The organism is Allobacillus halotolerans, assembly GCF_018967645.1.
GTDB classification, from domain to species: Bacteria; Bacillota; Bacilli; order Bacillales; family Alkalibacillaceae; genus Allobacillus; species Allobacillus halotolerans.
Genome location: NZ_JAHLZF010000014.1, coordinates 1 through 57,671 on the forward strand (window position 1 = coordinate 1; position 57,671 = coordinate 57,671).

General features: G+C 39.8%; 56 protein-coding genes, 1 pseudogene and 1 riboswitch. Of the genes and pseudogenes, 7 read left to right on the forward strand and 50 right to left on the reverse strand.

The features are described from left to right. Positions 1-298: 298 nt before the first annotated feature. The 7 genes from dprA to ylqF form a co-directional block, all read right to left on the reverse strand. Positions 299-1,192 (reverse strand): DNA-processing protein DprA, encoded by an 894-nt coding sequence (dprA, locus tag KQ486_RS09805; RefSeq protein WP_216687511.1) that lies wholly within the window; start codon positions 1,190-1,192, stop codon positions 299-301. A 160-nt stretch (positions 1,193-1,352) separates the two neighbouring features. Next, a complete protein-coding gene (gene sucD / locus KQ486_RS09810) occupies positions 1,353-2,258 on the reverse strand; it encodes a succinate--CoA ligase subunit alpha (RefSeq protein ID WP_144159436.1) in 906 nt (301 codons plus the stop codon). 16 nt (positions 2,259-2,274) lie between these two features. Beyond that, positions 2,275-3,435, reverse strand: coding sequence for an ADP-forming succinate--CoA ligase subunit beta (gene sucC / locus KQ486_RS09815; protein WP_144159439.1), 1,161 nt, complete (start codon positions 3,433-3,435; stop codon positions 2,275-2,277). A 97-nt stretch (positions 3,436-3,532) separates the two neighbouring features. Further along, positions 3,533-3,817 (reverse strand): EscU/YscU/HrcU family type III secretion system export apparatus switch protein, encoded by a 285-nt coding sequence (locus KQ486_RS09820; RefSeq protein WP_216687512.1) that lies wholly within the window; start codon positions 3,815-3,817, stop codon positions 3,533-3,535. Then, positions 3,814-5,670 (reverse strand): hypothetical protein, encoded by a 1,857-nt coding sequence (locus KQ486_RS09825; RefSeq protein WP_216687513.1) that lies wholly within the window; start codon positions 5,668-5,670, stop codon positions 3,814-3,816. The genes KQ486_RS09820 and KQ486_RS09825 overlap by 4 nt, the downstream gene beginning before the upstream one ends. Before the next feature lie 13 nt (positions 5,671-5,683). Continuing rightward, positions 5,684-6,430, reverse strand: coding sequence for a ribonuclease HII (gene rnhB, locus KQ486_RS09830; RefSeq protein WP_216687554.1), 747 nt, complete (start codon positions 6,428-6,430; stop codon positions 5,684-5,686). 82 nt (positions 6,431-6,512) lie between these two features. Then, positions 6,513-7,361, reverse strand: coding sequence for a ribosome biogenesis GTPase YlqF (gene ylqF / locus KQ486_RS09835; RefSeq protein WP_144159448.1), 849 nt, complete (start codon positions 7,359-7,361; stop codon positions 6,513-6,515). Between the two features lie 154 nt (positions 7,362-7,515). Here ylqF and KQ486_RS09840 point away from each other — a divergent pair, with 154 nt between their 5' ends. Continuing rightward, the gene (locus KQ486_RS09840) at positions 7,516-8,715 is read left to right on the forward strand and encodes an iron-containing alcohol dehydrogenase (RefSeq protein WP_246569280.1); all 1,200 of its coding nucleotides are present in this window, start codon (positions 7,516-7,518) and stop codon (positions 8,713-8,715) included. 21 nt (positions 8,716-8,736) lie between these two features. Continuing rightward, the gene (gene trhA, locus KQ486_RS09845) at positions 8,737-9,372 is read left to right on the forward strand and encodes a PAQR family membrane homeostasis protein TrhA (protein WP_216687514.1); all 636 of its coding nucleotides are present in this window, start codon (positions 8,737-8,739) and stop codon (positions 9,370-9,372) included. An 85-nt stretch (positions 9,373-9,457) separates the two neighbouring features. On the opposite strand, the gene KQ486_RS09850 is transcribed toward trhA, so the two are convergent. The 15 genes from KQ486_RS09850 to smc form a co-directional block, all read right to left on the reverse strand. Continuing rightward, positions 9,458-10,177 carry an ECF transporter S component gene (locus tag KQ486_RS09850; protein WP_216687515.1) on the reverse strand — a complete coding sequence of 240 codons (720 nt, stop codon included), beginning with the start codon at positions 10,175-10,177 and terminating at the stop codon, positions 9,458-9,460. Then, entirely contained in the window at positions 10,153-11,829 is a 1,677-nt protein-coding gene (locus KQ486_RS09855) for an ABC transporter ATP-binding protein (protein WP_216687516.1), read from the reverse strand. Before KQ486_RS09855 ends, KQ486_RS09850 begins: the two co-directional genes overlap by 25 nt. Then, complete coding sequence (locus KQ486_RS09860) at positions 11,820-12,692, reverse strand: energy-coupling factor transporter transmembrane component T (protein WP_311379126.1); 873 nt, start codon at positions 12,690-12,692, stop codon at positions 11,820-11,822. Before KQ486_RS09860 ends, KQ486_RS09855 begins: the two co-directional genes overlap by 10 nt. 190 nt (positions 12,693-12,882) lie before the next feature. Then, the gene (locus KQ486_RS09865) at positions 12,883-13,845 is read right to left on the reverse strand and encodes a DUF4430 domain-containing protein (protein ID WP_216687518.1); all 963 of its coding nucleotides are present in this window, start codon (positions 13,843-13,845) and stop codon (positions 12,883-12,885) included. A gap of 22 nt (positions 13,846-13,867) precedes the next feature. Continuing rightward, entirely contained in the window at positions 13,868-16,162 is a 2,295-nt protein-coding gene (locus KQ486_RS09870; RefSeq protein ID WP_216687519.1) for a prenyltransferase/squalene oxidase repeat-containing protein, read from the reverse strand. A gap of 163 nt (positions 16,163-16,325) precedes the next feature. Continuing rightward, positions 16,326-16,519: riboswitch (cobalamin riboswitch) on the reverse strand. 148 nt (positions 16,520-16,667) lie between these two features. Continuing rightward, on the reverse strand, positions 16,668-17,012 hold the full coding sequence (gene rplS, locus KQ486_RS09875) for a 50S ribosomal protein L19 (protein ID WP_144087713.1): 345 nt from the start codon (positions 17,010-17,012) through the stop codon (positions 16,668-16,670). Positions 17,013-17,143: 131 nt separating this feature from the next. Continuing rightward, positions 17,144-17,878: a tRNA (guanosine(37)-N1)-methyltransferase TrmD gene (gene trmD / locus KQ486_RS09880; RefSeq protein WP_144159469.1), complete on the reverse strand. Its 735-nt coding sequence runs from the start codon at positions 17,876-17,878 to the stop codon at positions 17,144-17,146. Continuing rightward, on the reverse strand, positions 17,875-18,396 hold the full coding sequence (rimM, locus tag KQ486_RS09885; protein WP_144159472.1) for a ribosome maturation factor RimM: 522 nt from the start codon (positions 18,394-18,396) through the stop codon (positions 17,875-17,877). The genes trmD and rimM overlap by 4 nt, the downstream gene beginning before the upstream one ends. Before the next feature lie 5 nt (positions 18,397-18,401). Then, a complete protein-coding gene (locus tag KQ486_RS09890; protein WP_186278503.1) occupies positions 18,402-18,791 on the reverse strand; it encodes a YlqD family protein in 390 nt (129 codons plus the stop codon). Positions 18,792-18,866: 75 nt separating this feature from the next. Beyond that, the gene (locus KQ486_RS09895; protein ID WP_144159478.1) at positions 18,867-19,094 is read right to left on the reverse strand and encodes a KH domain-containing protein; all 228 of its coding nucleotides are present in this window, start codon (positions 19,092-19,094) and stop codon (positions 18,867-18,869) included. A 15-nt stretch (positions 19,095-19,109) separates the two neighbouring features. After that, positions 19,110-19,382, reverse strand: a complete 273-nt coding sequence (gene rpsP / locus KQ486_RS09900; protein WP_144087708.1) for a 30S ribosomal protein S16 — start codon at positions 19,380-19,382, stop codon at positions 19,110-19,112. A gap of 79 nt (positions 19,383-19,461) precedes the next feature. After that, on the reverse strand, positions 19,462-20,802 hold the full coding sequence (gene ffh, locus KQ486_RS09905; protein WP_216687520.1) for a signal recognition particle protein: 1,341 nt from the start codon (positions 20,800-20,802) through the stop codon (positions 19,462-19,464). A 14-nt stretch (positions 20,803-20,816) separates the two neighbouring features. After that, positions 20,817-21,143: a putative DNA-binding protein gene (locus KQ486_RS09910; protein ID WP_144159484.1), complete on the reverse strand. Its 327-nt coding sequence runs from the start codon at positions 21,141-21,143 to the stop codon at positions 20,817-20,819. Between the two features lie 13 nt (positions 21,144-21,156). Beyond that, positions 21,157-22,152 (reverse strand): signal recognition particle-docking protein FtsY, encoded by a 996-nt coding sequence (ftsY, locus tag KQ486_RS09915; protein WP_216687521.1) that lies wholly within the window; start codon positions 22,150-22,152, stop codon positions 21,157-21,159. 18 nt (positions 22,153-22,170) lie between these two features. Beyond that, positions 22,171-25,737 (reverse strand): chromosome segregation protein SMC, encoded by a 3,567-nt coding sequence (gene smc / locus KQ486_RS09920; RefSeq protein WP_216687522.1) that lies wholly within the window; start codon positions 25,735-25,737, stop codon positions 22,171-22,173. 111 nt (positions 25,738-25,848) lie between these two features. On the opposite strand from smc, the gene KQ486_RS09925 reads away from it, so the two are divergent. Further along, the gene (locus tag KQ486_RS09925; RefSeq protein WP_216687523.1) at positions 25,849-26,073 is read left to right on the forward strand and encodes a DUF1128 domain-containing protein; all 225 of its coding nucleotides are present in this window, start codon (positions 25,849-25,851) and stop codon (positions 26,071-26,073) included. Positions 26,074-26,239: 166 nt separating this feature from the next. On the opposite strand, the gene rnc is transcribed toward KQ486_RS09925, so the two are convergent. The 9 genes from rnc to sdaAB form a co-directional block, all read right to left on the reverse strand. Then, entirely contained in the window at positions 26,240-26,929 is a 690-nt protein-coding gene (gene rnc / locus KQ486_RS09930; protein WP_216687524.1) for a ribonuclease III, read from the reverse strand. Positions 26,930-27,065: 136 nt separating this feature from the next. Next, positions 27,066-27,299: an acyl carrier protein gene (locus KQ486_RS09935; RefSeq protein WP_144159496.1), complete on the reverse strand. Its 234-nt coding sequence runs from the start codon at positions 27,297-27,299 to the stop codon at positions 27,066-27,068. Positions 27,300-27,345: 46 nt separating this feature from the next. Beyond that, positions 27,346-28,086, reverse strand: a complete 741-nt coding sequence (gene fabG, locus KQ486_RS09940) for a 3-oxoacyl-[acyl-carrier-protein] reductase (protein ID WP_216687525.1) — start codon at positions 28,084-28,086, stop codon at positions 27,346-27,348. Then, positions 28,087-29,031: an ACP S-malonyltransferase gene (gene fabD, locus KQ486_RS09945; RefSeq protein WP_144159502.1), complete on the reverse strand. Its 945-nt coding sequence runs from the start codon at positions 29,029-29,031 to the stop codon at positions 28,087-28,089. After that, the gene (gene plsX, locus KQ486_RS09950; RefSeq protein ID WP_144159505.1) at positions 29,024-30,034 is read right to left on the reverse strand and encodes a phosphate acyltransferase PlsX; all 1,011 of its coding nucleotides are present in this window, start codon (positions 30,032-30,034) and stop codon (positions 29,024-29,026) included. The genes fabD and plsX overlap by 8 nt, the downstream gene beginning before the upstream one ends. Positions 30,035-30,051: 17 nt before the next feature. Continuing rightward, positions 30,052-30,609 carry a transcription factor FapR gene (gene fapR / locus KQ486_RS09955; protein WP_216687526.1) on the reverse strand — a complete coding sequence of 186 codons (558 nt, stop codon included), beginning with the start codon at positions 30,607-30,609 and terminating at the stop codon, positions 30,052-30,054. 519 nt (positions 30,610-31,128) lie between these two features. Next, a complete protein-coding gene (gene recG, locus KQ486_RS09960; RefSeq protein ID WP_216687527.1) occupies positions 31,129-33,159 on the reverse strand; it encodes an ATP-dependent DNA helicase RecG in 2,031 nt (676 codons plus the stop codon). A gap of 3 nt (positions 33,160-33,162) precedes the next feature. Then, the gene (gene sdaAA, locus KQ486_RS09965) at positions 33,163-34,056 is read right to left on the reverse strand and encodes an L-serine ammonia-lyase, iron-sulfur-dependent, subunit alpha (protein ID WP_216687528.1); all 894 of its coding nucleotides are present in this window, start codon (positions 34,054-34,056) and stop codon (positions 33,163-33,165) included. Positions 34,057-34,079: 23 nt separating this feature from the next. Beyond that, positions 34,080-34,742: an L-serine ammonia-lyase, iron-sulfur-dependent subunit beta gene (sdaAB, locus tag KQ486_RS09970; RefSeq protein WP_216687529.1), complete on the reverse strand. Its 663-nt coding sequence runs from the start codon at positions 34,740-34,742 to the stop codon at positions 34,080-34,082. 176 nt (positions 34,743-34,918) lie between these two features. Here sdaAB and KQ486_RS09975 point away from each other — a divergent pair, with 176 nt between their 5' ends. Beyond that, on the forward strand, positions 34,919-36,178 hold the full coding sequence (locus tag KQ486_RS09975) for an NCS2 family permease (RefSeq protein ID WP_246569282.1): 1,260 nt from the start codon (positions 34,919-34,921) through the stop codon (positions 36,176-36,178). Between the two features lie 56 nt (positions 36,179-36,234). Here KQ486_RS09975 and KQ486_RS09980 read toward each other — a convergent pair whose 3' ends face one another. The 3 genes from KQ486_RS09980 to KQ486_RS09990 form a co-directional block, all read right to left on the reverse strand. Next, complete coding sequence (locus KQ486_RS09980; protein WP_216687531.1) at positions 36,235-38,856, reverse strand: ABC transporter permease; 2,622 nt, start codon at positions 38,854-38,856, stop codon at positions 36,235-36,237. Continuing rightward, a complete protein-coding gene (locus KQ486_RS09985) occupies positions 38,853-39,530 on the reverse strand; it encodes an ABC transporter ATP-binding protein (RefSeq protein WP_216687532.1) in 678 nt (225 codons plus the stop codon). Before KQ486_RS09985 ends, KQ486_RS09980 begins: the two co-directional genes overlap by 4 nt. 441 nt (positions 39,531-39,971) lie before the next feature. After that, positions 39,972-40,337, reverse strand: coding sequence for a hypothetical protein (locus tag KQ486_RS09990; protein ID WP_216687533.1), 366 nt, complete (start codon positions 40,335-40,337; stop codon positions 39,972-39,974). A gap of 219 nt (positions 40,338-40,556) precedes the next feature. On the opposite strand from KQ486_RS09990, the gene KQ486_RS14665 reads away from it, so the two are divergent. Together KQ486_RS14665 and KQ486_RS14710 are read left to right on the forward strand one after the other, a co-directional pair. Beyond that, complete coding sequence (locus KQ486_RS14665; RefSeq protein WP_216687534.1) at positions 40,557-40,832, forward strand: helix-turn-helix domain-containing protein; 276 nt, start codon at positions 40,557-40,559, stop codon at positions 40,830-40,832. Further along, positions 40,816-41,021: pseudogene (locus KQ486_RS14710) on the forward strand (IS3 family transposase); the annotation flags it as partial. The gene KQ486_RS14665 and the pseudogene KQ486_RS14710, both read left to right, overlap by 17 nt. 69 nt (positions 41,022-41,090) lie before the next feature. Here KQ486_RS14710 and KQ486_RS10005 read toward each other — a convergent pair. Both KQ486_RS10005 and KQ486_RS10010 read right to left on the reverse strand, forming a co-directional pair. Further along, a complete protein-coding gene (locus KQ486_RS10005) occupies positions 41,091-42,761 on the reverse strand; it encodes a DAK2 domain-containing protein (RefSeq protein ID WP_216687535.1) in 1,671 nt (556 codons plus the stop codon). A gap of 35 nt (positions 42,762-42,796) precedes the next feature. Beyond that, positions 42,797-43,156, reverse strand: a complete 360-nt coding sequence (locus tag KQ486_RS10010; RefSeq protein WP_144159534.1) for an Asp23/Gls24 family envelope stress response protein — start codon at positions 43,154-43,156, stop codon at positions 42,797-42,799. Positions 43,157-43,353: 197 nt separating this feature from the next. Between KQ486_RS10010 and rpmB the strand changes: the two genes are divergently transcribed. Beyond that, a complete protein-coding gene (gene rpmB / locus KQ486_RS10015; RefSeq protein ID WP_144159537.1) occupies positions 43,354-43,542 on the forward strand; it encodes a 50S ribosomal protein L28 in 189 nt (62 codons plus the stop codon). A gap of 635 nt (positions 43,543-44,177) precedes the next feature. Here the strand turns inward: rpmB and spoVM are convergent. The 14 genes from spoVM to KQ486_RS10085 all read right to left on the reverse strand — a co-directional run bounded on the left by spoVM (position 44,178) and on the right by KQ486_RS10085 (position 57,541). Continuing rightward, entirely contained in the window at positions 44,178-44,255 is a 78-nt protein-coding gene (spoVM, locus tag KQ486_RS14675) for a stage V sporulation protein SpoVM (protein ID WP_144160174.1), read from the reverse strand. A gap of 37 nt (positions 44,256-44,292) precedes the next feature. Continuing rightward, complete coding sequence (locus tag KQ486_RS10025) at positions 44,293-44,943, reverse strand: thiamine diphosphokinase (protein WP_216687536.1); 651 nt, start codon at positions 44,941-44,943, stop codon at positions 44,293-44,295. A 6-nt stretch (positions 44,944-44,949) separates the two neighbouring features. Then, the gene (gene rpe, locus KQ486_RS10030; protein WP_144159546.1) at positions 44,950-45,597 is read right to left on the reverse strand and encodes a ribulose-phosphate 3-epimerase; all 648 of its coding nucleotides are present in this window, start codon (positions 45,595-45,597) and stop codon (positions 44,950-44,952) included. Positions 45,598-45,600: 3 nt separating this feature from the next. Further along, on the reverse strand, positions 45,601-46,488 hold the full coding sequence (gene rsgA, locus KQ486_RS10035) for a ribosome small subunit-dependent GTPase A (protein ID WP_216687537.1): 888 nt from the start codon (positions 46,486-46,488) through the stop codon (positions 45,601-45,603). Positions 46,489-46,503: 15 nt separating this feature from the next. Beyond that, the gene (pknB, locus tag KQ486_RS10040) at positions 46,504-48,513 is read right to left on the reverse strand and encodes a Stk1 family PASTA domain-containing Ser/Thr kinase (protein WP_216687538.1); all 2,010 of its coding nucleotides are present in this window, start codon (positions 48,511-48,513) and stop codon (positions 46,504-46,506) included. Continuing rightward, a complete protein-coding gene (locus KQ486_RS10045) occupies positions 48,507-49,268 on the reverse strand; it encodes a Stp1/IreP family PP2C-type Ser/Thr phosphatase (RefSeq protein ID WP_144159555.1) in 762 nt (253 codons plus the stop codon). The genes pknB and KQ486_RS10045 overlap by 7 nt, the downstream gene beginning before the upstream one ends. A 29-nt stretch (positions 49,269-49,297) precedes the next feature. Further along, positions 49,298-50,635 (reverse strand): 16S rRNA (cytosine(967)-C(5))-methyltransferase RsmB, encoded by a 1,338-nt coding sequence (rsmB, locus tag KQ486_RS10050; protein WP_216687539.1) that lies wholly within the window; start codon positions 50,633-50,635, stop codon positions 49,298-49,300. A gap of 4 nt (positions 50,636-50,639) precedes the next feature. Continuing rightward, positions 50,640-51,575: a methionyl-tRNA formyltransferase gene (fmt, locus tag KQ486_RS10055; protein WP_216687540.1), complete on the reverse strand. Its 936-nt coding sequence runs from the start codon at positions 51,573-51,575 to the stop codon at positions 50,640-50,642. A gap of 33 nt (positions 51,576-51,608) precedes the next feature. Beyond that, positions 51,609-54,020: a primosomal protein N' gene (priA, locus tag KQ486_RS10060; protein ID WP_216687541.1), complete on the reverse strand. Its 2,412-nt coding sequence runs from the start codon at positions 54,018-54,020 to the stop codon at positions 51,609-51,611. A gap of 2 nt (positions 54,021-54,022) precedes the next feature. Beyond that, positions 54,023-55,219: a bifunctional phosphopantothenoylcysteine decarboxylase/phosphopantothenate--cysteine ligase CoaBC gene (coaBC, locus tag KQ486_RS10065; RefSeq protein ID WP_216687542.1), complete on the reverse strand. Its 1,197-nt coding sequence runs from the start codon at positions 55,217-55,219 to the stop codon at positions 54,023-54,025. 264 nt (positions 55,220-55,483) lie between these two features. Further along, positions 55,484-55,681, reverse strand: coding sequence for a DNA-directed RNA polymerase subunit omega (gene rpoZ / locus KQ486_RS10070; protein ID WP_144159570.1), 198 nt, complete (start codon positions 55,679-55,681; stop codon positions 55,484-55,486). Continuing rightward, complete coding sequence (gmk, locus tag KQ486_RS10075; protein WP_144159573.1) at positions 55,681-56,301, reverse strand: guanylate kinase; 621 nt, start codon at positions 56,299-56,301, stop codon at positions 55,681-55,683. The genes rpoZ and gmk overlap by 1 nt, the downstream gene beginning before the upstream one ends. Positions 56,302-56,312: 11 nt before the next feature. Beyond that, positions 56,313-56,573: an extracellular matrix/biofilm regulator RemA gene (gene remA / locus KQ486_RS10080; RefSeq protein WP_144087676.1), complete on the reverse strand. Its 261-nt coding sequence runs from the start codon at positions 56,571-56,573 to the stop codon at positions 56,313-56,315. Positions 56,574-56,662: 89 nt separating this feature from the next. Then, complete coding sequence (locus tag KQ486_RS10085) at positions 56,663-57,541, reverse strand: YicC/YloC family endoribonuclease (RefSeq protein ID WP_216687543.1); 879 nt, start codon at positions 57,539-57,541, stop codon at positions 56,663-56,665. Positions 57,542-57,671: the final 130 nt, after the last annotated feature.

The following is a 57,671-nucleotide window of genomic DNA, read 5'->3' on the forward strand; positions in this document are numbered from 1 at the left end:
CTCGTGCTGTTCCCGCAGGAGTCGTCACCTTCGCTCTTCACCATACAACAACTATGCACAATCTCTTTATTATCAACTCCACCAAACTTTAACAGAGCCTTTGATTTAAATTTCATTCTTTTAGACTGCCTACGTGGGGCGTCTAGCCCATTTATTCAGCGCCCATCGACCAACACGACAACTTGAACAATTGATTGCATTTTATATTTTATGTGTAATCAAATTTTTTTTGATGATAAATCTCATTCATTATTAAATACTTTCTACCTGTTTGTCAAACCGACTTTTCATTTTTTAGTTATTTTAATGAATTCGGAACTGATTTTTTCCACCAATCCAACAGATCTTGTGGTTGTGTGATTGGGATGGCTCCCTCCTGCAAAAGCTTAAGGCAACCTTTTGCTTCTGGCAAGAAAATTGAATCAGGAACAACAAAAACATCCTTTCCTTGCTCAAGTGCCTGATCTGCCGTAATCATTGTTCCACTGTGCTCGGTGGCTTCTATAATCAACGTAGCCTGGCTAAGTCCGCTAATAATACGATTTCTCTCAGGAAACTGCCAACGTTCTGGTTTCACATCCGGGGGATATTCGGTTAATAATAGCCCATTTCTCTCAATCGTACGGTACAATGAAGTATGTCTTTTCGGGTAAATATGATTGAATCCAAAAGCCAAAACAGCAATGGTTTTTCCTTTTTGATCGAGTGTCAGTTGGTGGCTCATTCCATCGATTCCATAAGCTAAACCACTGACAATCGTAACAGATTGTTCGATGAGTGGAGGAAGTAATACATTTATTTTATTTTTGGCAGTGGGAGAAGGTTTCCGGGAACCGATTACACTCAGATGATTTCCTTGGAGAAGTTTACGGTCGCCACGTGCATAGAGGATTAATGGGGGATCTGGAATGGATGCTAGAGTTTGTGGATAATCAGCATCGTAGATGGTTATCGGTTGTAATATGCTATATTGCCGTGCGGATAATTGTCGATAATGACGATTTCTGAGGAGTTCATAGACTGATTTAGCAGTAGAGGTTTCCAAATGAAGTGATTGACTGAGGTCTTGCCAATGGAGTGTAAGCAATCGTTCTAGTGAAGGGTCTGTCAGTAAGTAACTTTGTGCTTTTTTTCGGGTTATTTTTGGGTGAGATAACAAATGAAACAATTCAAACGAGGGATTTATTTGCATCGAACGATGTCTCCTTTGAGGGTAGATACTATTTTTTAAGGAAAAGTTAATTTGTAGTAGATGTCTATAAAACTTGGATAATTAAATGTGAGGGGCTTAGAGGATTATCTCGTAGAATAATAGTTGAGCCCAGACGATTCATCTGGACTCAAACTATAAGTTACTTAACGGTTTTACATTTTTCGGCAAGTCCTTTTTCTTCAAGAACTTTAATCATTGTTTCGCCAATATCTGCTGGTGTTTCAGCTACAGCAATTCCGCTTTCTTTCATGATGCGTTTTTTCTCATCTGCTGTACCTTTACCACCTGAGATGATTGCACCAGCGTGGCCCATACGTTTTCCTGGAGGAGCTGTTGCACCACCGATGAATCCGACAACTGGTTTCGTCATATTCGCTTTTATCCATTCAGCAGCTTCTTCTTCAGCTGTACCGCCGATTTCACCAATCATAACTACTGCCTCTGTATCCGGGTCTTCGTTGAATGCTTGTAGTACATCGATGAAGTCTGTTCCGTTAACTGGATCTCCACCGATACCAACAGCTGTAGATTGACCATAACCTTCCGTTGATAGCTGATGAACGGCTTCATAAGTCAATGTACCAGAGCGAGATACGACGCCGATGTGGCCTTTTTTGTGAATATAACCTGGCATGATACCGATTTTAGATTCATCTGGCGTGATCACACCTGGGCAGTTTGGTCCGACAAGACGTGTTTTCGAACCTTCCATCGCACGTTTAACTTTAACCATATCCAAAACAGGAATATGTTCAGTAATACAAATGACCAAATCCAATTCAGCATCTACGGCTTCAAGAATTGCATCCGCAGCGAATGGAGCTGGTACATAAATGACGGAAGCATTCGCTCCTGTCTCTTTCACAGCCTCTTCGACTGTATTGAAAACAGGTACGCCTTCTACTTCTTGTCCACCTTTACCTGGTGAAGTACCGCCGACAATTTTCGTTCCATATTCAAGCATTTGTTTCGTATGAAAAAGGGCTGTTGAGCCTGTGATCCCTTGAACAATAACTTTTGTATCTTTATTTACATATACGCTCATGTTCGACCGTCCTTTCTTATTTGACTAGAGATACAATTTTATTTGCACCATCAGCCATTGATTCTGCTGAAGTAATATTCAAACCGGATTCATCCAAAATTTTCTTCCCTTGATCGACGTTTGTACCTTCCAAACGAACGACAAGTGGCATTTCTAAACCAACTTGTTTGGTTGCTTCAACAACACCTTCAGCGATGACATCACATTTCATGATTCCACCGAAGATATTAACAAAAATTCCTTTTACATTTTGGTCAGATAAAATAATTTTGAATGCTTCAGTTACTTTCTCGGTTGTTGCGCCTCCCCCAACATCAAGGAAGTTAGCCGGTTCGCCGCCATAGTGCTTGATAATGTCCATTGTAGACATCGCAAGACCGGCACCGTTTACCATACAACCAATGTTTCCATCTAGTGCTACATAGCTCAAGTCATATTTGGAAGCTTCGATTTCTTTTTCATCTTCTTCATCCAAATCACGTAGCTCTTGAATATCCTTCTGACGGAATAATGCGTTGTCATCAAAGTTCAATTTCGCATCAAGCGCAATAACTTCGCCGTCACCAGTAGTTACCAGTGGGTTGATTTCTGCAATTGAACAATCTTTTTCGACAAATACTTTATAAAGGCTCATCATAAACTTAACAGCCTTACCAACGTATTCTTTCGGAATGTTCATATTGAAAGCAAGTCTTCTTGCTTGATAAGGGCTAAGACCAACAACTGGGTCAACAACCTCTTTGAAAATTTTCTCTGGCGTTTCAGCTGCCACTTCTTCAATTTCCGTTCCGCCTTCTTCCGATCCCATCATAACGACACTGGAAGTAGCACGGTCAAGGACAACACCTAGATAGTATTCATTCTTGATGTCGCATCCTTCTTCGATCAATAAACGTTTAACTTCTTTACCTTCAGGGCCTGTTTGGTGTGTCACCAATGTTTTGCCTAGGATTTCTTCAGCGTATTGCTTCACTTCATCCATATTTTTGGCAATCTTGACACCGCCGGCTTTCCCGCGTCCACCTGCGTGGATTTGTGCTTTAACAACTTTTACATCTGTAGTCAATTCTTTTGCAGCTTCAACTGCTTCATCAACAGAAAAAGCTACTTTACTATTTGGAACTGCCACATTGTACGCGCGGAAAATTTCTTTCGCTTGATACTCATGAATGTTCATGTTACATCCTCCCATCGATAATATCTCTAGCTATAAGAAAACCATGCTGGTCTTATTATACATAAAAATTGTATCATTCAAAAGAACAATCGCCAAATTACACGGTTTTTGTCATTTTTTGATCTACTCGATAAATATAAGCGAATACTTCGGCTACGGCTTGGTATAATTCTTCAGGTATTTTTTCATTAATATTTAAGTGACTCATTAACTCAATTAAAGCAGGATCCTCGTGCACAGGAACATTTTCAGTAGCTGCTCGCTCTAGGATTTCTTCTGCTAATAAACCTTGACCTTTCGCAATGACTTTTGGAGCGGCTTCCACTTCTTCATCATAACGAAGCGCTATAGCTGCTTTTCGGTTCGGCATAAATTTTTTCATGCTTTAAAATCAATCCCTTCACCTTGTTTTAACGGGTACGGAAAAGGATCGACGGGCCGCTTATTGGAATCTTCTCGTAATTTTTTTAAATGAAGTCCAGTGAACTGATAATTGATCCCTTGCAAACCAGCTTTCAAATCCTGTTCGTAAAGATGTACGAGAGAACGAACGGATTTGGGGTCTTGATGATAGATGGTTACGTCAACCATTCGATTCATCACTTGCATATCAACAACGATATTACTTAGACGCGGAAGATCCAAATAAAACATGATCCGACATTGTTCTGGATGGATTGTGCCATCTGTTTGTTTTTTTCCTTCAAAATCCATCCAAAGATCTTCATTCAGGCCGAGCATTTCCTTTGGAAGTTGTGCGCTAAACTGGATAAAGTCGCGACTCGATTCCATCGATAAATGCATCGCTTGGATCGTTTGCTGAATTTGTTGCGCTGCTGCTTGAATAGATGTTGAAGTTGACTGACTTTGAACCTGTTGAAGTTGCGATAAAATACTCGGTAAATTATTAAACTTTCCTTTTCCACTTTCCACTTGGGTTAATTCCATAAAGCTTAATAGTTTTGCCATGACTGCTGTTGTACTTTCGCTTGGTGGCTGAGTCAAACCTCTAAAAAATAAAAGCACACGACGTTGTTCTCCGGCCGTTTGAAGTTGCTGTAGATGGGTCAATGATTCGATCAACTGAGTTCCGTTTGTCGTATGTAAAAATCCTGCAATGTCAGTAGGCCTCTGTTGAATAGAGTTTGTTAATTGGTCTAACATCGTTTGCTGCATAGGTAATTGCTTTTTTATATTGGTCAACAAGGATCCTTGTAGTAAACTCTTTAATTTTTGATGTTGTTCTTTCGTGATTGTTGAGTGGCTTTGAATTGATTGCATGATATCCAAAACGGTTTGAAGGCTTCTTCTGGAATTACCTAATTGCTGGTTCGCCAGCTGCTGAATACTTGTAGAGATTTTTTCACCTGTTATTGAAAAAGGAACTGAATGGAGTTGGCCATTCATCATTTGATTGCCAGACGGTTGAAAACGGTCCGACTGAGAAGCTGCCCAGGCCCGAATATGTGCTGACCATTCAGCATAACTGATTTGACTTGGGATGACTCCAGCTTTTTGGAAAAGTTGAAAGGTCGTCTGCGATCCACTTCCAACTTCTCTTAATGCTTGAAACATGAATGTATGGAGTATTTGATTGGATGACCGCTCTCCTTGAAATAATTGTAGTGAGGAAGCCAGTTGTATTTGATTAACTGTCTGTTGCTTACTTGCCATCATTTGATTTTCCAATTGCTGAATAACTTGATTGATCGATATCGGTTGATTCAAACGCTTGGATAAAGACTGGTAGACTTGCTCAGTCATCGGCATGTTACGAAGCAACATTTCTGAAAGAATCGTCGTACGCGTTGAAAGGGCATCCTCTTTTCCCAATGCAAATAACTGTCCAAGAGCTTCCTTCGACAGTGGGATTTGTTGTTTCATCAACCCTTGCAATAAGGCTTGGTTAGCCTTTGTCAGCTTTAAACCGAGCGCTTGCATGATGACGTTCATACGTTCACCCGGATCATTTACCGGTTTTTGCGATAGAACTTTCATTTTAACAGCGGGAGACGTTTCCATGACTTGCATCAAATATTTTTGGTTGGCATGAAGTTCTGTATCAATTTGGCCAACGATTTGCTTCCCGCTCATTTGCATAAGGGCACGGTTTTCAGGTAAAAACTTAATGACTCGTGCAGGTAGTATTTGTCCAGTCCGAACGGCCAGTTTTGAAGCATCCGTCCGTGACAAACGGATGGATTGAAAAAGTTGATTAATTGGTTTCGGTTGCATCACTTTTCCTCCATTAGACAAATTGGTTTACTGGGGCAAAGCTTTTCCGATGATAGGGAGTTGAACCGAGTGTTTTCAACGCCTCCAAATGTTCTTTCGTTCCATAGCCCATATGTTTTTCAAATCCGTAACCCGGATAATCACAAGCGATGTCTTTCATCATCCGATCTCTCGTGACTTTTGCCACCACACTCGCTGCGGCGATTGAGATGCTTTTGGCATCACCTTTAATGATTGAGGTTTGTTCATAATCAACTTCAGGTAGTTTCATAGCGTCAATTAACAGGTGTTCCGGTTGAATGAGTAAGTCATGGACTGCCCGCTTCATGGCTTCCAATGATGCTTGGTGTATATTCATCAAATCGATTTCCGTCGGGCTTACTATGCCGAGCCCTACCGCAATAGCCTGATCCGTAATCAACTCAAAAAAAGACTCTCGTTTCTTTTCACTTAGTTTTTTGGAGTCCGTCAAACCGGGTAAATAAAAGTCCTCAGGTAAAATAACGGCTGCCGCAACGACCGGACCGGCAATTGGACCACGTCCCACTTCATCAATACCAGCGATTAACTGTACACCTTCTGATTTCAACTTATTTTCATATTGCATCATTTCGAAAAAAGCTTCTTTCAACGCTTGTTCTTTCATTTGTTTTTTTTCAAATTGCTCAAGAAGCTTTTGCACGCCGACACGTTCGTCATTTTTGATATGAATCAGCCATTCTTCAGATACATGGTCACTGAATAGCTTTTCTTTAATCATTGTAATGGTTTCTTTTGTTTCTTTCATCGTTTCACCTACTACTGAATTCTTGTTGGTTATATCGGTCAGTCTGTTACTTTGTTTATACGTGGAGTCGGTCCATCGTAATTCTTCCAAGCTTACCGGAACGAAAATCACGTAAAATTACATCTGACGTTTTTTCATAATCGACAACACCGCCAGCTTGGAGGCACCCTCTTTTCTTACCGATAACATCAAACCATGTGATGACATCTTCCTCGGTTAAATCCAGTCCGTACCTCTCTTCAAGTAATGTTGGATAGTGTTCTTTTAAAAACTTGAGAAGATAAATAACGACCTCATCCAAGTGAAGGATCGTGTCTTTAATTGATCCAGTCGTTGCTAGTTTATAGCCGACTTCTTCCTCTTCGAATTTCGGCCATAAAATACCTGGTGTATCCAATAGTTCAAATTTTCCACGAATTTTAATCCATTGCTGTTTTTTTGTTACACCGGGCTTATCACCGACTTCAGCTCTTTTTTTATTGGCTAACCGGTTTATTAGTGTTGATTTACCAACGTTCGGGATTCCGATAATCATTGCCCGGATAGCTCGCGGTTGTACCCCTTTACTGGCACGTTTATCGTTCACACCTTGACCTAACTCTTTCGCTTTATGGATGAGCCTCTCAATATCTTTTTTCTGGTTAACATCAACGGAAAGTGCTATATTGCCTTCCTCTTCAAAATGATTGACCCATTGCTCTGTTACTTGCGGATCAGCTAAATCACTTTTCATAAGAACAATCAGTTTTTGTTTTTCTCCCAAAATTTCTTGAAGCATTGGATTCTGGGAAGAAACCGGCGTTCTAGCGTCGACTAACTCGATAACAAAGTCAACAAGTTTTAATTTCTCTTGTACTTCTCTTTTTGCCTTGGCCATATGACCTGGATACCATTGGATTTGCATTGTTCCACCTGCCTATCTCCTCATAACTCTTACTTTCTTCATTATAAGGAATTTCAGGGCGTTTGCCTAACTATATTAGTAATTATAGGGTTCGTGTATAATAGATAAATAATTTATTCTTTTCAAAATATAACTAAAGAAAGCGGTGTTTGAGTTGTACCAACTATATTATCGTACATATCAAATGGCCTTGCGCTCGGTCTCAAAGTTCCTTCCTTGGAGAGAGCCAAAAGTCTTCTCTGGATACAATAGTATCAATCAACTTGTTCCTTTTCTGGTTGAAAATGATTTGCATCGTTTATTAGTGGTAACGGATAAAGGGATCTCAAAAATAGGATTAATGAGTAATTTACTCGAACAAATGAAAGACAAACAAATCGCTGCCTTTATCTATGACGATACGGTACCTAATCCAACGATCACCAATATCGAAGAATCATACACGATGTATAAGGAAAATCAATGCCAAGCCATAATAGCATTTGGGGGTGGATCGCCAATTGATTGTGCGAAAGCCGTTTTGGCAAAATTGGCAAAGCCTAATCAATCAATTGCCAACATGCGAGGTTTAATGAAAATTCGAAAGAGGGAAAGCTTTCTCATAGCTGTACCAACAACTGCCGGAACAGGAAGTGAAGCAACGTTAGCTGCAGTCATTTCAGATCCTTCTAATCAAGAGAAATATCCATTAATGGACCCAGTCTTAATACCGGATGTTGCTGTATTAGATCCACTGTTAACGAAGAATTTACCACCACATTTAACAGCCACTACAGGGATGGATGCTTTGACACATGCCATCGAAGTTTATATCGGAAACAATATGACAAATGAAACACGCGAAGCCAGCAGAAAAGCAATTCAACTAGTTTTTGAAAATATATATATTGCTTATAAGGATGGCAGTAACCTTGAAGCAAGAAAGAATATGCTCGAAGCCTCGTACTTAGCGGGTTTTGCTTTCACTCGGTCTTATGTAGGTAACGTTCATGCGATTGCCCATACGCTAGGCGCATTTTACAATACACCTCATGGGCTAGCGAATGCGATTATCCTGCCACATGTGTTACAATATTATAGAGAAATAGTTTATGAACGACTCGCTGAACTTTCGGACTTAATAAAAGTAAGCGAGCAAACTGAACCAATCGACGAAAAAGCGAATCGCTTTATTAAAGAAATTAAACGCTTGAATCAGCGAATGGAACTTCCTGATCATCTTCCAGAAATCAGGGATGAAGATTTACCGCAAATGATTGCCCGTGCCCACCGGGAAGCAAACCCTTTATATCCTGTGCCTAAAGTCTTTACGAAAAAGGATTTTGAGCAGGTTTATAAAATGATTCGTGGGTAGCAAAGAAAGGAATGGTTCATCATGGACGCAACACACACCTATACGAAAAAAGAAGAAGTGGTCAATGCGATCACCCATGGGATCGGCGTCTTACTCAGTGTTGCTGCGCTGGTCCTATTGGTTGTCTATGCAGCGATGAATGGAACAGCTTGGCATGTCGTCACATTTTCAATTTTTGGAGCGTCAGCAATCGTTCTGTACACATCGTCAACATTGCTACACAGTTTAAGACCCGGACGTGTTAAAAATGTCTTTGAAATTTTAGATCACTCGTCCATTTATTTCTTTATTGCCGGAACGTACACCCCTTTTGTATTAATTGCTGTAAAAGGTGGTCTCGGCTGGACGCTGTTCGGAATTGTTTGGGGTCTTGCAATTGCAGGGACTGTCTTTAAATTATTTTTCGTTAAAAAATTCCTGCATGTTTCTACTTTGCTTTATATTTTGATGGGTTGGCTCATCGTTTTAGCATGGAGTCCACTTTCAACTTATATGACGACAGGTGGAATGCAGTTACTTGTCGCTGGAGGAATTCTTTATACAGTCGGTGCTGTATTCTATGTGTGGAGAGGTTTTAAATACCATCATGCTTTATGGCATTTATTCGTCCTAGCTGGATCGATTACACACTTCTTTTCAGTGGCAACTTTAGTTTAATTTTGAGATTTACGAAACCCCTCAGTTAGATGACTCGTTTCATTCGTCTCTAACTGGGGGTTTTTGTGTTAATTCATCTATTTTTTCATGTGCGATTGATCGTTTGATTGAGCGCTGGGTCTTCAAGTAAACCATGTTTCTTTTTAAAACGGTTTAAAATTCGTGTCCAACTCATACTAAACAAACTAATAAAGACGATATTGGATATAGCATGGGCTAGATCATGATAAAAACTGGACACATAAATGCCCACAAGGAATTCCCACGTGAAGTTTTGCATATTGCTGAAAACAATCCATAGATTCATCATCCAACCAAATATAAAACCCCAAATAAAACCGAAAGTATTCAAAACCCATAAATTACCCATGCCCGCAAATTGTCTTAATAATCCAGCACTCATTCCCATCGTTCCCCAAGCAAACATTTGCCACGGAGTCCATGGGCCTTGTCCTAAAAAAATATTTGAAACGAGTGCTGCCAAGGCACCAACCAAAAAACCTGATTCTGCCCCAAAAACCAATCCAACGGTTATAATTACGAATGAAGTCGGTTGAACACTTGGAAGGCCAGCAAAGGGTACACGTGCTACTGCGCCAATCGCTGCCAACAATGCTAAGATGACGATTTCCCTTGTTTTCACAGTTTTGATTTCAAAACGAATAAAAAACAACATCATAATCCCGCCAATTATACCCAAGCTCAATAGTAGATAATTATGGTAGTTAAACACGGCATACATGACGATCAGCATTATAAAAACCGTAGCGGTTGCAATAATTAGGCTAGCTCGCGCTCTTGCCATGAATGCACCGCCTCCTCTAACGTCAGTACTTCCGGAAATTGACTATTTTGTGTAACTCGATTGATTGATGTTGTATAAAAATAGTTGCCTTTGAAAAACGAATGGGGTGGTGCTTCAGCCGTAATTTTCCCATCAAATATCATGGCACATTTCGTTGCAATTCTCGCCGTAAATTCAATATCATGAGTCACCATCAAAATGGTCAGACCTTCAGAATGCAATCGTCGAAGAATTGATTGAAGTTTAATTTTCGAAATGGGATCCAACCCTTTCGTCGGTTCATCCATCAATAAAATGGTCGGCTTCGTTAACAACATACATGCTAAAGCTGCCTTCTGAATCTCACCACCAGAGCAATCGTATGGGTGTCGATTCCGTAGATGCTCGATTCCGAATGTATTTAGCAATGAATCTATTTGTTGTTCAGAATCTTGAATCTCGTGCTGCTCGGTAATTAATAGCATTTCTTTTTCAATTGAATCTTGGATGAAGAACGTATGTGGTTGCTGCGATAAATAGGCAATATTTTGATGAACCCGGTTTACTGACTTATTTGTTAACTTGCGACCAAATCGCTTAACGATGCCTCGCTGAGGTTTGAGCAGACCTAGACAAGTTTTCAACAACGTTGTTTTTCCAGAACCGTTCCCTCCCATGACCGCATAAAAATCACCTTTTTTTAATGAAAGAGATAACTTGGACAAGACCATCGAAGAACTCTTTTCATACTGATAGTAAACATCCTTCAACTCAATGATTGGCTTCGGATTCTCAGTTGATTTTCCGTTTTCTTTTTTGATCATTTGATCCATTGCAGGTAGTGAAGCAAGCCATGCTTTACCTTCATTTACATTCAGAGGAATTTGATTAACTGTTGGTGAATGTTCCATTTCTAAATACATTTGTGAAATCGCAGGAATATATGGTAAGAAAGAAGTATCTTGTTGTTTAAAAACCTGATGAATGACTTCCCGACTCTTCCCATCATAAGCGATCTTCCCTTCTTGCATGAACACAATTCGATCAGCCTTATCAAAAAGCTCCTCAAGTCGATGTTCGACGACAATAACAGTTATGCCAAGCTCCTTGCTTAACCGTTCGAGCATAACCAACAAATCCTTGGCAGCTACAGGATCAAGTTGAGAAGTAGGTTCATCTAAAAGTAACAATTTCGGTTTCAATAAGAGGGCTGACAACAAATTCAATTGTTGTTTTTGCCCACCGGATAACGTTGTAGTTTTTTGGTTCAGAAGATGTTCTACACTGAAGGTATGGACCATTTCCGCCAGCCGTAGTCGCATATCGATTGGTGAATATCCTAAATTCTCCATGCCAAAAACAAGTTCTTGCATGACGTCATCCATAATGATCTGATTTTCTGGATCTTGTAAGACAAGACCAATTTCCTCCATTAAAACTCTCTCTTCCCATTCATCTAAGGATTTACCGAAGTAAGATATATCACCCGAAGGCGAGCCATGCGGAGCAATTTCTCTTTTCAGCAAATGAAGGAGAGTAGATTTTCCACATCCGCTTGGTCCACCAACGACGACAAACTCTCCCTGCTTTAAACGTAAATTAACACCATCCAAAGCATAGCTGGCTGACTCTGGATATTGAAAAGACAACCCGTTTACATTAATCATTTCCATCTTAATTTTTCTCTCCCTTCAGTAATGAGTGGAAAGGACGTTAAAATAAGCATACAGAAAAAAACAACCCAATCGAACTGAAAAAACTGCCATGGGCCTAGTTCTGGATAAATAATCATCTGGCCATATCCTAATTTGCCCCCATAAAAGCAAACCACCATTAAACTTGCTAATACAAACAACCAAAACCAATCACGTTTCTCCATATAGTAAGGCGTGTAGGAACTTTTTTTACCTTCACTTCCATAGCCTCTCGCTTTCATTGAATTCGACACATGAACCGCTTCCTCAAGCGACCACGTCAAAAGAATTTGAATTCTCAGCATCCCGCTTCTGACTCTTGTTTTAAGACTCCCAACAGTCATACTCATTCCTCGTAGACGTTGAACATCTCCAATTTCATCGAGACGTCTTTTCATCAATGGAACAAACCGAATTGCCATCATGATCATTAAAGCAATACGAGGAAGAAATTTTGAAAAAATATATAAAAATCGGTTACCGTTTAATATGATATTGAACGATATGAAGATCACTAAAATGATCGCAATAAATAATGCCATCGTTATTCCATACATAAAGGCTTCTACTGTCACTTGCTTTCCTCGAAAATAAAAAAGAATAGTCGTCCCTCGTGACACCAAAAATGGATTGATTAGGATAATTAGAGTACTCATGATCGACAGTGTAGGCAACCATTTCCGTAAGTCTTTACCACCATCATGAGATATATTGACGAAGATTAGTAACAATAAAATGGTCACTAGAAAGATTGGATGATTGAAATACATTGCTAATATCAACATACAAATATAATAAAAAAACTGAACATATGGATGGTAACTGCGAAAACCATTATCGATTTCTCATCACACGCTTTCTATGTAAATATCGATATGCATTCCAGTAAAAAAACACTTCCCTGTTACAGGGAGGCAAAGGAGCCCGCTTTGCATTCTAAGAGGGCTCCTCTAAAACTTCCCTGAGTTCAAAATACGTGGTTGTATTATCTGATTTTGTATAGCGCTTTACAAAATGCATAATTTCATTCCGCTATCTTCTGAAGGGTTTTAAGTCTGCCCCCAAATCCTGGCCTAAGTTCGTTGTGTACAACCATTCCACTCGATCTCCTGGTCGTAATGGCACTACACCAGCTCCTCGGTCTGGAAATATTCCATTGACTCGATACATCCAGCCGCTTCCTGAGCCACGGTCAAATTCATAAACGTTTGCTATACCTTCAACATAAGCTGTTGCACCTTGACCGCCTCGATAATCCATCTGAATTTTATGTGCCTTTGTTATTTTAATCAACGCATCGAGTACGGTGAATCCATCTTTAATTTCCATTTCTGTAGGTGGTAATGGCACCTCGCTATCTGAGATGACAATCGAATGGACAATCGTTTGCCCCTTTTTCGTACTTTCTTCTGAAGGCGGATTATCCTTCTTTTGATCCTCTTGATTGCTTTCGGATGGTTCCGATGGTTGATTGGCTTGATCTTCTTCTTCATTTTTAGAAGGTTGAGAAGAGGATGATGATTTTTCTTTCGGTTGCTTCTTCTCTTCTTTTGATTCTGATTTTTGTTTGTCTGATTGGTTGCTTTTTGTTGATTTTGATTCACTCTTGGTTTTTTCCTTTGATGCTAGAGTAGTTGTGTCATCTGGTTGATCTTGATGAGCAACTTCGTCTTCGGACGGCAAATCTGATTGACCTGATTCTTTTCTCTCGGTCTCATTTGCCACTTCTGTTGATTCGTCTGGGTCTGGCTCATTATTCTCTTCCGATGAACCATCCGAATTCGTTTCTTTTCCAATGCTTGATTTGTTTAAACTTGTTCCGATATCATCATCCAATTTTTCATGAAATGTACCTCCTCTTACTTCAGATTGCTCCTCAGCTTCCTTTAGCTCATTTGCTTCTTCTTTGGATAATGGTGCAGATCCGCAAGCAGCCAATAAAAACAACAATACAAGTGAAATTGGGATGAAGAGACGCTTATACGTAAATTGCATAGTATCCTTCCTTTTACCCGTGCTATTTATGGTTCTTTTTACGGTAATATAAGATGAAAAATGCACCTATAACAATGAACAGTGCAAATACCAGCCAATAGCCATACGTCGTGTTTTCTGACTCCGTCTGCTTTTGTCCGCTACTTTCTTGTGAACGGACATCCGTTTCTTCTGATTCTTCATTTGATTGACTGGCAACAGAAGTATCTGTCTCATCATTTTCATTTGAATTCTTGGCGGAAGATTCTTTTTGTTCTTCTTTTTTAGATTGACGATCGTTTTCATTCGAATTTTTTATCGCAGATTCTTCTTGTTCATTTTTTTCAGATACTTCGTGAGCAGCAATAACTCGAACTGATTGCTCTTTATCTTGCTTAGTACTTCCATAATTTTCATTTAAACTGACGTGTCTTTGACTCTTTTCATCATTTGTTCTAGCATTGTCTGTTTGGTCTTCTACCTCAGTTGGATTTGTTGTTAGATCCTCTTGTGAGTTATTTTCTTTTGATAGATTATTTACAATCATCTGAGTTGGCTTTTCAAGATTATGACCTGTACCATCAAACACACCATAAATGCTAAAATGATTCGTTTGGAAAGAGATTGTTCGAGTTTTTGAATCATATTTTCCTGAATCAATATGCTCCCATTCATTCGTTTGTTCATTATAATAATAAGCCTGCGGATTCTGCGCTTCTTGTTGATTGACTTGGAGTGTTAACGTAATTTCATTGGTGCCGAAATCGCTGACTTTAGCATCACCCGCCATCAACGTAAAATCATAAACGGAACCTACTGCGTAGCTTGCAGAATATTTTTCCAATTGAATCGTTACTGGTGCACCATTTGATTGCTTGGCTAATTGACCCAGAATCTCCGTTGGGATGTGTACGGCTGCGTCTTCTTTGTTAATTCTTAAATCATTTTTACCTTTAATCAATGTATCAATTACTGTTTTCTCTAATTCTACTGCTAATTGATTTTGAACCTTTGCATTTTCAGGTTGGACCTCGACCACACTATCTTTGACGTTTTTTAAATCATCAATTCTTATCGTTGTTTCCATCTTTTTGTTTGCTTTCGTTGTTGACTTAACTTCGATTTTAATTTCTTTTTTAGATGAATCTTCCTTTTGTTCTTTTTCATCAGTGTCTTCGTCTGAACCTTCCTCATTATCTTTTAGTGGAGGCTCTTCCTCGTTATCTCCTTCACTTGGAGATTCTTCTTCATCATCTTTTATAGGAGGTTTTTCCTCACTATCATCTTCACTTGGAGGTTCTTCTTCGTTACCTTCTTCGCTATCGCCAAAATGATAAAGTGACTTTTTTCCTTTTAAAAAGTAATCATACGCTACCAATGCTTGGAAAGCTTGTTCGGTAGCCATTGCATTTGATACAACTTCTCCTTGAGTGTGTTTAAATCCACCATCTTCATTTTGATAAGATAATAGATGTGAAATTAAGCTATTTTCATTTTTTACAAACTCTTCATTCGTTGGATCAATTCCATTCGCTGATAAACCGATAATAACTTGTGAAGCAGCTTCACTTGTAATTCCTCCTACAAAACTTCCGCCATCAAAACCTCCGTCCTCAGTTTGAATATCTGATAGCCAGTTAACTGCGGAATCTATCGACTTTCGGACTTCTTCCTGGTCATTATATGGACTTAACCCTATTAAAGCCATTGCCGTTATATCAATGCTCGGCGATTCGAAATTTGTATTTAAATGCCAACTGCCATTTTCATTTTGGTTATTTAATAACTCCTTAATTAGTTTTTGTCTCGTCCATTTAGCATCATTTGGAACTTCAAAATTTTGCGTGTCTAAAGCAATTAAAGCAAATATCGGACCGTTATTCCCTTGGAAAGTCATTGTATCAAACCCACCACGACGTTCAGGGCTGTTATAAATTAGCTCAATAAGGTTTTTTCCTTCAATCTCAACTTGTAACGGGTTGATTCCGACAGCCACAGCAGCAATTACCAATCGCTCGATATCAGTTATTTTGATACGGCCATTTTCTAACCCTTTAACCACTTGGTTTTCTAAATGTTCATAAAAAAACGTGTCGGTATAATCATTGGGAACTTGCTTACCGGCTTGAGCTAATCCGATAGCTTCCCATTCACTAATGACTCCCTTATTTAAAATAAAATTACTAGCCGCATCTATTGCTTGTTCAATTTCATTCTCTGTAATTTCAGTAGAACCCAAATTTTCTACACTTTCAGCAGACGCTGTGTTAATACCAATAGAAATAATGAGCACAAACGAAATCACTAAATGTGATATAAAACTAAAAATTCTTTGCATTAATTACCCTCCTAGTTAGTAAAATCTATTAAATAAACCTATTTGAACATAAAAAAACATCTCTAACGAGTAGAGATGTTCAGTGGGCATTCTATCACTATGGTACATTTATGTATTTCAGAATTAGCATAGTCGTCGCCACACCTCCCTATCCTCGTAGGTTGAATGGTGCAAAAAACAGGCAGGTCTCCTGGCTTATGGTCGTCATTTTCTAAATCCTTCCCATCATAAGACAGTGGAATGTTTTAGAAAACTCGCAATATACAGTGGCGGGACCGCGCCGGATTTCCACCGGCTTCCCTTTTAATGATTGATTAAAAAAATTTAATCGAATCAACCTGTTTTTACCTATTCAATTGTCTATAGTCTATATCTTTCGTCAACAAACGTCAAACTTATTTTAATTATCAGCATTTTTTTATGTATAAATACAAAATGAAAGACAAAATAAAAAAAGCTGTTCTGAGTACAATAATTTGACTCAGAACAGCTTCTTATTTTTTCATTAGCGTCTTTCTTTAATTCTTGCTGCTTTACCACGAAGGTTACGTAGGTAATAAAGTTTCGCACGACGAACTTTACCTTTACGAGCAACGTCGATTTTAGCAACACGCGGAGAATGTACAGGGAATGTACGCTCAACACCTACACCATAAGAAATCTTACGGACAGTGAATGTTTCGCTAATTCCACCACCACGTCTTCTAATTACGACACCTTCAAAAACCTGAATACGCTCACGGCTACCTTCGACAACTTTTACGTGAACTTTCACTGTGTCTCCAGCTCTGAATTCAGGCAAGTCTGTACGCAGCTGATCTTGAGCAACTTGGTTAAGAATTTCTTGCATTCTGCTCACTCCTTCCAACAAAATGCTCTTACTTTCTAAGAAGTAGCGGAACATTGTTATCACGCTTAACGAACTTAAGCACATCAATTAATATATCATACCGCACTAATAGATGCAATGAAAATTCCGTACTACTTTTCGTCGATTATTTGTGTCAAAAACTTTTGTTGTTTATCCGTTAAGCCTGCTTTGTCAATTAAATCCGGCCGCCGTTCATATGTTCGCTTAAGCGATTCATATTCACGCCAATCCTCGATTTTTTGATGGTGCCCAGACAAAAGGACGTCCGGCACACGGTGACCTCGAAAATCACTCGGTCGTGTATAATGTGGATGTTCCAATAGATTGGTGGAAAATGAATCTTGCTTCGCAGACTCATCATTCCCTAACACACCTGGCAAGAGTCTCACAACACTATCTGTAACGACCATGGCGCCAAGTTCTCCACCCGTCAATACATAGTCACCGATGGATATTTCATCGGTAACAAGATGTTCGCGAATTCGTTCATCATATCCTTCATAATGACCACAAATAACGATTAAGTGTTCCTCTTTGGCTAGCTCTTCAGCCTTTTTTTGGGTGAATGTCTCTCCTTGAGGACACATCAATAAAATTCTTGGTGTTGTCTTAGATTGTTCGGTTAAGCTTTCAACAGCATCAAAGATCGGTTGCGGACTTAATACCATTCCAGCTCCGCCACCATATGGATAATCATCCACTTTTCGATGTTTACTCTCTGTATAATCTCTAAAGTCAACCAGGCTATAATCAAAGTGTCCTGCTTCATGTGCTCTTTTGAGAATAGAGGAGTTCATCACGCCAGAAAACATTTCCGGAAACAACGTCAATAGATCGATTTTCATTCGGATAGCAGTCCTTCCATATTCTCAATGATAATTTTTTTATCCTTCACATTTACTTGTTTAACGATTTGCTCAATATAAGGAATTAAAGCATCCCGTAGACCATGCCGCTGGACCACCCATACATCATTGGCACCTGGTGAAAGTATTTCTTTAACATGGCCTATATACGTATCATCTGTCAGGTATACTTCACAACCGATGATTTCATGGTAGTAAAATTCATCATCGTCCAAGTCATGTTGATCCTCGGCAGCTACCTTTAAATATCCACCTTTCATCCACTCAACATCATTGATGGAATCCCTATCCTCAAAGGTCAATAAATCGAATTGTTTATGCTTCCGATGCGAATGAACGGTTAATACGACCGGCTCGCTTTGTTGATCATTGAAAAAGTATAGCGTATGACCAGGGGCGAAACGTTCGTCGAAATCTGTGGTTGAAATAATCCGGACTTCACCTCTAACACCATGGGTATTGACGACTTTTCCGACATTAAAATAGTTTTCTTTCATGCAAATCACCTATTGATTTTCTCTATTATTCCGTCTTTAATGACGATTTCTCGATTACCAGCAATATCATCCCATGAATCCCCGACTGATAGTTCAATAATCTCCTCAACTTCACCTTCAACAATCTCACTACCGATTGGCAATATTTCCAACTGCTCTAATTGGTATTTGCACCATTCAATCGAGCGTTTTCTGCGTTCCTCTTCTTGATTAAAACGCTTTTCCACTTGATTTGCTGGGAATCTTTTTTGATGAAGCATTTTCTTTTTTTCAAAATGAAGTTGATCAAGTTCAGTCTGATGCTTGGACTTTCTATTTTCAAACTTCTGTTGTAGAGCTTCTTTACTCTGCGGTGTGATGACTTGCTTGATTTTCGTTTTTCTTAAAATTTTCACGACATCCACCTCGAAAGCGTGTCTTAAAAAAACGTAAAAGTGAAAAAAGGGAAAGGTTTATTTCCCCCTCCCCATTTACATAATGTCTAAGTAGACTCTTTTGTTTGTATCGGAACCCGCTGCATAGACAACCGTACGAATCGCTTTTGCAATCCGACCATTTTTGCCGATGACTTTTCCAACATCATCCGAATGGACAGTCAAATGATAACGAATTTTTTCATCCGTTTCTTCAACTGTCACTTCGATTTGATCCGGATGGTCAACCAACGGATAGACAATCGTTTCAATTAAGGCTTTCATGTATATCTCAAATCCTTATTTGTTTGTTTTTGAATTATGAAATTTTTCCATGATGCCTTGCTTAGAAAATAAGTTACGCACTGTATCGCTTGGTTTTGCGCCTTTTGTCATCCAGTCTAATGCTTTTTCTTCATCGATTTTAACCTCAGGTGTTTCTGCAACTGGATTATATGTGCCGATCTGCTCGATAATACGTCCATCACGAGGTGAACGAGAGTCTGCGACGACTAATCGATAAAAAGGATTTCTTTTAGATCCCATTCTTTTCATGCGAATTTTTACTGCCATAATTACACCTCCATTTAATCTTTCCTATCACAAGTTTAGATTGTATCAAAGAATTTTTAGTCTGTAAAGGGTTTTTACATTACATGAAAGGAAAATTCATTCCTCTCTTTTTACCCTTCTTCGGACTGGTCATTTGTTTCATCATTTTCTTCATTTCTTCAAATTGTTTTAGTAATCGATTCACTTGTGAGACAGATGTCCCTGAACCTTTAGCAATCCGCTTCTTACGGCTGGCGTTAATGACGGAAGGTTCGACTCTTTCTTGTTGTGTCATCGATTGAATGATTGCCTCAACGTGGGATAATTGCTTATCGTCCACTTGGAGGTTTTTCATGCCTTTCATTTTGTTCGCGCCAGGCATCATATTGATCAATTCATCGAGTGGACCCATATTTTTGACTTGGTCCATCTGTTCAAGGAAGTCTTCGAAGGTGAATGACATGGACTTGATTTTCTCTTCCATTTCCTTCGCTTTCTTCTCATCCACTTGTGTCTCAGCTTTTTCAATCAGGCTCAGTACGTCACCCATACCAAGAATTCGTGAGGCCATACGTTCGGGATGGAATGCTTCCAATTGATCGAGTTTCTCACCCATACCGGCAAACTTGATCGGTTTACCTGTAACGGCACGAATGGATAAAGCTGCACCACCGCGTGTATCCCCATCTAACTTCGTTAAGACGACGCCTGTAACATCAAGCTGCTCATCAAAGCTTTCTGCGACGTTGACGGCATCCTGACCGGTCATCGAATCAACAACTAAAAACACTTCGTCTGGATTGACTGACTGTTTGATCTCTTGAAGTTCTCCCATCAGATTTTCATCGATATGCAAGCGTCCGGCTGTATCGATAATGACATAATCGTGATGCTCTTCTTTTGCCTTTTCGATTGCTTGATTCGCTATATCTACCGGGTTTGCTTCTGTTCCTAAGGAGAAAACAGGTAGATCAAGTTGACTCCCTAATGTCTCTAATTGATTGATCGCTGCCGGACGATAAACGTCGGCTGCAACCAACATCGGGTTTCGGTTATGTTTTTTCCGCAGTAGATTTGCAAGTTTACCAGTAGTTGTCGTTTTACCGGCACCTTGCAGACCGACCATCATGATGACCGTCGGTGGCTTATTTGCTACTGCAATCTTACTTTGTTCGCCACCCATCAATTCTGCAAGTTCTTCTTTGACGACCTTAATGACTTGCTGGCCTGGTGTCAGGCTTTCCAATACTTCTTGACCGATTGCTCGTTCTTTTATGCGTTTAATTAAATCTTTTACGACTTTAAAGTTTACGTCTGCTTCCAATAAGGCTAATCGAACTTCTCGTGTCATTTCTTTGACGTCTTGTTCGGAAACCTTCCCTTTACCGGTAATTTTTTTTATTGTATTTTGCAGACGGTCTGCCAAGCCTTCAAATGCCATGTGCAAAAGACCCCCTAATCAATGTTTTCCATCTGGTTTAATAGCTTTTTCAGCTGATCGAAATTCTGATTCTCCACAGCAGCTTTCATCTGGTCGATCAACTCATTCCTTGCTTGAAACCTACGATAAAGTCCAAGCTTTTCTTCATAATCTTCCAGCATAACTTCTGTACGTTTAATATTATCATAAACTGCCTGCCGACTGACATCATAAGTCTCTGAAATTTCTCCGAGTGAATAATCTTCCAAATAGTACAGGTCCATGTAGTTTTTTTGCTTTTCAGTCAGTAGTTGTTGATAAAAATCGAACAGATAATTGATTCGTGTCGTTTTCTCAAGCATTACGGAATGCCTCCTATTCTTCTACACCGTCATCTACGAGATCGCCAAATAATCCATAGACAAACTGATGGGCATTGAAACGTTGAAGGTCCGTCATTTGTTCACCAAGACCGACGAACTTGACCGGTAGCCCCATTTCATTTCGTATCGCAAGAACAATTCCGCCTCGCGCTGTTCCGTCCAGTTTCGTTAAAACGATTCCGGAAACATCCGTTGCTTCTTTGAACGTTTTAGCCTGAGCCATCGCATTTTGACCTGTCGTTGCGTCTAATACAAGCAATGTCTCATGAGGTGCTCCTTCAATTTCCCTGCTGATTACGTTTTTTACTTTGGATAGCTCTTTCATCAAGTTTACTTTGTTCTGCAAACGTCCTGCCGTATCACATAGAAGCACATCGGCCCCACGGGACTTGGCAGCCTGAATTCCATCATAAATGACAGCAGCTGGGTCGGCACCTTCGCTATGCTTAATTACATCGACACCTGTACGCTCTCCCCATACTTCTAGCTGTTCAATTGCACCTGCACGGAATGTATCACCCGCAGCGAGAACAACCTTTTTTCCTTCTTGTTTCAATTGGTAGGCAAGCTTTCCGATCGTTGTCGTTTTACCGACACCATTGACACCAACAATAAGAACAACGGAAAGGCCATCTTCGTTAAGGCTCAATTCCTCGATGGATTCTTCATCATCACCGTAATAGATTTCCACTAGCTTCTCTGATATGACTTCCTTAACCTGTTCGGTGTCTTTAATATTTCTCCGTTTCACTTCCATTTCCAACTCTTCAATCAATTCCATGACGGTTTCGACACCGACATCTGCGGAGATCAAGATTTCTTCGAGCTCCTCGAAAAACTCTTCGTCTACTGTACGATATCGAGCGACCAAATCATTGACTTTCGATGTAAAGTTATCACGCGTTTTCGTCATGCCTGTTTTGAATTTATTCGTTACTTGTTCGGTCTGATCGTTAATTTTATCTTTTAGTTTTTTGAAAAAACCCATGTTTCACTACTTCCTTTCTTACGTTAACATCATGTCTTCCGTTTCTTCGAGTTTAACGGAGACCATTTTTGACACACCTGACTCCTGCATCGTCACACCATACAATACATCGGATAGTTCCATTGTACCCTTTCGGTGTGTAATCACAATGAATTGTGTTTCAGCAGAAAATTCCCGTAAATACTTTGCGAACCGGAATACGTTTGCTTCATCAAGCGCCGCTTCCACTTCATCCAATACACAGAATGGTACGGGGCGAACACGTAAAATCGCAAATAATAACGCAATCGCTGTCAATGACCGTTCGCCACCGGATAGCAAACTTAAATGCTGCAGCTTTTTGCCAGGTGGCTGAGCGATTATTTCAACACCTGTTTCAAGCATGTCTTGTGGGTCCGTTAATTGCAGCTCCGCCCGGCCGCCACCAAATAATGTTTTGAATACTTGCGTGAACTCTTTCTGGATTTTCTCGAAAGTGTCACTGAATTTACGAACCATTTCTTCATCCATTTCACCAATGACGTCATATAAGGTTTGCTTCGCTTCCAACAAGTCAGATTGCTGACGTTTTAAAAAGTCATAGCGCTCCTGAATACGTTCGTACTCTTCAATCGCACCTAAGTTCACATGACCTAATTCATCGATCGCACGTTTAATCGTTTTTACTTTTTCTCTTGAGGCTTCCAAATCATCCGTTAACCCGTATTCTTGTTTTGCGCGCTCATGAGTAAGTGTGTAGTCATCCTGTAATTGTTGCAAACGGTTTTCCAATTCAACGTCCAAGCGGCTCGCATTGACTTCGAGCTTTTGAACTTGATTATTTTCCTGCTCATATTGCTTGTTTTTTTCTTTTACTTCACGTTCAAGATCATCGCGTTGATGGGTAATCGACTGTCTCTTCTCTCTGCCTGCATCTATATTTTCATTCAACGTAACGAGGTTTTGTCGATACGTCTTCAAATTAGTTGTCAGGTTTTCAATAGAATCCTTCTGTTCATAGGACTCTTGCAGTTGCTTTAACTCTAGTTCTTTCGCTTGCTTAATCTTCTTTCCTTCTTCCAGGTCGGACAAAGCCTCTTCGTAGCGATTTCTTTGGTTTCTTACTTCGCTATCCTGCTCAGCAAAACGAATTTGCATATGGTTCAATTGTTCACGAACCTCTTCGTGTGCTTCTTTATAAGTGGACAAGTTATTCGTTAAATGCTCAATCTTTTCACGTAATCGATTCGTTTCTTTCTCTGATCCTTTAAGAAACTCTGTCACATCGTTTAAGTCTTTTTTAAGTTCGTTGATTTCAATTTCTAATTGATCATTTTCTTGATCGTACACGTTTAATTGATCTTGTACATTGGACAATTGATACGTGACAGAATATAGTTGTTGTTCTTTTTCTTTGATGATTTCTTCCTGATTTCTTTTTTGTTCTTGAAGGTCAGCAATTTCTTTCTTCAACTGTTCCTGTTTGGTTTGTTTTTCTTGTAAATTATGTTCAAATTGCTTCGTCTTCTGTTCATATCGATTCAGTTTACTAGCTGTTTCATCCAATTCTTTCTCTCTTGTAAACAAAGAGGCTTGGTTGGAGTTCTTCTTGGCTCCACCAGTCATCGAACCACCTGGGTTCACTACGTCCCCTTCTAGCGTCACAATCCGATAGCGATGGTTCATCTTTTTGGCAATTTCATTGGCTGCTTTTAAGTTTTCTGTAATCAATATATTTCCTAATAGCTGTTTGGCTATCGATTCATATGCTGAATCTACTGATACCAAGTCAGCAGCGATTCCAATGAAACCTTCTTGGTCTAATCGGTTGATGTCTTCCTGTCTAATCTTTCGTGGGCGAATCGATGTTAACGGTAAAAACGTGGCGCGCCCACTGTTCGATTTTTTCAACCAACGAATTGCACTTCTGGCCGCCGCTTCATCCGAGGTTACGATATTTTGAGCTTGACCACCTAATGCTGTTTCGATTGCGGTAACATAAGCTTCGTCAATCTCCAACAACTCGGCGACCGCTCCATGAATTCCTTGTATTTTCTTTTTTTTGGATGCTTGCAGAATTGCCTTCACACCGTAATAAAATCCACTATAAGAAGATTTCATTTGCTCCAACATATCTTTTTTGGAACGTAATTGATCAATCAAGCGGTAAGCTTCTTGTTTTTTACCTTCATCAACCCGGATGTCTTCCGCTAACGCAGCGTACGATTTATTCGCTTGTTCAACTTTCGTTTCTATTTCCTGATAAGTCGATTGTTCATGTTCAATTTCATTCGTATAAAATTGCTCATTCTCCTGCAATTCTTCGCGCTGTCTGATTAATTCTTCAAATCGTTCATCTAATCTTTGTTTTCGATAGCTTGTTTGTTCGATTTGTTTTTCTTTTGAATGCTTTTCGTTCTTTTTTGCAGCTTGCTCATTTAGTTGGTCGATATATTGTGCTTTCAATGTCTCGATTTGCTCTTCGACTTGATGGCCTGTTTGATTTAACTTTTCTTTTAGTTCATTAATTGTTTTCTTCGTTTCATCGCGCTGTGATTTTAATAAGTTGAGCTTTCCTTCATGGTCTTCAACATCGAATTCACCTTGCTCAATTTGGTCTTGATAGGCTTGAATTTGATTTTTTAATCGTTCTTTATTTTCGTCAAAGTGCTTTAATTGCTCAGTCAATAAGTTTCGTTGACCATCCAGTTGTTCAATCTGCTGTGTCAGTGTTAACTTTTTCTCTTGCCATTCTTCGATTTCTTGATCTAATGCCGTAATGGTTTGTCGATAAGTTTCCAACTGAGCATCATCTTTATTCACTTCTGTCTTTAAGTTGAGTAGGTATTCTTTCTTTTTATCAATTTTGGATAATAGTTGTTGCCATTCTTCATGGTAGGATTCAATTTCTGTAACCAATAACGAAACTTCATATTGCTCCAGCTCATCTTTTCTCTCCAAGTATTCCTTGGCAATCGCTGACTGTTCCTGTAGAGGTCCTAGCTGTCCTTCTATCTCGTGAATGATATCTTCGACGCGACTGAGATTATCTGCTGTGTCGATTAACTTCTTTTCGGCATTTTGTTTCCTCTTCTTATATTTTAGGACACCTGCTGCCTCTTCAAAAATGCTTCTTCGTTCTTCAGACTTTGAACTAAGAATCTCTTCAACACGTCCTTGGCCAATGATTGAAAAAGCTTCTTTTCCGAGTCCCGAATCTAGAAATAGATCTACAATATCTTTTAGTCGACACGGTTGCTTATTGATCAAATATTCACTGTCCCCTGAACGATAGACACGTCTTGTCACTGCCACTTCTTCATAATCGATTGGCAAGCGTTGATCCTTATTGTCTAATGTGAGTGTGACTTCTGCGACATTCAGTGGTTTCCTTGAATCACTTCCCGCAAAAATAATGTCTTGCATTTTTGAGCCACGTAAAGATTTCGCTGATTGCTCACCCAGCACCCAGCGAATCGCATCGGTAATATTCGATTTCCCACTACCATTCGGTCCCACCACTGCAGTAACTCCAGGAACAAAATCGACAGATATTCGTTCTGCGAATGATTTAAAACCGACTGACTCCAATTTTTTTAAATACATATGTATACACCTACTCATTTTCACGAACTCACTTAACATTTCAACCTATTTATTTTATCATAAATACTAGGCTACAAAAAGTCGACTTCAGAAGCTAAAGAGGTGAATACAATGAATTTGAACGAACCAACAGAAGAAAATCTGGAATTTATCATTAACGATCTAGCTGAAGAGCTTCAGATCATTAACCGATCAGTCGTTAAACCTGACAACTTTGACCTATCAAACTATCAAGATATTAAGGACCTTTACGACATGGTGAAGGCAAAAGGCCAAGTGAGTGTTCCAGAAATTCATGCAATCATTGATGAATTAAAAAAATTTCGGAAGAACTAACTTCATTGAGATATTTATCATGCGGATGTCTTCTCCATTGAGACACCCTTTCGACGTCCTTTCGAGGTGGAATTGCTTCGTTCGGGTGTTGAGAATTTCCAAATCGTTATTTCACAAAATAAACTCCATTCCCTTATCCATATTGGGAATGGAGTTTATTTTCAATTCACTGTTCTGGTTGCTTCAGTGCAGTTAAACAACGTTCAGCCGCACGTTGCTCAGCCTCTTTTTTTGAGCGGCCTTTACCTTCACCACAATGACGGTCCTCTATAAAACAAGCGGCAACGAATTGCCGATCATGATCAGGTCCAATTTCATTGACGATTTGGTAACTGACTTGTTGGCCTTGTTTCTGAACAAATTCTTGTAAAGAACTTTTGTAATCCATCGCATGCGAAAAAGCACCCACTTCAATTCGCGGAAATACATTCGACTTCAAAAAATTGAGTGTGGCATCAAAATTTTGGTCTAAATATAATGCGCCGATGAATGCTTCGAAGACATCCGCCAATAGTGCAGGACGACTTCTGCCACCTGTCGCTTCTTCGCCTTTTCCGATATACACCAGTTGATCCATTCCTAACTGAACGGAAAACTTATGGAGAGAAGGCTCACAAACGATATTGGCACGAAGCTTCGTCAGTTCTCCCTCACTCATTAATGGATACCCACGGTACAGATACTGAGAAACAGCTAGTTCCAATACAGCATCGCCGAGGAATTCAAGGCGCTCATTATCTTTGATTTGACTTTTTCGATGCTCATTCGCATACGATGTGTGTGTAAATGCTTGTTTGAGTAATTGCTCATTCTTAAATGTAACGTTGTATTTTTCTTGAAATGATTGGAGGTCCACTTGACTCACCTTTTCTAAATTGAAAGTTAATCTTACTGTATTGTATAACGAAATCGTGCTAGGAGACAAAAGGAACGTCCTGCTCTCAAAAGAAATAACTGACCCCTTTCCAAGTAGTTAGGGGCCAGCAGTTTTATTATTGGTTGCTGTTTATGTAGTTAACAGCATCACCAACGGTTTCAATTTTCTCTGCATCTTCATCTGCAATTTCCAAATCAAATTCATCTTCTAATTCCATGATTAATTCAACAACATCTAAAGAATCTGCTTCAAGGTCGTCTTTAAATGAAGCATTTTCTGTAACTTTGCTTTCATCAACATCCAATCGTTCAACGATAATATTCTTTATACGATCAAATACGTCTGCCATTCACGTCACCTCCCTTCAAAGGTTGCATGTTTATTAAAACATATAACTACATAACCATACCACCATCAACATGAATTGTTTGGCCAGTCATATAATCTGATTCCTCGGAAGCTAAAAATTTAACCACATTAGCCACGTCTTCTGGGTCTCCCAGTCGATTTAATGGAATCATGTCATACATGCTTTGTTTTTGTTCATCGGTCAACTCATCTGTCATTTCAGTTGAAATAAAACCCGGTGCGACCGCATTCACGTGGACATTCCGAGTAGCTAATTCTTTAGCGACTGATTTTGTCATGCCAATCACACCTGCTTTGGCGGCAACATAGTTCACTTGACCCGGATTTCCGCTCACACCAACAATGGAAGCAAGATTGACAATTTTTCCAGCTCGTTGCTTCATCATTTGACGGGTGACGGCTTTCGTGCAATTAAATACACCTTTTAGATTCGTATCAATGACTTGATCGAACTCTTCCTCTTTCATACGCATAAGTAAATTATCACGTGTAATCCCCGCATTATTGACAAGGATATCTAAACTTCCGAACGTATCAATCGTTTCTTTTACCATTCGCTTTACATCATCAGTGTCAGCAACATTCGCTTGAACAGCGATTGCCTCCTGGCCGAATGACTTAATTTCTTCGACTACGGCTTCTGCTTTTTCTTTACTTCCAGAGTAGTTAACGACAACATTTGCACCATTTTTACCTAAATTAAGTGCAATTGCTCTACCAATTCCTCTTGAAGCACCGGTTACAAGAGCTGCTTTTCCTTCAAACATTTACGCTTCCTCCTTCGTCCAGTCGAGAAATTTATCAAAGGTATCTACGTCTTGGACAGCAAAAACCTTTGCACGACGATGAACTTTTTTCACTAAGCCTGAGAGCACTTTTCCGCTGCCGACTTCAACGAATGCATCTACATCCTCTTCCAACATATTTTCGACAGTTTGTGAAAATTGAACTGGAGAGTAAAGTTGTTCAATCAATAATTGCTTAATCTCATCACTTGTTGTAACTGGCTTTGCGTGAACGTTCGCATAAACTGGAATATTGGCTTCTTGGAAGTTTACTGAATCCAACACAGCTTGAAATTCAATGCTGGCTGGTTTCATTAACGCTGAATGGAAAGGTCCGCTTACATTCAATGGCAATACTCGTTTTGCACCGTTCTCTTTCAATTGCTCACTCGCTTTTTCAACTCCAGCTACACTACCAGAGATCACAATTTGACCAGGGCAATTATAGTTCGCGATGTTGACAACGTCACCCGCTTCCGTAACTGCATCGGTTACTTGGCGAATCTCTTCATCCTTCATCCCCAGCACAGCTGCCATCGTGCCTTCTCCAGAAGGTACAGCCTTTTCCATTAATTTACCGCGTTCATGGACGACTTTAATGGCGTCTTCCAAGCTTAAAACACCTGCAGCATATAATGCACTGTATTCTCCTAAACTGTGACCAGCCACTAACGCTGGCTCAACACCTTTTTGCTTCAACTGATCATTAATCACTGCACTGATCAATAATAAAGCTGGTTGAGCATTTTCCGTCTTTGTCAACGTTTCATCAGGACCGTTCAACATTAAATCACTTAAAGAATAGCCAAGTACATCATCTGCTCGTTGAAATGCATCTTTCACTTCTTGATTTTGATCAAAGAAACTTTTTCCCATTCCGACCGTTTGTGACCCTTGTCCGGGAAAAAGAAATGCCAATTTACTCATCCGACCCCTCCTCAGTTTGCAGTTTTTTCACTTCTTGAGTAATCGCGTCAATCACCTGCTCATCGACTAGCTGACGTGTCTGTCTGATTGCATTAAAAATCGCCCGATCGTTTGATGATCCATGTGCCTTAATGACTGGCGCTGCAAGTCCAAATAAACCTGCTCCACCATATTCTGAGTAATCCAGTCGATCTTTCAATCCTTTTAGATCCGTCTTGACCATAGCGGCTGCAATCTTTGTTTTCGTACTTTTCATAAATACATCTTTGACCATAGAAAACAACGTAGAAGCTGTTCCTTCAACGGTTTTCAAGACAACGTTCCCAGAAAAACCGTCCGTTACAACGACGTCCGCCACACCATCAAGCAGATCGCGCGCCTCAACATTTCCAATGAAATTCAAGTCCGCTTGCTGTAAAAGTTCAAATGCTTTCTTCGTTAATTCCGATCCTTTTTGTTCTTCAGTCCCGACATTCAATAAACCTACGCGCGGTTGATCGATGCCACGAATTTTTTTGGCATAAATGGATCCCATTATTCCGTATTGCAGCAAATGATTTGGTTTCGCATCGACGTTGGCTCCGACATCCAGGAATAAAAATCCTCCGCCATTAACGGTTGGTAATGTCGGGCTCAATGCAGGTCGTTCAATCCCTTTGATTCGGCCAACCTTAAACAACCCTGCACTCATGAGGGCTCCAGTATTTCCAGCTGAGATACAAGCATCTGCTTGTCCTTCTTTAACTGCTTCAGCCATTAAAACCATCGAAGCATTCTTTTTGCGACGAACTGCTCGCACCGGTTCATCTGTGCTTTCGATTTTTTCATCGGTATGAACGATGGAAATTCGTTCATGTGACTCATTCATAAAGGGCTTAATCTGGTTTTCATCACCATACAACGTGATTTCAAGTTCTTCGTACTCTTTGACTGCTAATAAACTTCCTTTGACGACCGCTTCAGGTGCATTGTCGCCACCCATTGCATCAATTGCAATTTTCATCAGCTAATACTCCTTTATCAATCCGTTGAGCGATACATTTCGAATGTCCCCGAAAATACAAGTTCTTTTTCAACATGGCTATTCACTTCAACGGTAGTTCTTTTTTTATCGGTATGGATTACTTTTGCTTTTGCGACAACCCGCTCATTTAAACGGACAGAACGTTTAAATTGGATGGAAGCATTGACAGTCAATGCTAATTCATCATCAATCACGGCTACACATAACGAGTTAGCCTGTGCGAATAAATGGTGTCCACGGGCAATATGGTTTCTTGAAAAAACATGCTCCGCTTGGATATCTAAAATGGAGATTGCGGACTGATCTAATTCAAGATCAATCACTTCACCAATTACCTCATCTGCGGGAAGTGCTTTTAATGTTTCATCCCAATTTTCCTGAGCAACAGATTCAATTCTTTTTCTTACTTCAGGGATTCCCAGCTCCATACGGTCTAACCGAATCGTTTGAATGCTGACCTGAAATTGTTCCGCTAACTCTTCATCCGTAATAAACGGGGTCTGTTCAATAGCTTGATTTAATTGTTCTTGTCGATCTTTCTTTTTTAATTTCATTTGATGCTCCACCGTCCAGTATTATGACTAGGTCCTAATAGTAATATATAATACAGAACTCATTGTTGCAATGATTTTTTAAGCAATTCTGTGACTCACTCCATTTTATGAACTTGTCCGTTAAACAAGATAAAAATGAATGATGAAATAAAAATGGCTGGGACAAAATCTCTTAAGTTGACTCAGATACGAACATTCTAAATTAGCGTGTCGGAAATAACCGCTTCGGAAATATACTCCGCTTTTACCCACAGGGCATAAGGCGACATCTGCGATAAATCGCAGTGTCTTCTATATCGCGGGCAGCTGTTGAGCCTCCTCGTGCTTCGCACTGCGGGGTCTCACCTAGGCTTTTCCTCCCGACGCCCAGGACGGGCTAGTGTCAACGTTGGCCACAGGACGTGGCCGCATTTAGTTGACCGCAGAAGTCTCCGTATATTTCCTACGCTAAGTTAGATTGGTATTCGTGATTCTGAGTTCATAACTTTGATTTGTTCCAGCCGTCATTCTATAAATCAATTAATCAAAAATCCTCTCTTGAATTAGTGGATCTGAGAGAATCATTTCTTTCAATACACGGTATTCAGGTTCTTCGATCAAATTATCTTGAATAATTCGGACAGCGTCCTTTCGTGCAACTTCCAACGCCCGGAAATCCTCCGTCAAATCTGCAACTTTGAATTCGGGCAAACCGCTTTGTTTTTTGCCAAAGAAATCTCCTGGTCCACGTAACTTCAAGTCGTGTTCTGATAACTCGAATCCGTCAGTCGTCTCTGTCATCACGCTCATTCGTTCTCTACCTTGTTCTGTTTTCGGGTCAGCCATCAGGATGCAATAACTTTTGCTGCTCCCCCGACCAACGCGTCCTCTTAGCTGGTGTAATTGTGCTAATCCGAATCGCTCAGCGCCATAAATCAACATCATGGTCGCATTCGGCACATTGACACCAACCTCAACGACAGTGGTTGATACGAGCACTTGAGTTTCATTTTCCGCGTAAGCTCGCATCACTTCTTCCTTTTCATCGGGATGAAGTCTTCCGTGCATGAGTCCAACTTTTACCGAATCAGGCATCCATGCTTGCAATTGCTCATAAACTTCAATCGCATTCGATAAGTCTAGTTGTTCAGATTCTTCAATGAGTGGACAAATGACATAGGCTTGGTGGCCATCTTGGATTTCTTTCAACATAAAAGCCAAAATACGTTCTAGCATATTTTCCTTTACCCAATACGTTTCAATCGGAATTCTTCCGGATGGCATCTCATCAATCGTCGATACATCCATATCACCAAGTGCAGTAATCGATAGTGTGCGAGGAATTGGTGTGGCTGTCATGAATAAAACATCCGGTGTAACACCTTTATCTCGCAATGTTTTACGCTGCTCCACACCAAAACGATGCTGCTCGTCAATAATAATTAAGCCCAATTGATCAAACACAGTATCATCTTGGATTAGCGCATGTGTCCCAATCAATAAATCAATCTCTCCACTTTGTAATCGCTCTAATTTTTCGCGTCGTTTTTTACCTTTAATTGAACCGGTTAATAACTCGATTGATAAATGGTCACCGAGTAAAGACTGTAAAGATTCTGCGTGTTGTTCAGCCAAAATTTCTGTTGGGACCATCAATGCTCCTTGCTGACCGGATAACGCTGTTGCATACAAAGCAATTGCAGCAATAATCGTCTTTCCGGAACCAACGTCGCCTTGAAGCAATCGGCTCATCCGTGATTCACTTTTCAAATCGGTTAAAATCTCGTCCAACACACGTTGTTGACTATTCGTTAGCTGAAATGGCAGGGATTGAATGAATTTGTCTAATTGATTCTCGTCATATTTTTTGACGAGCCCTTCCATCCGTTTTTTGTTTTCTTTTCGAATCCACTGCATTTTCAGTTGAAACAATAATAATTCCTCATAAATCCAACGTCGGCGAGCGTGCTTCAAACCTACTTTAGAACTCGGCTGATGAATTTCACGGATCGCTTGCTGTCTTCCGGGTATTTTATATTCCTTTAAATACTGATCTGGCAGTAATTCTTCGACTTCAGAAAGCGAAGCCTTCAATGAATAAGAGATCCACTTTTTTAGTTGGTTCGTCGTAATATTTCCTTTTGTCGAATAAACAGGCTGAATCGTTTGGTCTTCAAAACCTTTTGGATGATACTTATGTACCGTTATTTGCAGTCTTCGTTCATCCCATTTTCCTGTTAAGGTAACTTGTTCACCTGGAATGAGTTTATCTTTCAAGAAATTCTGATTGAAAAAAACCGCTTTTACTGCAACATGACCAATCGTAAGTGTGCACGTTAATCTAGACTTTTTCCGTCCATAAAATTGCACATATGGTTGTGATGCGACGATTCCTTGGATGGTAGCAACTTCATCGTGTGCAATTTCTGTGAGTGGTTTCAGTTCATGAAAATCATAACGAAAAGGAAAGTGGAAGAGTAGATCCCCCACTTTTTCAATGTTCATCTGTTGTAGTTGTTCGGCTGTTTTATCTCCGATGCTTGGTATATTGGTTACTGGTTCCTCAATCACTTATTACCCTTCTTTCGATGCTGCAGCTGGACCGAAAACTTTCGCTGCAAGTGCTCTTCCTGTTGGTGTTGCCGCAAGACCGCCTTCACCCGTTTCGCGAAGTGTCGATGGCATTGATTTTCCGATTCTAAACATTGCTCCGATGACCTCATCACACGGAATACGGCTCGTTACACCTGCTAAAGACATATCTGCTGAAACGATGGCTTGGGAAGATCCCATCGCATTCCGTTTCACACAAGGTACTTCTACTAGCCCTGCAACAGGATCACAAACAAGGCCGAGCATGTTCTTAAGTGTCATCGCCATTGCTTCAGCTGATTGCTGAGGACTTCCGCCTGCCATTTCGACGGCAGCTGCACTTGCCATCCCCGCTGCTGATCCGACCTCTGCCTGACATCCACCTGCTGCACCGGAGATCATCGCATTATTAGCAATCACTTGGCCAAAAGCTCCCGCTGTGAATAAAAAGTTAATCATTTGCTTTCGCGTTGGATTCAGTCTTGGTTTCAAACCAAATAACACACCCGGAACACATCCCGCACTTCCAGCGGTAGGTGTTGCACAAATCGTGCCCATCGCTGCATTCACTTCATTCGTTGCAACGGCTTTACTAATGACATCGAGTACTAATTCACCAGATAATGTATTGCCTTTTTCCATATAATTTTTCAGTAGTACAGCGTCGCCACCTGTTAAGCCAGAGGTCGATTGCACACCATTTAATCCATCTTCAACGGATTTTTCCATGATGTCCAGGTTACGTCCCATCTCTGCAAAAATTTCTTCCCGTGGTTTTCCGGTTTCTTCAACTTCTTGTCGAATCATTACTTCAGCAATAGGGATATTATTTTCTTCGGCTGCCTGAATCAATTCACTAACGTTTTTAAATAACATGCTGTTTCCCTCCCCCTTATTCTTTATTCCGAAATAGAAATAACGCTTAAAATATGTTCACAGCCTTCCAAATTTTCCATAATCTCATCTGGAATCCGTTGATCGGTTTCGATAATCATCATCGCCTCTTTTCCTTTGTCACGACGAGATACTTCCATATGACCGATATTAATTTTGTTGTCTGCCAAAACGCTCGTCACAGATGCAATGGCACCGTGGCGATCATTATGCAAGACAAGGATTGCCGGATTTTCACCGCTTAATCGCAGTTCAAATCCATTAATTTCAGTAATCTCAGCCTTTCCTCCACCAATCGAAATGCCAACGAGTTCGAAATCGCTTTCATCATCCCCGATTTTTATACGTGCTGTGTTCGGATGATCCGAAGCTCCTTCTTCTTCGATGAATTCAACCGTCAGCCCTGCTTCTTCCGCTAACTGGAAAGCTTCTCTAATGCGTTCATCAAATGTGTCAAAATCCAATAACCCACCGACAATCGCTACATCCGTACCGTGACCTTGATACGTTTTTGCAAAAGAACCATACAAAAGGATTTTGGCCCATTTTGGTTGACGTCCATATAATTGACGCGCCATCTTTCCAATTCTTGCAGCTCCTGCAGTATGTGAACTTGACGGACCAATCATTACCGGACCAATTACATCAAAAACCGATCTAAACTTCATAAGGCACCATCCTTACTTATTGTCTTATTCTTATTTTACCAAGAAATACGGAAAAGCCCAACCTTATTCGGCATAACAGAAACAAAATCATTTGCATTGACAGTCTACGTACCTATATAATGTCTTTTGGGTTTCATCCCGGGTGGGTCGAGGGTTATTTAAAAAGAAGGAAAATAATGAATAGAGTAAATAATAATTGGGGACAAGAGATCTCTGCTGGTTTAATTGGCTACTTAACGACTGTCTATATTGTCGTCGTCAATAGCGCCATCTTGGCAGACGCTGGGTTAGACATGGAATTTGGTATGATTGCTACCATTCTAGCGAGTACGCTCGGTTGTTTATTGATGGGATTTTGGGCAAAGCTGCCACTCATCATCATACCTGGAATGGGTGTCAATGCGTTATTCACCTACTCCATCGTTCAACAATATGATTATTCGTATGGAGAAGGCCTAGGCGTTGTGGTCATAGCAAGTCTTGTATTCGTCATTACTGCATTCACACCAATAGGTTCTTACTTAAGTCGCTCCATTCCAACTACATTGAAACACGGAATTACCATTGGACTAGGACTATTTTTAATATTGATCGGGTTGGAAAATGCTCAACTCATTGTCAGTGGGGACCATTCCATCATTTCTCTAGGGGACCTGTCTTCACCATTTGTCATCGTGAGTTTAGTAACGTTACTGATTGGTGTGCTTTTATTTGTTAAAAATGTACCTGCCAACTTTTTGATTACGATGATTGTTGGTACCATGCTTACTTTTGTATTCGGACTTTCAGAACAGGAGCCGATTACCATTTCACTCAGTAGCATAACAGATGGATGGGTTGCGCCTGAGTTTCATCACATCGGACAAATAACATTTTGGGCAGCTGTTTTACCCCTTGCTCTTGTCTTGATTTTCGAAACAATTGGCATTCTACAAGGACAGGTTGACATGCTCGAAAAGCCTGAGCGATATAAAGTAGGCAGTAAAAGCTCTTCTATCGCTGCTTTATTTAGTGGCTTTTTCGGTACATCACCAACAATCCCGGCTGCAGAAAACGCCGCAGTAATTGCCGCGAAAGGACGAACAGGCCTGGCAAGTGTCGTTGCTGGTGTACTCTTTTTATCAACCATCTTACTGATCCCTTACATCAGCATGATTCCAGCAAATGCAATCAGTCCGATTTTAATCATCGTTGGTGTGCTAATGATGCAAAACATTAAACACATTAATGTAAATGATCTGACGGAAGCTTTTCCGATGTTCTTGATCATGTTCATGATTCCATTTACGTACAGCATTGCAGATGGAATGGCATTTGGGTTTATCGCTTATCCGTTGATAAAATATTTTACAGGAAATAAAGAAGCAACCACTCCGATTCTATGGGTGATCGCCGGATTATTTGTCTTGGAGTTTATCGTCAAGGCAACGATGTAAAAGAAAGCACCTCAGGGATTTGAGGTGCTTTCTTATAGTCTAATTAGGATAGACGTTTAAGCAGATAGACTGTTTGTTTTGATATGTTTCCTGCGCAATAACCTTTCGATAAAGATTCTAGATATGAACATGACTACGCTAAACAATACCAAGCAAACACCTATAATTAAGATGATATGGCTTAAGCTAATCGAAAATAAAATAGCGTAGACAAACGTACTTAAGATCATCCCCAATACAACGGCCACTGAGCTCCAAATGGCAATTTCTTTTAATAATAAGCGGGATATATCTTTTAAACTCCACCCAATTGAGAGATAGGTTGTAATTTCTTTTTCCCGCTCTCTTAATAAAGAATAGTTACTTTCTAACAAGGTGATTATTCCTAGAATATACGTAACTACGAGGATGATTGTATGCCAAGCATTAATCTGGACATTAACAAATTCACCTAATGCGGTTACATTGGTCGTCGTCACCGTACCTGTTAACGCCAAATAAACAATTGAATTTAAACTACTGACCAAAAACAGTTGTACAAAGGTTGTCCGAATATGTTTTTGATAAAAAGCTAAGTTTTTACTGACTAAAGAATTTTTTCTTTTGATTTTTTCACCATTCATTCGCTTCTTCCCTTTTGAACTGGTGATTTGTTTCGTATAGTAATGATTCATTACAAGCATGAAAATGAGAAATGAAATCGCTGAACAAATAAATAAGAAAAGTAAATCCCATTCCATGACTGAAAAAGCAGGGATTGCCACAACAAAAGGAACGGCTATTCCGATGCTCGTCAATATCAATAATAGATTCTCTTGTTTTCCAATTCGTCTGATATCACGATTTAACCAACCCATTTGTTGATACAAAAGAATGTCTTTTTTATTAACGACAGACCAAAAATGTGAACGATTCAGCATGTAAGTTAACACAACTAAGACAAACAATAAGCCAAGAAGCAGGTTGGTCAAACTCCACTCAGAGATAATAGTTCCAGCTGCTCCTAAAGTCGTCCACGATTCTTTGACTGTACCGATATTCTCAACGTCCATTTCCATCGTTTGCGGTGATGACCCTGCAATCTTGGTCACCATGAGACCTATCTCTTCCAATTCATCAGTGATGGCATCAATTTTCTGGATTGATTCATCCGTGTAACCCGTAATTCCAGCAACTTTAATCCGGATTGCATCAATCGGTTGATCACCTTTGACAAGGACAGAACTCTCGATATTCGTTACACCTTTAGCCGGGGGAGTAATAAAACTTCCCGGTGTCAAGGTCGGTTTCAATTCCACCTCATTGCCATTTTCATCTTTCCCGTATACCGGAGAAAATTGATAGATTCCGAGCGGACTGGATGCCAAATCGATATCCCTTTCCCCAAAATCTATGGTATCAACAGGATCGAGTATAACAACGTCTTCTCCTTGATCGGAGGCTTCTTCACTTGTCATCCCTTTCTTGATAATTTCCCGATACGTCGGAATACCGTTTTCTTCACCGGCTTGCTTGATTTGAATACCTTCACCGCTTAAATCATAACTTGGATATCCGGCTTGATAATAAATTGGGTTATTTAAGAAGTCATACATTTCAAAATAGCGTCCGCCAAATAATTCTGGATGATCAGCCAAATGGCGAACAGATCCATCTTCAAAAAGGATGATTCCATTTTGATGAAAGGACTTCAATTCTTTACCTAAGTCGGCGGTAAACTCAAAAACTTCATCTCTTGGTATGGCTTGTAAATCGTTGATGAGTAACTGACGCTTTTCTGCATATTCCGGATCAAGTAACTGATAGAAATCATGAGGATAATCATCAACTGTACTGCCTATATCATATCTTTCTCTTAATGCGACAACTTCAGTAGGTTCGATGTCAAGCGTTGCAGCTGTTACGTTGGCTTTCAAGGTGGGTGATGGACCTTCAATCTCTAGTACTGGCAATAATGGTGAGTTGGGGAATCCATTTTGCTGAAATTGATAGGCTGGGCCTCTGATGGTCTGTTCAGGATCAATTTTATCAAAAGAAACACCGACCAGTTTTTCCTCTTCCTCCGGGTCAATTCCCACGACAAGTTGATACGTGCTAGGCATTAAAAAATTTGGCGCTTCATCTTTACAATAATTCAGTAGTTCACGGTTATCCGTGAAGAATTCATATTTTGGATGAACTGGTTTACCATCTACTTCAATTCCAGACTCTAATAAATAGCACATTTGCCGGTTACCGACTGGATAAGAATTAATTCCATCTTCTGTGAAAAACGTTGTTTCATAATAGCTGCTTGTATCCAGAAACATAACACCAAAATTCGAAGTCACCCCTGTAAAATAACCTAGAGATGCGACAGGTGCGGCAATTTCGATATCTTCTCGATCTCGAATTTGTTCCCATTGCTCAATCGAAATACCACCCTGACCAAAACCAATATAGTTTTCAGGTACGATACCCAGTTCTTCCTCCAATGGATGTTGATTGCCTTCTGCTCTAACCAATAAATCATAACTGCCTCGTGCATAATGGGATATATTACTTTCTACATCTTGTTGTAAGTTGAAAACAGAATGGATGGCTACAGGAAAACAAAGTAAAATGAAAAAGAAAGCGATCATGAAAATACCAGAATACCATTTATTTCGTTTAGCCTTTAAAAAACTCAAACGATTCATGTAGGCTGCACCTCTTGTAGCCTGCCATCACGCATGTAATATTCTCTGTTACCCAACTTTCCGACTAATGGATCATGTGTTACGAGAAGAATCGTAATACCTTGTTCGTTCAATGTTTTCAATATTTCCAATATGTGGTCTCGATTGTCTTCATCTAAATTACCTGTAGGTTCGTCACATAATAATACATCAGGTTCATTTAATAACGCGCGGGCAATTGCGGTTCTTTGTTTTTCTCCTCCAGACAATTCGTTTGGTAATGCGTCTATGCGTTCAGTTAGTCCTAAGTGTCCAATGATTTCTTTAGCTTTTGACTTCAGATGTAGCTTATTTTCATACGGCCAATAAGGCATCATTACATTCTCCAAGACAGTGTACTGATCAAAGAGTCGATAATCTTGAAAAATATAACCTATTTTATTTCTTCGCATTTGTTGAAGCTCTTCTTTTGTAAAGTCACTATACTTCTTACCGTTAAATTCAACTGTGCCTTCAAAACGGGTATGTAATCCTGCCAACACATTCAATAACGTTGTTTTGCCCGAGCCTGAAGGTCCCAATATGGAAATCCAATCCTGTTTGTTAATCACCAAATCAACGTTGCTCAGTGCGAAAATTTGCTGATTTTTACCTTGTTCATATGTAACCTGAATTCCTTTAGCTTCCATGAGCATGAATTTCTCCCCTTTTTAATAGGGGCTGAGATAAATCAAAGTTATTAACTCAGAAACACAAATAACAATCTAACTTAGCGTAAGAAATATACGGAGACTTCTGCGGTCAGAAAATAAAAGAAATTCCACAAAAACCGCACACGTCCTGTGTGCAACGGGGAAACCAACACATCCTGTAGAAGTACGTCCTGTGGCCAACGTTGACACTAGCCTGTCCTGGGGCGTCGGGAGCAAAAGCCTAGGTGAGACCCCGCAGTGCAAAGCACGAGGAGGCTCAACAGCTGCCCGCGATATAGAAGACACTGCGATTTATCGCAGATGTCGCCTTATGCCCTGTGGGTAAAAGCGCAGTATATTTCCGAAGCGGGTATTTCCGGCACACTAAATTAGAATGTTCACATCTGAGTCTACTTTAAAGATTTTGTCCCAGCCTCTATTAGTCTATCTGTTTTGATAAACAGTGGCTGTGTCAACCCCTGTGATGATATAATTACTATCCATTACTCTAAGGTGAGGTGTGTAATTATCATAGTTAGTACCATACCCTAAGCTATAATACTGTTGGTGAGTCATTACGGTGCTATTCGTATTTCGGTCAATAGTTACGTATGAACGATCCGTATCTGCCGCAAAGTCAACACGCCAAGGGTTAGATCCAGTTCCCCAACTAAATGTCCAATAAGCCGTTCCACTACTGCCTTCAATTGTCTGTTCTTGCGGAGTGATTGTTGCATAACCACTTATGGTTGTAGATGATATGAGAAGAAAAAGTGTAATAGTCAAAATACTTACAATCAGCTTTCTCACTATAATCCACCTTCTTTTCTATAATATTACATTAATTATATATGGTTGTCAATTAATCGTTAAAATATTCTTAAAGTTTAGAATTAAAAAATAGTATAAACAAAAAACAGCGAGCATTCCTGATATGCTCCCTTCAAATTATACAGTTAAAAAAACTAACTTTGAAGGGGGGCATTTTTATATCTCAACGATCCTACTCTGATGAATTTAAGATAGAGGTTGTTCAGCTCTGACTCGAGGAATTGTTCTGTAGTTGATTACTGCTCATATAACGGAATATCAGAAAGCACTTTAAAGAGGTGGCTCCATAAATTTGAGACTGAGGGTGTTGAGGGATTAAGAGAATCGAAGACTTGGAATCGTTACTCGCAAGAACTTAAATTACAGGCTGTGAAAGATTATGAAAGCGGTAAGTACTCCCTAAGTGAAGTTGTTTATCACTATAACATCTCCAGTTCCACCGTTTTACGTAAATGGAGTAGGAAGATGTATTGATAATGGTTCTATGGAAGGTTTTTTCGGTATATTGAAGAGCGAGGAGTATTATTTACCTAACAGAAGTACGACACCTTTGAAGATCTGAAAGAAGCCTTTGAAAGATACATTCATTTTTACAATCACCAAAGGTACCAAAAAAGACTAAATGGCCTTAGTCCAATTGAATATCGGACGAAGGCCATTTAGGATTAATTTGACTTATTTTCATTGTCTACTTGATGGGTAGCAGTTCATCCACCCGCTGTTTCCTTTTTCTTATTCCACTGAGAAAATAAATGAATAGATCGGTTGATTTCCTTTGTGAATTTCAACTTCGATTTCATCGTATTCTTCTTCGATAAAGGACTCAATCGCTTGGACTTCTTCTTCCGTCGCTTCTTCTCCTTGAAGAATTGTGAGAATCTCATTTTCTTCTTCATCAATCATGTTTTTAAGCAATTCTTTAACGGTTTCCATTTTATCTGGATTGACAGCTTCAATGTCACCATCTTGGATTCCCATAAAGTTGCCTTCTTCAATGGTTTTGCCATCAATCGATGTATCACGAACGGCATAAGTCACTTGACCCGTTTTGACGTGATTCGTTGCCTCAGTCATTTCTGCTTGGTTCGCTTCCAGTTCCCCTTCTGGATTGAACATCAGCATAGCACTCATTCCCTGTGGAACCGTTTTTGTCGGAACTACTTTCGCAGGGAATTCAACTAGCTCACAAGCTTGTTCTGCTGCCATGACAATATTTTTGTTGTTAGGTAAAATAAGTACGTTTTCAGCGTTAGCTTGCTGTACTGCTTCAACAATATCTTGTGTGCTCGGATTCATCGTTTGTCCGCCTTCAATGACAACTGTTGCGCCAAGACTTTCAAACATTTCTTTAATTCCGTCACCCATCGCTACGGTTACGATGCCCAATGGAATCTTTTTCGCCGGTTTCTCTTCTTTTTTCGGCTTTTCACCGACAATAGACGTATGTTGTTCACGCATATTTTCTATTTTGATGTTGATCAAGCTTCCATATTTCTGCCCGATTGTCATAGCTTCACCAGGATACTCGGTATGAATATGTACTTTCACAACATCATCATCGGAAACGACTAATAATGAATCACCTTGTTCGCTTAATGTATTTCGGTATTCTTCCTCGTCAAACGGATGATCTTTTAGTTTATCCTCTTCGAATTTAACCATGAATTCCGTACAGTAACCGAACTCAATATCTTCCGTATTCATAAAATCTTGATGCATTTTATGGTGTTCAGCACTGACCATCTCGTCAATGGATGGAGCGGCCGTACTTGTTTGTGGCAATTCTTCACCTTTCAACGAAGCCAAAAAGCCTTCATAAACCGTAACGAGGCCTTGTCCACCACTATCGACTACACCGACCTCTTTCAATACAGGAAGCAAGTCGGGTGTACGGTTTAGTGAAGCTTTTGCTTCTTTTAAAACCTCTTCAACAAATTCAATGACGTCTTCTGTATTTTTTGCGGTGGTTGTGCCTTGTTTGGCAGCATCTTTCGCAACAGTCAAAATTGTTCCTTCGACTGGTTTCATAACGGCTTTATAGGCTGTTTCAACTCCTGCTTCAAGAGCTTCTCCTAAATCGTTCACCGTTAAGCTTTCTTTTCCTTCAACACTCTTGGAAAAACCTCTAAATAACTGTGATAGGATTACACCCGAATTTCCACGAGCACCCATCAATAATCCTTTTGCAAATGAAGCTGCTACTTCACCTACATGATCCTCTGTAACCTTTTCAACTTCTTTTGCTCCAGAAGTCATTGTTAAATTCATGTTTGTACCTGTATCTCCATCGGGAACAGGAAAAACATTCAATGAATCAATCATCTGTGATTGATTCGACAAATGGTTCGCACCCATAAGAACCATCTGCGCAAAATCTTTTCCGTTTAATTTCTGTATAGTCACGGTTCTATTTCCTCCCTTAAATCCAATCCTATCAACTATGCCGTTACTCGTACGCCATGAATATAAATATTTACAGCGTTAACGTTTAAGCCAATCATTCGTTTCAACGCATATTTTACTTGATTTTGTACGTTATGAGCCACCTCTGATACTTTTGTACCATAGCTCACAATGATATACATATCAATCGTCAAGTCTCCTTCATCGTTTGTAACGACGACACCTCTAGAGAAATTTTCTTTACCTAATATCTCTGAAAGACCATCTCTGAATTGATTTTTGGAGGCCATTCCAACAATACCATAGCATTCGGTTGCTGCGCCTCCAGCAACTGTTGAAATGACTTCTTTTGATATTGTTACATGTCCATATTCATTCGTGATCTCAACTGACACGTAAACTCCTCCTTTTATAAAGCACCTAAACTACAGCTATTTTACTATATCGCATTCTCTTTTAAAAGGTTATCTGTAGAATAGTCCTTCTGTCAAGTTAAATTTCTTGATATTCCATTATTTTTCGATTGAAATCTATTGTTGCATGTGATAAATTATATGAGTATGAATTCACGAATAGCAGGAGGGATTTTAAAATGGCTCGTAAATGTCAAGTTACTGGACGTAAAACAAATACTGGTAATAAGCGTTCTCACGCAATGAATGCCAATAAACGTAACTGGAAAGCGAATGTTCAAAAAGTACGTATCATGGTTGACGGTAAACCTAAACGCGTATACGTTTCTGCTCGTGCCCTAAAATCAGGTAAAGTAGAACGTGTTTAATCATGTTCGATAAAAGCAGCTTTCGACTGAATCAAGTATTCATCGAAGGCTGCTTTTTTTGTGGTTAAAAGTTGTATCTTCAGGCCCTGCGAAGAAGAATTTTGGCTGATTACTGAAGGTTGTTGCATAACTGCTGAACTGACACAACTCATTGCTGAAGTTCGATGCCTAACTGCTGAACTGACGCATCTCACCGCTGAAGTTCGACGCCTAACTGCTGAACTTCCGCGTCTTACTGCTGAAGTTCGACGCCTAACTGCTGAACTGACACAACTCACTGCTGAAGTTCGATGCCTAACTGCTGAACCAACACGACTCACTGCTGAAATTCGACGCCTAACTGCTGAACTGACGCGTCTCACTGCTGAAATTCGACGCCTAACTGCTGAACTGACACAACTCACTGCTGAAGTTCGACGCCTAACTGCTGAACCAACACGACTCACTGCTGAAATTCGACACCTAACTGCTGAACTAACACGACTCACTGCTGGACTTCCGCGCTTGACTGCTATAGCTCTAACGATCCACCAAGCTCAGCTCGTCTATTTAAATGAAAAAAATTGGTTAAAGCCCAATTTAGAGCTTCAACCAATTGATTTCACAAGAATAGATAAGTTCGCTTTGCACCATTATTATTTTTTAAATAAATTCATGACCCCACGAACCATTCCACCTAAAAATCGTGGGAGTTTAAACGTATAAAATTTCATTTTCCCCCTCCTATTCCTTACCAATCCACATTCCTGCTTAATCCCGACTCTTTATAACTAATAATATGCCTTTACTGAATGAATAAGTACACTTTTTTTCAACACATTCATTCGAAACCGTAAACGAGGATCCAAATGTTATCGTTTCAGCGTTAAGGTTATATCGGAAACCTTCTAATGTTAAGTCTTCTACTTGCTCGGTAATGGAAAGGAAAGAAACATAAGGGTACTGTTGCTCTTTTTCAATAGAATAAACACCTGGATAATGAAGTGACAGTTGATTTTGCAGGTCGACCAGTTTGGCTGTAATATTTGCATGAGCAAGCTTCTTGAGCAAGAACATATTTATCCAAGCATGATCTAAGCGGCCGCCTGTCGCACCGAAAATTGATACGTTTTCTGCTTTTAATTCGATGGATTCATCGATGGCTAACTCCAAGTCTGTCGAATCTTTATCTGACGGAAATTGCTTTACCTTTTTTGCATGCGTTTGAATGGTTTCGTACTCGGCTTGGGAAATCGAGTCAAAATCACCGATAGCCAAATCAATTTCCATCCGATGGCTTGCTAGATAAAGAGCTCCGTGATCGACGCCGATCCAATAATTGATCCAAGGATAATCATTCAAATTTGGAATCTTTTCTATTGGTCCACCAGCAACAATTCCGATTTGCAGTGAGTCACTCATTAAAAATCACAACGATTCTTTAATGGCTTTAATGGCTTCTATGCGGTTATCCTTGTTAAAAATGGCGCTGCCCGCGACCAAAACATCAGCACCTGCATCGATGCATTGCTTAGCAGTTTCTTGATTAACGCCACCGTCGACTTCGATTTCATATGAGTAACCGTGCTCGGAACGTAGGTCAAAAAGCTGCTTGATTTTATTCAGTCCGCTCGGAATAAATGACTGGCCTCCAAAACCTGGATTGACCGTCATGACCAATACGAGATCCACGTCTTCCAGTACGTATTCAATCGATTCGACCGGAGTCGCTGGGTTAATGACGACACCCGCTTTGACACCTGCTTGTTTAATTTGTTGCACGACTCGGTGAAGGTGTGGGCAAGCTTCTTGATGCACGGTGATAATATCGGCACCAGCATCAACGAAAGCTTGGATATAATGTTCTGGATTTTCAATCATTAAGTGCACATCTAATGGTAAATCGGTAACTGGTCGAATGGCATCCACAATCAGTGGTCCAATCGTGATGTTCGGCACGAAATGGCCGTCCATCACATCAACGTGAATATAATCTACCGCAGACTCTACTTCTTTAATCTCTTCTCCTAATTTAGCAAAATCTGCTGAAAGAATAGAAGGTGCTATTTTAACCATAGTTCAATACCTCGGCTTTCTAGAATTAATTTCTTCATAAAAAGTTTTGTAGTGTTTGTATCTAAACGCAGGAATATCTCCTGCATCCACTGCAGCTTTCACTGCACATTTAGGCTCTTTCATATGCATACAGCCTCGAAACTTGCAATGGTCTTGTAGTTCAACGAATTCTGGAAAACAATAACGTAATTCATCTAATTCAATTTCAGAGAATTCAAGTGAACTGAATCCGGGCGTGTCAGCAATTAACCCACCAGCAATTGAATACAGTTCTACATGTCTTGTCGTATGCTTACCACGACCGAGGCTTTTCGATATATCTCCCGTTTCCAATTGCAAGGATAGATCAAGCACATTTAAAAGAGTGGATTTACCGACACCGGATTGCCCAGCAATGACACTGATTTTGTCTGCAAGATAAGGCTGGATTGCTTCATAGATGGTATTGGCTGGATCATTCTTTGAAAACGCCAATAAATCATAACCAAGTGAACGATAATCACTCATATATTGCTCAATTGATTCCTGTTTCGACTCTTTGACTAAGTCGGTTTTCGTTAATATGATTAGCGGTTTGATTTCTTTATGCTCAATAAGAACTAAAAATCGATCTAGCAACAGTGGGCTAAAGTCTGGCTCGGCAAGTGAGTTGACGATGATCGCTTGATCGATATTAGCAACTGGTGGACGGATTAACTCATTGACGCGCTCATCAACAGAAACGATTGTCCCTTTACCATCCGCTTGAACTTCGACTTTCACTCGATCACCAACAAGAGGTGTGATTTTTTGCATTCTGAATAATCCTCTTCCTTTACACTCAATCAGCTCGTCTCCGGAAAGTACGTAATAAAAGCCACTCAATGCTTTAATGATTCTACCTTCCTTCATCTGTTCACCCTTTCTTTATTCCTCATAGGGAACCGACTCTTCGATATACGTTTCCCCATCTCTTACTACACGGTAACTGGCCATTTCTTCCGGATTGATCGTTAATTCAATCTCATATGTCGTATCCGCATAAATTGTTTCTTTATGAAATACATTATTCATATTTCTCTCGGCATCTCCGATGTAAATGACGACTTCCTGTCCAACAGGTTCATCTGGAGAATTATTTTCATCCGCTTGATTGTTTTCATCTTGGTTATTCTCATCATTATTTGTAGGCTGTTCATCCGCAGGTGGATCGTATACAACTTCAAAAGTCTCCGTCTTTGTTACTGGTTTTAAATCCGGTCCTTTTGAGACGATCACACGCAACTCATCCCCTTCTTCGAGCTCTGTATTCGGACTAGGGTTCTGTTGCATAACTCTTCCCTCACGTACATCATCTGAAAACTCTTCCTCGGTCACTAAAGATAAATTATTTGTTTTTGCATAGTCTTGTACATCCTCAAGTGACCATCCTTCCACGGATTGAAGGCTTATAGTCGGTGGTCCATTACTGACGTCAAAAATGACCCGTGTATTTTCTGGGATGATCGCTTCACCTGGTTCTGGTTGAATTTGCGCAATAATTTCACCTTCTGGCTGATCAGAATCCTTTTTATAGCCGATGACTTCCTGGTAACCGTTGTTTTCAAGGAATTTTTTTGTTTGATCAAAAGAGCTACCAACGTAATCGGGGAAATCAATTTTTTCTTGCCCCATACTTGTCACGATTGTGACCGTTGCGCCTTCCTTCACCGTGTTACCTGCACGTGGTGAGGTTTTTACAACTAAGTCCTCTTCAATCTCTTCATCATATACCGATTCTCGCTCAACCTCCAAGCCTAGTTCTGTCAATTCGCTGAAAGCTTCTTCATATGTTTTTCCTGCAACTTCAGGTATTTCTATATCATCAGGAATCAACATCTTCGGTAGCACAAAAAGCGCAATTATTGCTGCGATTAGAACGAGTGCACTGAAAGAAATTAAAAAAACCATCCATTTTTTTGATTTTTTATTTGGTGTGTCTTTTGTTTGTTGGTCTGCATTGACGACTGTTGGATCGCTCTCATCGTCAAGCTTCATATTGGGTGGAATCGCCGGCATGACTTTTGTATCTTCTCCCTCTTCTGTTGGAGGAATAAATCGTTCCTCATCCTGGCGGTCCAGATTCAATACCGTTTCCAAATCCTGTTGCATTTCATCGATCGATTGATAACGATGAAGTGGATTTTTCGTCGTTGCTTTTAACACCACATTTTCAAGACTCTGAGGCACACTCGGTTGAAAACTTCTCACATATGGTGTCTCCGTTTGCATATGTTTCAATGCCACAGATACAGCTGATTCTCCTGAAAAAGGTAATCTACCGGTCAACAATTCAAACAATACAATTCCCAGTGAATAAATATCTGATTTCTTTGTTGCCGTTCCACCTCTTGCTTGTTCGGGTGATAAATAATGAACCGAACCAATGACATCATTCGTTTTTGTCAGTTGCGTTGAGCTAAGTGCCCGTGCAATGCCAAAGTCTGTAATTTTCACATTGCCATACTGATTCATTAAGATATTCTGTGGCTTTACATCACGGTGGATAATGCCGTTTCTGTGTGCATGAGATAATGCGGATGTCAGTTGTAGCATAATCGCAACAGCATCTGAGGCAGATAATGGTCCATGATATTGAATATGTTCCTTTAACGTATCTCCCTCAACATATTCCATGACCATATAGTAAATATTATTTTCTTCGCCTACATCAAATATATTGACGATATGATCATTGGATAAACTGATGGCAGATTCCGCTTCTCTTCTGAATCGTTCGATAAATTCATGGTTGTTGGAGTACTCCATCTTCAAGACCTTAATGGCAACTTCCCTATTCAGAATTAAATCTTCACCAAGATAGACATCTGCCATTCCGCCGCCACCAATGGTTCGTAAAATTTTATACCGTTCATTTAAGATTTTTCCTGTTAACACGTTGAAACACCTTCTTCGTCCCCGTCATCTACCCATAGCACCAAAGATATGTTATCTTCGCCGCCACGATCATTTGCCAGTTGAATCAGTTTTTCTAGCTTTTCTTCGTGTCCGAGATCTTGCAAGATTATTTCTTGAATCTCTTCCTCGGAAACTTTGTTGGATAACCCATCCGTACATAAAAAGAGATAGGATTCGTCTGCTTCGAGTGAAAAACTAAGCAATTGAACATTCAGTGATTCTTCTGTTCCTACTGCTTGGGTTAAAACATTTTTTTTCGGATGAACTTCAGCTTCTTCGATTGTCAATTGTCCACTTCGAACTAACTCATGAACGAAAGAATGATCTTCCGTTTGCTGAACAATTTGTTCGCGATTTACTGTATATAGTCTGCTATCACCAATATGTCCAACTGCAACTTCCCTATTTAAGATAACGGCAGCTGTCAAAGTAGTCCCCATTCCTTCACAATCTTCATTTTCATTGGAATAGGCAAGGATTTCTTGATTGGCCTCTTGGATTGTTTGCTGTAACCAAGACTGCGCGTCTTCAATAGATGAAAACGTTGATGTTTCATCCCATCTTTTATGTAACTGGGATATGGCCATTTGACTAGCCACATCACCAGCATTGTGTCCACCCATTCCATCGGCAATCACGGTAAGAAGTTGGCCTGAAGGATGCTTGAAAACACCGCCCGCATCCTCGTTGATCGGGCGTACTTTTCCTCGGTCTGATTTAAAATATGCAGTCATTTCTGCACCTCATTTCTTCAAATCTTCCTTTATTTCTTTCGTTTAATTCGCGTCATAAAGAAACCATCGGCTTCAAAATCATGAGGAAATAGTTGTAAACCATAGGGTGTTAAGCCGGATAATTCTTTACACGACTCAGGCAATTCATCAAAAAATGATTGATCGATTTCAAATTCATCCATTTCTTTCAGAACTTGCGCGATCAGCTTATCATTTTCTTGCCGGTCGACCGTACAAGTACTATAAACAAGTTTACCATCCTGATTCAATAAAGGTAGCACCGCATGTAGCAGTTCTTTTTGAATCTTGGCTAGTGATAAAATATCTTCTTCCTTCTTGGCATATTTAATATCCGGTTTACTCCGCAGGACACCAAGACCAGAACATGGTGCATCCAAAAGGATCCGATCAAACGTAAAGTTTTCAAATCGATTCATTAATTGTCGGCTATCCATTGCTCCTGTTTCAATCATCGACAAACCAAGTTGCTTAGCTCTTTCTGCTACCAACTTCACCTTCTTTTCATGCAAATCATATGCATGGATGCTGCCTTCATTATTCATTTTCTCAGCCAAATGCGTCGTTTTTCCACCTGGAGCACTGCAAGCATCTAGTACAGTCATACCCGGTTCAGGATTTACCATTTCGGATACGAGCATAGAAGTTTCATCTTGGATTGTTAATTGGTCAGGAAATAAGTGACTGTTTAGTACATTTCCCGACGTAACGACTAGCCCTTGTTCAGACAATTGTGAAGGTCTCGTTTCAATAGCTTCTTTTGAAAGGAATGACTGAGCTTTTTCCCTTGTCGTTCGCAATGGATGCACACGCACGGAAACATTTTTACGGTCGATATTAGACCAACACATTTTTTCTGTTATCTCATATCCATATGAATCAACCCAGCGTTTCACTAACCATGCTGGGTGACTTGTTTGGATAGAAAGTCTTTTCACGGGATCTTGAATATTATTGATATCTGGCGGCCCTTGACGTTGCAAGTTTCTCAACACACCATTAACAAATCCAGAAATCCCTTTATGTCCACGTCGTTTAGAAATGTTTACAGCTTCATTGATGACTGCATGGTCAGGGATTCTGTCCAAATAGATCATTTGATAAAACGACAACATGAGCAACCATGAAACCCATGAATCAATTTTTTTGTTCTTTGTAAAATGATTGATGAAATATTCAAGCGTCAATTTTCGTTGTAAACTCCCGTAAACAAGCTCTGTCATTAAATTTTTATCTTCCTGACTAAGCTGATTCTTTTGTATCGCTTGATTGATCAATAAGTGGCTGAAACCACCTTGGTCGCCAACTTTCATCAATAAATCGAGCGAAACTTCTCGTACGTTTTTCATCCTATCATCCTAACTGCTCACCTACTGTGAAGTAATCCTTACTGCCACGCAAAAAGTCTTCAGTTTTCATCCGTTTCTTTCCTGCGAGCTGAATCTCTGTAATATTCAGTTGTTTTCCATCAACTGTTCCGATTATTAAACCATCATCAACCCGGAGGATTTCTCCTGGTTTTCCACTTGAGGGTTGTTCGACCTTCTCCGCCCACCAAACTTTAATTGTTTGGTCTTTGTAAGTCGTATATGCAACCGGCCATGGATGCAGTCCACGGATATGGTTATAGATTTCCTCTTGACTTTTTTGCCAATCAATTTTTTCTTCATCTCGTTTAATGGTGTATGCATATGTTGCTTGTCCATGATCTTGAGGGATTGCGTTAACTTCATTTCCAAAAATTTCTGGCAGTGTTTTTTTCAATAAGCCTGCTCCTACAGTCGATAATTTATCATGAAGACTTCCGGTATGATCGTTTTCTTCGATCCGAATAGCTTCTTGACTAATCATATCTCCTGTATCCATTCCTTCTGCCATATACATAATGGTTACGCCTGTCTCCTTCTTGCCTTGCATGATGGCGTAGTGAATCGGTGCGCCTCCACGTAACTCAGGAAGCAAGGAAGCATGGACATTAATACATCCAAAAGGTGGTACATCCAATAATTCCTTCGGTAAAATTTGTCCATAGGCAGCTGTAACAATAAGGTCTGGTTCATATTGTAAGATCTCTTCATAATCCGTTCGAATCTTTTTCGGTTGGATAACCGGAAGATCACGTTCCAAAGCGAATTCCTTAACCGGCGAAGGGGTCAATTGGCGCTTTCTTCCTTTTGGTTTGTCTGGTTGTGTAACGACTGCTACAACCTGGTAATCCGATTCAACCAACATTTTCAATATAGGAACACTAAAATCCGGTGTACCCATAAACACAATTTTTTTCGTCATCGAATACTCCTTTTCCAATCTATTGTTTCAAATTTACATAAAGTAGTATGGATCAAAATCAATCGTCATTTGAAGTTTGTTTTGATTCACTTCTCTCTTAAAATGCTCCAATACGCTTCGCAAAGCCTGATCGACTTCTTCTTTTCGCTTATATTTTATCATGCATTGATAACGATAGCGATCTTTAATCCGTAGCATTGGCGATGGGGTTGGGCCTAATAAAATTGACTCTTTCGATAAATTTTTGGCTAACTCATTGGCAAGTTCATTGGCCATTTGGTTCACTTGTACGTGATTTTCATGTGATAAGTTGATCAACACCATAAAATAATACGGTGGATAACCAACCTGTTTTCGAAAGTTCATTTCTCGCTGAAAAAATCCTTCATAATCATATTCACTCGCTAATACAACGGAGTAATGTTCAGGCGTATAGGTCTGGACAACTACTTCTCCAGGAAGTTCATGGCGTCCTGCCCGACCGCTGACCTGTGTCAGTAATTGAAATGAACGTTCACTTGCGCGAAAGTCTGGTAAATGAAGCATTGAATCTGCCGCTATGACACCGACAAGCGTCACATTTTTAAAATCAAGTCCCTTGGCAATCATTTGGGTTCCAAGTAATATATCCGCTTCGCCTCGTCCAAATTGATTCAATAACTTCTCGTGAGCACCTTTTCGCGACGTTGTATCGACATCCATCCGTATAACACGAGCCGTTTCAAACTGGGTATTCAGTGCTTCTTCCACCTTTTGTGTTCCGGTACCGAAAAATCGGATGGCATCACTTTCGCAATTCGGACATGTTTTTGGCATTCTACGTTCAGCATTACAGTAGTGACACTTCAGTTTATGTTGTCTTTGATGATAGGTCATCGAAATATCACAGTGTTCGCATTGTATCGTTTCACCACACTCGCGACACATGACGAATGATGAATAGCCTCTACGATTCAAAAGAAGAACGATCTGTTCATTTTTATCCAGACGATCTTGAATTTTTTCGGTTAATGATTCAGAAAACATCGATCGGTTTCCTTTTTCCAACTCCGTACGCATATCAACGATTTCAATGTTCGGTAGATCTTGTTCGTTTACACGATCTGTTAATTCAAGTAATTTATAAACACCCTTTGATGCCCTGGCATAGGACTCTAACGTCGGTGTTGCACTACCTAAGACAACAGGGCATTGATGAGCACGTCCTCGGTACTTTGCTACTTCACGTGCGTGGTATTTTGGATAATCTTCTTGTTTATAGCTTGTCTCATGTTCTTCATCAATAATAATAATCCCTAGATTCTCAAATGGAGCAAACACAGCTGAACGCGCTCCAACAACAACGCTCACTTCTTTTCGTTGAATTTTTCGCCATTCATCATACTTTTCACCTTGGGATAGCGCACTATGTAAAACAGCAACTTCTCCACCAAAACGCTCCTTGAACCGCGTAACCATTTGCGGTGTTAAGGAGATTTCCGGCACTAACACAATCGCTTCTTTTCCTTCATTGATCACTCGTTCAATTGATTGTAAATAGATTTCTGTCTTCCCACTACCTGTAACACCATGCAATAGAAAAACTTCATGCTTATTTTGATCAATCGATTGGTGAATCGGTTCAATGGCTGCTTGTTGTTGATCGGTGAGAATTAACGGTTTTGTGCGTTCTGTTGTGTCTTTTTGATAGGGATCGCGATAGACTTCTTTTTTTACACGTTTTAAAATCTTTTTTTCGATCAGTTGATCGATTGGTCCCTTGGTTGTTTGGAGCTTCTTAATTAAGTCATTGAGTAAAATAGGCCGAGGATTTTTCGAAAAAAATTCTAAAACTAATCGCTGCTTCTTTGCTTGATTTCCTAAATCTTCAATCGCCTCAAGTAAAACTTGTTCATCAACAGCTAACTCAATATATGTGTCTCTTTTTACACGATTTTTTCCTTTGACGATATATTTAATATCAATAAGTCCTTCTTGAACCATCCGAGTGACTTGGCTTGAAGGTATTTGATGTTTATCCAGCTCTTCAAAGGGAAATACCTCGCGTCCTTCTGCAGCGATTTTCCACGAATCCGGAAGTTCATCTTCGTCAGCCAGCAACCAAACTTCCTTTTTGTACTTCGCTTTAAAAGCGGCCGGTAACATCGCCTGCATGGCGGAAATTCGATAGCAAAGAGTTTCTTCTTGTAACCACTTCGATAGATCAAGTAATTCTTTCGTCAGGACAGGAATATGATCCATAACGCTAATAATTTCTTTTAACGATTCAAAATCACTTTCACTCGTCAATTCGGTCACAAATCCCATGACTTTTCGTGGTCCAAATGGAACAACAACACGGACTCCTGGCTGTACACTACCTTCTAGATTTTCAGGAATTTCATAATCAAATAAAGAATCGATTGCTGCAGCTGCAACATCGATGACGACTTTTGCTACCGCCATGCTTATTCCTCCGTCATTTTTCGATTAACTAACTGCATCAGTTCCTCAGCAATCTCTTTTTTTGTTGCATAAGGAATTCGATGCTCTTCTCCGTCTTTTGAATAAAAAACAACTTCATTGTGATCGGATTGGAATCCTTTCTGAAAACCAATTTCATTGATAACAATTGCGTCGAGTTGCTTTCGTTTTAATTTTTCTTGCCCATACGCCAGCGGATTTTCTGATTCCGCCGCAAAACCGACTAAATATTGATTCGATTTTTCTTCACCTAGCGTCGCCAAGATATCCTTTGTTCGTTCGAGCTCGATGACAAGGTCGCCTTCTTTTTTCTTCATTTTCTGATCAGACGTTTGTTTTGGCCGATAATCTGCAACCGCTGCTGACTTAATCACTAAATCTTGTTCGTGGAATTCTTTCATTACTGCTTGATACATTTCATCCGCTGACTGAACGTCAATTGTACGGACACCTGCAATTTTTTCTAAAGACACGGGTCCGGAAATGAGCGTAACATCAGCCCCTAGATCTTTTGCCGCTTGAGCTAAGGCATAGCCCATCTTTCCTGATGAGTGATTCGTAAAAAATCTGACCGGATCGATGATTTCTTGTGTAGGTCCCGCTGTAATCAGCACTTTTTTATCCTTCATCAATTCTGTCTTTTTTTCATGGTCATTAATCACTTCAATAATTCGTTCAGGCTCTTCCAAACGACCTTTTCCTACATAACCACATGCCAAATAGCCGTCCCCCGGTTCAATAAAACGATAGCCCATTTTTTCAAGTTCAATCAAATTCTTTTTAACAGATGGGTGAGCATACATATGAACATTCATCGCAGGTGCGACATAAACGGGTGACGTCGCTGCCAATAATGTGGTCGTCAACATATCATCTGCCAGACCATTCGCTATTCTACCCAGTAAATGGGCAGTTGCTGGTGCCAAAATAATGAGATCTGACCAGTCTGCCAAATCGATATGGGCAATTTTTTCTGGATTTTTTTCATCAAATGCATCCGTGTAAACTGGATTTCTCGACAAGGCTTGGAAGGTAAGTGGTTGAACAAATTCTGTCGCGCCTTCTGTCATAATCACTTTTACATTGGCTCCCTGTTGGACTAACTTACTTGTTAGTGCACAAGCTTTATAGGCAGCGATCCCACCAGAGACACCTAATACAACATTTTTTCCATTTAACATATGATAACCTCCGTCAATTACGATGGATTAAGGCTTTCGTATTATTTCGTTTCATCGTTCGTGACATATACTTTTAAAACCATATATATCCATGCTTACTATGTTAACGTTTTCGATGTGTGGAAGAAAAGAAAACCTGATTAACCAACGGTGCTTTTATATAAACTATTACAATTATACGTGAATCGAATATCTGTTTCCACTAGATGATACCTGGACAAGAAAAACCCGACTTCTCTTGTAAATGAGAAGCCGGGTCTTTCCTCAGTCTTGCTGTTTGATTGCCAATTTTTCATCTAGAATTTCTTCTAGTGCAACTCCGACCAACTTTTTGGATGTCGGTTGCTCAAGCATATGGTTTTCTTTTTCATGAAGTTCTCTTGCACGTTTAGCGGCAATCGTGACGATTGCATATTTGGAATCGATTTTTTTCAATAAGTTATCTACAGATGGTTCGAGCATTACAAATCCACCCTTCCTAATGCTTTTTTATATTGTTTGGAGACTCGCTCTCTTTTACAATGTTCACTCACAACAATTGACTGAATGCGTGAAACAGCCTTCTTAACTTGATCATTGACGACGACATAATCATATTCATCCATCATGTCAATTTCCTTTTTTGCTTCGAGCAAGCGGTTTTTAACCAAGTTTTCCGTCTCAGTACCGCGATCGATAATTCTGTTTTTTAGTTCTTCCAAACTTGGTGGAAACAAAAAGATAAAGACACCTTCAGGAAAGTTTTTCTTCACCTGCATGGCACCTTGCACTTCAATTTCTAAAAATACATCCTTACCCTCTTTAAGTGTTTCTTCCACATAAGCTTTTGGGGTTCCATAATAATTTCCTACATACTCAGCATACTCAATTAATTCATTTTGCTCAATCATTTCCTCGACATCTTCTTTACTCTTAAAGAAGTAATCGACACCGTTTTCCTCACCGACGCGCGGCTTACGGGTTGTAACAGAAATTGAATACTGCAATGCGGGATCTTGTTCAAATAAAGCTTTTCTGACCGTTCCTTTTCCTACACCGGACGGACCGGATAGAATAAACAGGATTCCTTTTTCATCTTCCACAAACGTTCCTCCTAATTATCTCCGTTCATATCGTCATTATCAATTCGGCCACCGACTGTTTCTGGCTGAACAGCAGATAGAATCACATGGTCACTATCTGTAACGATAACCGCCCTTGTCCGACGACCGTATGTTGCATCAACAAGTTTATTTTCATCTCTTGCTACAGTAATAATTCGTTTAATTGGAGCTGACTCTGGTGATACGATGGAAATGATTCGGTTTGCTGACACAACATTTCCAAATCCAATATTAATCAGTTTCAGATTCATTCTCTACTCCCCTAACTAGTTCAGTACATACTCTTTTATTTTTTGTGAATACTCCTATTATACGCTAAAAACAACTAAAAACTCAAATTCTATTCTATATTTTGTACTTGTTCTTTGATTTTCTCTATTTCACTCTTCATTTCAACAGCTATTCGGCTAACTTCCGAGAGAATTGATTTTGATGCGATGGTATTTACTTCTCTCAACAATTCCTGTGCAATGAAATCAAGCTTACGACCGATGGAATCATTCTTTTTTACTGTTTCTATAAATTGATCCATATGCGAGTGAAGTCGTGTCAACTCTTCTGCTATATCCGCTTTTTCTATTTGAATAGCGGCTTCCTGAACAATTCGCTCGTCATCAATTCCTTTTCCATCAAGCATCGTTTCCAACTTCTCTTTTAAGGAATTGAATTGTTGTGTTTCCATCGACTTCGCATGCTCTTCCAATTGAGCTGTATAGCTTTTCAACAGGCGAATGCGGCTATGAAAATCTTTTTGAATCGCTTCCCCTTCAACGGTCCGCATCTCAACCACTTGTTCTAAAGCTTTTTGTAGTCCGTTTTTGATAATTTCAAATAACTGTTCATCCAAATGATCAGGTTCTTCGATATAGAATAAATCTTCCATCGATAGAATGTGTTCAATCGATAAAGACCCTTGTACATTCCCCTTTTCTTGAAGTGCATTGATATTATTTAAATATTGTTCAAACACATCCCAATCAACCTGCATTTTTTTATCCGTCAGTTGTTCTCCGGCACAAGAAATATAGACATCGACTCTTCCTCTTTTTAGTTGGCCTTTCATTTGTTTTTTTAATTCATTTTCATACGGATAAAGCTCTCGTGGAATTTTACACGAAATATCTAAATATCGATGATTGACTGTTTTCACTTCGATGGTGATTTGTCTTTTTTGATCATGTGAAACATAGCGACCATAACCCGTCATACTCTTAATCATTTGAATCACCTTACCTTTTTCATCTCTTATTATTCTTGCACTATTGAAAAGTGTTTTTCAACTGTTTCGAGCGATTGATTGATTTTATAATCTTGCAATTGAACGATTTATACAGAAAATATTATTTTTG

Coding starts and splice junctions, on each gene's coding strand:
- dprA (WP_216687511.1), bottom strand. CDS start 1,192: ATGCAAATAAATCCCTCGTTTGAATTGTTTCATTTGTTATCTCACCCA.
- sucD (WP_144159436.1), bottom strand. CDS start 2,258: ATGAGCGTATATGTAAATAAAGATACAAAAGTTATTGTTCAAGGGATC.
- sucC (WP_144159439.1), bottom strand. CDS start 3,435: ATGAACATTCATGAGTATCAAGCGAAAGAAATTTTCCGCGCGTACAAT.
- KQ486_RS09820 (WP_216687512.1), bottom strand. CDS start 3,817: ATGAAAAAATTTATGCCGAACCGAAAAGCAGCTATAGCGCTTCGTTAT.
- KQ486_RS09825 (WP_216687513.1), bottom strand. CDS start 5,670: ATGCAACCGAAACCAATTAATCAACTTTTTCAATCCATCCGTTTGTCA.
- rnhB (WP_216687554.1), bottom strand. CDS start 6,430: ATGATTAAAGAAAAGCTATTCAGTGACCATGTATCTGAAGAATGGCTG.
- ylqF (WP_144159448.1), bottom strand. CDS start 7,361: ATGCAAATCCAATGGTATCCAGGTCATATGGCCAAGGCAAAAAGAGAA.
- trhA (WP_216687514.1), top strand. CDS start 8,737: ATGGACGCAACACACACCTATACGAAAAAAGAAGAAGTGGTCAATGCG.
- KQ486_RS09850 (WP_216687515.1), bottom strand. CDS start 10,177: ATGGCAAGAGCGCGAGCTAGCCTAATTATTGCAACCGCTACGGTTTTT.
- KQ486_RS09855 (WP_216687516.1), bottom strand. CDS start 11,829: ATGGAAATGATTAATGTAAACGGGTTGTCTTTTCAATATCCAGAGTCA.
- KQ486_RS09865 (WP_216687518.1), bottom strand. CDS start 13,845: ATGCAATTTACGTATAAGCGTCTCTTCATCCCAATTTCACTTGTATTG.
- KQ486_RS09870 (WP_216687519.1), bottom strand. CDS start 16,162: ATGCAAAGAATTTTTAGTTTTATATCACATTTAGTGATTTCGTTTGTG.
- rplS (WP_144087713.1), bottom strand. CDS start 17,012: ATGCAAGAAATTCTTAACCAAGTTGCTCAAGATCAGCTGCGTACAGAC.
- trmD (WP_144159469.1), bottom strand. CDS start 17,878: ATGAAAATCGATCTATTGACGTTGTTTCCGGAAATGTTTTCTGGCGTG.
- rimM (WP_144159472.1), bottom strand. CDS start 18,396: ATGAAAGAAAACTATTTTAATGTCGGAAAAGTCGTCAATACCCATGGT.
- KQ486_RS09895 (WP_144159478.1), bottom strand. CDS start 19,094: ATGAAAGCCTTAATTGAAACGATTGTCTATCCGTTGGTTGACCATCCG.
- rpsP (WP_144087708.1), bottom strand. CDS start 19,382: ATGGCAGTAAAAATTCGCATGAAAAGAATGGGATCTAAAAGAAATCCT.
- ffh (WP_216687520.1), bottom strand. CDS start 20,802: ATGGCATTTGAAGGCTTGGCAGACCGTCTGCAAAATACAATAAAAAAA.
- KQ486_RS09910 (WP_144159484.1), bottom strand. CDS start 21,143: ATGCTTGAGAAAACGACACGAATCAATTATCTGTTCGATTTTTATCAA.
- ftsY (WP_216687521.1), bottom strand. CDS start 22,152: ATGGGTTTTTTCAAAAAACTAAAAGATAAAATTAACGATCAGACCGAA.
- smc (WP_216687522.1), bottom strand. CDS start 25,737: ATGTATTTAAAAAAATTGGAGTCAGTCGGTTTTAAATCATTCGCAGAA.
- KQ486_RS09925 (WP_216687523.1), top strand. CDS start 25,849: ATGAATTTGAACGAACCAACAGAAGAAAATCTGGAATTTATCATTAAC.
- KQ486_RS09935 (WP_144159496.1), bottom strand. CDS start 27,299: ATGGCAGACGTATTTGATCGTATAAAGAATATTATCGTTGAACGATTG.
- fabG (WP_216687525.1), bottom strand. CDS start 28,086: ATGTTTGAAGGAAAAGCAGCTCTTGTAACCGGTGCTTCAAGAGGAATT.
- fabD (WP_144159502.1), bottom strand. CDS start 29,031: ATGAGTAAATTGGCATTTCTTTTTCCCGGACAAGGGTCACAAACGGTC.
- plsX (WP_144159505.1), bottom strand. CDS start 30,034: ATGAAAATTGCAATTGATGCAATGGGTGGCGACAATGCACCTGAAGCG.
- fapR (WP_216687526.1), bottom strand. CDS start 30,609: ATGAAATTAAAAAAGAAAGATCGACAAGAACAATTAAATCAAGCTATT.
- sdaAA (WP_216687528.1), bottom strand. CDS start 34,056: ATGTTATTTAAAAACGTTAGTGAATTGATTCAGGCAGCCGAAGAAAAT.
- sdaAB (WP_216687529.1), bottom strand. CDS start 34,742: ATGAAGTTTAGATCGGTTTTTGATGTAATTGGTCCGGTAATGATTGGT.
- KQ486_RS09975 (WP_246569282.1), top strand. CDS start 34,919: ATGAATAGAGTAAATAATAATTGGGGACAAGAGATCTCTGCTGGTTTA.
- KQ486_RS09980 (WP_216687531.1), bottom strand. CDS start 38,856: ATGAATCGTTTGAGTTTTTTAAAGGCTAAACGAAATAAATGGTATTCT.
- KQ486_RS09985 (WP_216687532.1), bottom strand. CDS start 39,530: ATGCTCATGGAAGCTAAAGGAATTCAGGTTACATATGAACAAGGTAAA.
- rpmB (WP_144159537.1), top strand. CDS start 43,354: ATGGCTCGTAAATGTCAAGTTACTGGACGTAAAACAAATACTGGTAAT.
- spoVM (WP_144160174.1), bottom strand. CDS start 44,255: ATGAAATTTTATACGTTTAAACTCCCACGATTTTTAGGTGGAATGGTT.
- KQ486_RS10025 (WP_216687536.1), bottom strand. CDS start 44,943: ATGAGTGACTCACTGCAAATCGGAATTGTTGCTGGTGGACCAATAGAA.
- rpe (WP_144159546.1), bottom strand. CDS start 45,597: ATGGTTAAAATAGCACCTTCTATTCTTTCAGCAGATTTTGCTAAATTA.
- rsgA (WP_216687537.1), bottom strand. CDS start 46,488: ATGAAGGAAGGTAGAATCATTAAAGCATTGAGTGGCTTTTATTACGTA.
- KQ486_RS10045 (WP_144159555.1), bottom strand. CDS start 49,268: ATGACTGCATATTTTAAATCAGACCGAGGAAAAGTACGCCCGATCAAC.
- rsmB (WP_216687539.1), bottom strand. CDS start 50,635: ATGAAAAACGTACGAGAAGTTTCGCTCGATTTATTGATGAAAGTTGGC.
- fmt (WP_216687540.1), bottom strand. CDS start 51,575: ATGACGAAAAAAATTGTGTTTATGGGTACACCGGATTTTAGTGTTCCT.
- priA (WP_216687541.1), bottom strand. CDS start 54,020: ATGGCGGTAGCAAAAGTCGTCATCGATGTTGCAGCTGCAGCAATCGAT.
- coaBC (WP_216687542.1), bottom strand. CDS start 55,219: ATGTTAAATGGAAAAAATGTTGTATTAGGTGTCTCTGGTGGGATCGCT.
- rpoZ (WP_144159570.1), bottom strand. CDS start 55,681: ATGCTCGAACCATCTGTAGATAACTTATTGAAAAAAATCGATTCCAAA.
- remA (WP_144087676.1), bottom strand. CDS start 56,573: ATGAATCTGAAACTGATTAATATTGGATTTGGAAATGTTGTGTCAGCA.
- KQ486_RS10085 (WP_216687543.1), bottom strand. CDS start 57,541: ATGATTAAGAGTATGACGGGTTATGGTCGCTATGTTTCACATGATCAA.